Here is a 46,383-nt window from a genome sequence, read left to right as displayed (position 1 = left end):
CATCGGGCTCAAGGCGCTCCTCGCCCAGGGCGTCACCCCGGAGGCCGTCCGGACGGCGACCACCGCCGCGCTGCCGACCGCCGTCGAGCAGCAGGTGCCCGCGCTGATCCCGTACTCCACCCAGGGCAAGAAGGCCGTCGAGCTGACCTTCCGGGAGGCGCTCAAGCTCGGGCACAACTACGTCGGCACCGAGCACATCCTGCTCGCCCTCCTGGAGTTGGAGAACGGGAAGGGCGTGCTCGCCGGGCTGAACGTGGACAAGACCGAGGCGGAGACCTTCGTCTCGGAGGCCGTCGCCGCCCTGATCGCCGCCCGGGAGGCCGACCCCGGGGCTCGGTGAGGACCGGCCCACCGACCGTGCCCCGGGGTGGACTCCCTTCCGGGGCACGGCACTTCGGCAGCTCGGCCTAGAAGCCGGAGACGTGGGTGGTGACGATCCGGACCCGGCCGTCGGCGGCCGCCTCCAGGGCCGCCCGCAGCCGGGCCGAACGGGCCGGGCCGAGCAGCTCCAGAGCCTCGTCCAGCGGGGCCCAGCGGTGGGTGTCCAGCTCGCCGGCCGGGACGGTCACGGGGGTGCCGTCCGGGACGGTGCCGAAGTCGAACATCAAGTGCTGGGCCGGGTGGTCGAGTTCGTTCGAGGGGTGGGTCCAGGAGATGGCCAGCAGGTCGCCGGCCTCCTTGACGATGCCGGTCTCCTCCTCCAACTCCCGCGCGGCACACTCGACCGGGCCCTCCCCGAGGTCGATCGTCCCGCCGGGGAACTGCCAGTGCTCGCGGTACCCGGCCTTCACGATCAGGATCCGGCCGGACTCGTCGCGCAGCAGGCAGCCCGCCGCCGCGTAGATCCGGGGCAGCGAGGCCAGCCACTCCTCGCGGGATCTCAAGGGCTCAGCCGTCACGGTGTTCCTCCTGGGGCAGGGCGGTTCGGTCGCCCCCACTCTGCCACCGGGGCGCGGCCGCCACGCCCGCCGAGCAGCACGGCCTACTCGGCCGGGAGCCGGGCCGGGAGGCCGAACAGCGGGAAGAGCACGTCGGTGTCGAGGAAGTTGGTGAGCCCGGTGATCCGGCCGTCCGACACCTCCGGCACGACCAGCGCCCACGGCGCGTACCCGCCCGCCGGGCCCGGCCGGTACTGGGCGAGGGCCGGACCGCCGTTGGCCGTCACCGGGAGCAGCCGGGAGCCCCGGCAACCGTGCCCCGGGCCCAGCATCCAGGCCCGGACCTCGGCCGCCCCCCGCAGCCACATCGAGTACGGCGGCATGTTGAGCGTGACGTCCTCGTGGAGCAGTGCGGTCAGGCCGTCCATGTCGTACGCCTCGAAGGCGCGGACGTAGCGCTCCAGCAGGGCGCGGTGCGCCTCGTCCAGTGCGGCGGCCGGGCGGGCGGCGGAGGCGTCCGCGGCGAGCACCGCGCGGGCCCGCTGCAACGCGCTGTTGACCGAGGCGACCGTGACGCCGAGCAGTTCGGCGACCTCTGCGGCCTTCCAGCCGAGCACCTCGCGCAGGATCAGCACCGCCCGCTGCCGGGGCGCGAGGCGCTGCAGCGCGGCGACGAAGGCCAGCTTCACCGACTCGCGCCGGGCGGCCACCTCGGCAGGGTCCCCTGTCTCGGGGAGCACCCGGCCGTCCGGCGCGGGGCCGATCCACGTCACCTCGGGCAGCCGGACGTCGCTCGCGGTGGCCACCGTCACCGGACCGGCGAGGTCCATCGGGCGGGCCCGGCCCTTGCGGCCGTTCAGCGCGTCCAGGCAGACGTTGGTGGCGATCCGGTACAGCCAGGAGCGCAGCGCCGAGCGGCCCTCGAAGCCCCGGTGCCCGCGCCAGGCGCGGACCATGGTCTCCTGCACCGCGTCCTCGGCCTCGAAGACCGAGCCGAGCATGCGGTAGCAGTAGCCGGTGAGTTCGGTGCGGTGGCGCTCCAGTTGGAGCTCCACCGGCTCCTGCGTGGTCACGTCGGTCATGGTGCGCCCCCGTCGCCTCGTGCGTTCCGTCCGCCCCGGCGCGCCCTGTGCGTTCCGGGCGCCCCGCCGCGTCCTGGTGAACGGCTCGAACGTATCGCACCCCACTGACAGTCGGCCGGTCAGCGGGGTGCGTCGTCGGCGCGGGGCCGGCTCAGTGGGCCGAGTGCTTCTCGGCGCCGCGGTGGCGGTGCCCCTTGAGTTCCGCGTGCATCGCCGGGGCGGCGTGCGGCATCGCGGAGGCCGCGTCCCGCCCGCCGTGGCGGAAGACGTCGCCGGTCGGGCTCCCGGTGGCGGACAGCGCGCCGAAGGCGGGCTTCGGTCCGAGCCGGCCGGGCATCGTCGCCATGCCCCGGCGTTCCAGCAGTTCCTGGGTGCCCTTGCGGAGCTGGGCGGTGCTGCCCGCGGTTCGCTTGGTCATCGTCGGCCTCCCTTCGGCGGCCGCGGCCGGACGGATGCCGGGCCGAGGGGCCGCTCGGGTGTTATGTCCGGATTTTATCCGGTCGACGGGCCGGTGCCACCGGAGCGGTCGGGGGCCGGCTCAGCCCATGACCTCGTGGACGTAGCACCAGCGCCAGTCCTCCCCCGGTTCGTAGGAACGGATCACCGGGTGGGAGGAGTTGTGGAAGTGCGCGGTGGCGTGCCGCTGCGGCGAGTTGTCGCAGCAGCCGATGTGGCCGCAGTCCAGACAGACCCGCAGGTGCACCCAGTCCCGGCTGCCCCCGGCCAGGCAGTCCGCGCAGCCGTCGGTGGGCGGGGCGGGCTCGATGTCCCGGGGGGCCATGGCGAGGTCTTCGCAGGCGGTCATGTTCGAAGGCTATGACGGCTCCGGCCGGGCCGCCCGCTCAGACCGTTCGCTCAGGACCCGTCCCCGGACTCCACGGGCTCCGCACGCTCCGCGGGCTCCGGAACCGGGCCGGCGGCCGTCCAACTGGCCAGCAGGGCCAGCCTCTGGGCGGTGGGCGAACCCGGCGCGGCGGTGTAGGCGACCAGCACCTGGTCCGGCGAGCCCTGGACGGCCAGGGTCTCGAAACCGAGGTCGAGGTCGCCGACCAGCGGGTGCCGGAGCAGCTTCACGCCGCTGGTCTTCTCCCGCACCAGGTGGTCGGCCCAGAGCCGGCGGAACTCCTCGCTGCGCACCGACAGTTCGCCCACCAGGGCGGCCAGGGCCGGGTCGTCCGGGTGCAGCCCGGCGTCCCGGCGCAGCTGGGCGACGGTCTCGGCGGCGACGGCGTCCCACTGGCGGTACAGGGTGCGGGCGGCCGGGTCGAGGAAGGCGTCCCGGACCTGGTTGAGCGGCGCACCGGGCTTTCCGGCCGCGGCGCGCTCGGAGAAGCCGTTCACCGCGTCGCCCAGGGCGTTCCAGGCCAGCACGTCCATCCGGCGGCCCAGTACGAAGGCCGGCACCCCGGCCATCAGGTCCAGCAGCAGCCGCGTCCCCGGGCGGACCCGCCGGTCCCCGCGGACCCGGGCGGGCGCCTCCTTCGGCGGGCGGTTCAGCGACCGCAGGTGCGCCGTCTCCGCCCCGTCCAGCCGCAGCACCCGGGCGACCGCGTCCAGCACCGCGTCCGAGGCGCTCCCGCCGCGGCCCTGCTCCAGCCGGATGTAGTAGTCCACGCTGACCCCGGCGAGCTGCGCCACCTCCTCCCGGCGCAGGCCCTGCACCCGGCGGCGGCCGTGCGCGGGCAGGCCCACCTCCTCCGGCTGGATCCGGGCCCGGCGCGAGCGGAGGAAGTCCCCCAGGGTGTTCTCCATGCCAGGCAGGGTAGCCCTGGGGCGACGGCCCGAGGGTGGTACTGCCTTTCCCAGGCAGGGACTTCCCGGGCAGGGACTTCCCGGAAAGCGCGGACCCGGGAAGAACGTGGCCCTGGGTAGGCGCGCGGCGGCGCCGCAGAGTGGTTGACGTCAGCAGGTCGAACCCCTCCAGGAGTCCCCGATGAGCTACCCCGCCCTCGCCACCCGCACCGCCGTCGTCACCGGAGCCGCCAGCGGCATGGGCGCCGCCACCGCCCGGCTGCTCGCCGCGAACGGCGCCCGGGTCGCCCTGCTCGCCCGCCGCACCGGGCGGATCGACGCGCTCGCCGCCGAGATCGCCGCGGCCGGCGGGCAGGCCCTCGCCGTCACCGCCGACATCACCGACCAGGCCTCGGTCGACGCCGCCGCGAAGGCCGTCCACGCCGCCTACGGCCCGGTCGACCTGGTGGTCAACAACGCCGGGGTGATGCTCGCCAACCCGCTCGCCGACGGGCGGATCGACGAATGGACCCGGATGATCGACACCAACCTCACCGGCGCCCTGCGGATCGTCCGCGCCTTCACCGCCGACCTCACCGCGGCCGCCGCCGACGGCCGCACCGCCGACCTGGTCAACGTCTCCTCCATCGCCTCGCACGTCTCCTTCCCCGACTACGCGGTGTACGGCGCCACCAAGGCCGCCCTCACCCAGCTCTCCACCGCCCTGCGCACCGAGTTCGGCCCGCGCGACGTCCGGGTCAGCGCCGTCGAGCCCGGCCTCACCGAGACCGAACTCGGCGAGCACATCGACAACCCGGTGCTGCGCGAACAGCTCGGCGGCCTGTTCGCCGCGATCCCGGCGCTCGGCGCGGACGACATCGCGGACCTCATCGCCTACACCGTGAGCCGGCCCCGGCACGTCAACCTGCGCCACCAGGTGGTGCTGCCGACCCGGCAGGCGTGACGCGGGCGGGCCCGGGGCGCGACGGGGGCGGGGCACGACAGGGGCGGGGCGCGACGGGGGGCCGGGGCGCGACGGGGGCGGGGCGGGGGCGCCGAACCCGCGCCCCCGGCCCACGGGCGGCATGGGAGCATGCCACCCGTGGCGATCGTGACGGGGAGAACGAACGGCGACACCGGCGGGGGCGGCACCACCACCCCGGCCGGACGACCGGACAGCGACGGGGAGATACCCGGGCAGCGGCATGCCGACAGGGCCGCACCCGGCCGACCGGGAGGCCCGGGAGGCCGGCGGCGACGGGCCCGCCCGCTGGCCGAGGCCGGCCGGGTCCGACAGCCCGTCGCCCTGATCCGGCTGCTCACCGGCCTGATCACGATCGCGCTCACCCTGCTGCTCGCCGACTACGCCCGCGCCACCACCGGCGGCATCGCCGCCGACGTCGCCGGGGCCGCCGCGCTGGTCCCCAGGCCGCTGGCGAACCTGGCCGGCGGGCTCACCACCGCCGCCGTCCTGCTGCTGCCCGTCGGCCTCGCCGTCCGCCGCCTGCTCGGCCCCGACCGGCGGCGCGCCCTCCAGCAGGTCTCCGACGGGCTGCTCGCCGCCGTCATCGCGTACGGCGCCACCCTCGCCCTCGACCTGTGGGCCGACGACCTCGCCCCGGCCTCACTGCTCACCGCCCTCACCCAGCGGCTGCCCGCCGACGCGCTCGCGCACACCGAACCCGTCTACGGCTACCTGGCGCCCGTCCTCGCCTTCATGACCGCCTCCGCCAGCCGCGAACGGCGCCTGCCCTGGGCCGTCCTCACCCTCTCCGGCCTCGCCGGACTGGCCGGCGGGTACGCCACCCCCACCGCCCTGCTGCTCGGGCTGCTCATCGGCTGGACCGGCGCCCACGGCACCCTGTACGCCGTCGGCACCCCGGACCCGCGGCCCCGGCCCGGCGAAGTGCTCCGCGCCCTGCGCGACAGCGGACTGCGACCGGTCGAGGCACTGCCCGCCGGACCGGACCGCTACCGGGTCCGGCAGGCAGACGACCGGCCCGAACTCGACGTCCAACTGCTCGACCGGCAGGCCGTCACCGCCGCCGCCGTCCAGCGCGCCTGGCGCCGCCTGCGGCTGCGCACCGCCCCCCACCCGCGCGCCCTGCGCTCACCGCGCACCGGGCTGGAACACGAGGCCCTGGTCACCTACGCCGCCCTCGCCGCCGACGTCCGCACCCGCCGGATCGCCGCCACCGCCGGCCTCGGCCACGACACCGCCCTGATCGCGTACGAGCACCTGGCCGGACGCACCCTCGACCGGCTCGACGACGAGGAGATCACCGACGGGCTCCTCACCGACGCCTGGGGCCAGCTCGCCCTGCTCCAGCGCCGCGAGATCGCCCACCGCGCCCTCGTCCCGTCCTCACTGCTGGTCGACGGCACCGGCGCGGTCCACCTGGTCGACTTCGCCGACGGCGACATCGCGGCCAGCGAACTCGTCCTGCGCTGCGACGTCGTCCAACTGCTCACCACCCTCGCCCTGCGGGCCGGCGCCGACCGCGCCGTCCGCACCGCCACCACCGTCCTCGGCCGCGACGCCCTGGGCGCCGCACTCCCCCTCCTCCAACCGATCGCCCTCGCCCGCTCGACCCGCCAGGCGCTCAAGCGCCGCCCGGGCGCCGGTCCGGCGGGGGCGGGGGCGGAGGCCCCGGAGGGGGGCGGCCACGGTGCGGTCGCGTCGACACCGGGCGCGTCGACACCGGGCGCGTCGACACCGGGCGGGCAGGCGCCGGGCGACGCGGCCGGCGGTGGGCAGCAGACCGGGCAGCCGGTGGTCCCGGACGGCAGCTCGGGCAGCGCTGCCGTCCCCACCCGGTCGTCCGCCGCTCCGGCGGTCGGCCGGGTCGGCCCGGCCGCGGAGGCCGGCTCCGCGGCCGGGGCGGAGGCCGGGGTGTCCGGCGGGTTGCTGGAGGAGATCCGGGCGGAGGTGTCGCGCGGGCGCCCGGAGGTGGTGGGGCGGCCGGTGCGGCTGGAGCGGTTGCGGCCGCGGACCCTGTTCGCCGTGGCGGGCGGGGTGGTGGCCGGGGTGCTGCTGATCCCGCAGTTCTTCGCGGTGGAGGACAACCCGATCGCGGCGCTGACCGATGCCGATCCGTGGTGGATGGCGCTGGCGGTGCTGGCCGCGGGGCTGAGCCACGTGGCGGCGGCGATGGGGTTCGTCGGGTTCGTGCCGGAGCGGCTGAACTTCCGCAACGTGGTGCTGGCGCAGCTGGCCGGGGCGTTCGTGAAGCTGGTGTCGCCCGGGGGCGTCGGCGGGATCGCGCTGAACACCCGGCTGTTGCAGCGGGCGAACATCCCCACCGCGCAGGCGCTGTCCAGCGTCGGGGTGGGGCAGTTGATCGGGCTGGTGCTGCACCTGCTGCAGCTGGGGGCCTTCGTCTACCTGGTGGACGCGCAGCCGGGCGGTTCGGAGCTGGCGGCGCTGCCGGCCGTGGTCGGCGGGCTGGTGGTGGCGGCCGTGCTGCTGGTGGTGGTGTGGTCGATCCCGCCCGCCCGGCGGTGGCTGGCGGCGCGACTGCGGCCGTTGACGGCCGAGGTGCTGCCGCGGCTGCTGGACCTGCTGCGCAATCCGGGGCGGCTGGCGGTGGGGGTGGCCGGACAGCTGGCGGTGTCGCTCTGCCTGATCACCTGCCTGTACTGCTGCGCCCTGGCGATCGGCCGGGCACCGTCCTTCGCCGCGGTGGCGGTGGTGTTCCTGGTGGGCAACGCGGCGGGCAACGCAGCGCCGACCCCGGGCGGGGTCGGCGCGGTGGACGGGGCGCTGCTGCTGGGGCTCCAGCAGACCGCGTCGATGGAGGAGGGCGGGGCGCTGGCGGCGGTGGCGCTGTTCCGGCTGCTGACGCTGATCCTGCCGGTGCTGCCGGGCTGGGCGGCGATGACCTGGTTGCAGCGCCGCAAGGCGCTGTAGGGCCGCAAGGCGCTGTAGGGGGCGCGTGGGGGCGGGTGGGGCGTGCGGGGGCCGGTGGGGGCCGGTGAGTGCTGGTGGGCGCTTGCCGCTACTCCCGGTACTCGTCCTCGTCGAGCTGGACGACCCGGCTCTGCTCGGCGGCGTCCGCGAGGTCGGTGGCCGGGTCCCCGCCGACGGCCCGGCGCTCGGCGACCTCGTCGTACTCGTCGCCGTCGGTCGCTGCGTCGTCGGGCTCGACGGTCTCGGCAGCCTCGTCGATCAGGTAGTCCTCGTGATTCTGCGGCATGGCGTCCGTCCTCACTGTCGGGAGGCTCCCAGGGCCCGGATGGCGGTACTCGCAGTATCCGCCGCCGGGCGCGCGGACGCGACGTGCCGAGGGCGCTCCGGCGTGTTGTCCGGGCCCCGACCACGCCCGCCCGGCTCCGGAGGCGTTCCGCGCGACGATCGCCCCGGACGCCGCCCGGACGCCGCCCGGGCGGCCGCGCCGACCGGTCCGGGGCCCGCCCGCGGGCCCGTCCCCCCGGGGCCGGGCGGAACGCCCCGCAGGCCGCCGGGGGTACGATCGGTGCCGTACCCAGGGCCGTCCCGCACCCACCCGGTGGGCCCCGAGGCCCATCCGCACGACGGCCTGACCATGACGGCCCTTACGAACGACGGGGAACCCATGTCCGGCTCGCACTACTTCTCCAGTGCGCCCGAGGTCGCCAGCGAGCGCCGGCCGATCACGGTCTCGCTCCCGGACCTGACCCTCGAACTCACCACCGACGCGGGGGTGTTCTCGCACGGCCGACTCGACCAGGGCACCCGGGTCCTGCTGGAGCACGCCCCGCCGCCGCGGGTCCGCGGCCCGATCCTGGACGTCGGCTGCGGCTACGGCCCGATCGCGCTGACCTGGGCGACCCGCCGCAAGCGGCTCCCGGTGTGGGCGGTGGACGTGAACGAGCGCGCGCTGGAGCTGGTCCGGCTGAACGCGGAGGCCCTGCGGCTGGGCAACGTCCAGGCCGCGCTGCCGGACGAGGTCCCCGAGGACCTCCGGTTCGCCACCATCTACTCCAACCCGCCGATCCGGATCGGCAAGGCCGAGCTGCGCGGGCTGTTGACCCACTGGCTCGGCCGGCTGACCCCGGACGGCTCGGCGTTCCTCGTGGTGCAGAAGCACCTGGGCTCGGACTCGCTGCAGAAGTGGCTCAACGAGCAGGGCTACCCGACCTCCCGGGTCGCGTCGGTCAACGGGTTCCGGATTCTGGAAGCGCGGCCCCGCCCGGAAGCGGGCGAGGGCACCGAGAGTGGACGGGGAACGACGTCGTGAAGCAGCTGCGCGGGACCGAATTGAAGCGACTGCACCGCACCTGGCGGCGCAGCAACGAGTTCCGGCTCGCGATGATCCTGGAGAACCTGCAGTCGCCGTTCAACGTCGGTTCGGTGGTGCGCACCGGGGCGGCGATGGGCGCCGAGAAGCTGTACCTGACCGGGGACACCCCGTCGGTGCGCTCGTCCGGCGCGCAGAAGGCCGCGATGGGCACCGACAAGTACCTGAAGGTGGAGCACTTCCCGACCGTCGCCGAGGCGGTCGCGGCCGCGAAGGCCGACGGCTTCAAGGTGGTCGGGCTGGAGCTGGCGGACGACGCGGTGCCGATGTTCGCCGCCGGGCTGACCCCCGCGGTGGCCTTCGTGCTGGGGCACGAGGACCGCGGGATCACGCCCGAGGCGCTGGAGCTCTGCGACCAGGTGGTGTTCGTGCCGCAGCTGGGCCGGGTCGGCTCGCTGAACGTCTCGGCGGCCGCGACGGTGGCCTGCTACGAGGCGCGCCGGCAGGGGTACGCGATCAGCGGCACCCCGGACGGGAGTGACGCCGGGGGCGACCTCGGCGGCGACGTCGAGGGCGACTTCGGCGACGAGGACTGACATCTGATCTGCCATCAGATGATCGGAGGGGTGTGCCGAACGGCACACCCCTCCGGCGTTCTCCGGCGTGATCCGGTGCCGGAAGCCGCCGGATATCTGCCGAACGGCAGATGTGCGGGCACGGCCCGGACGGAAGCATTCAGGGCGTGACCGAACTCCAGATCCTCGACCTCACCAAGGAGTACCGCGGCGGCAGACGCGCGGTCGACTCCTTCTCGCTGACGCTCCGGCCCGGCGTGCTCGGCCTGCTCGGCGCCAACGGCGCCGGCAAGTCGAGCCTGATGCGCATCCTGGCCACGGTCACCCGGCCCACCTCGGGGCGGGTGCTGTGGGAGGGGGTGGACATCGCCCGCCGGCCCGGGCCGCTGCGCCGCGCCGTCGGCTACCTGCCGCAGGACTTCGGCGTCTACCCGCAGCTCACCGCCCGCGAGTTCCTCGCCTACCTGGCCGCCGCCAAGGGGCTGCGGCGGCGCTCCGCCGCGGCCCGGATCGAGCAGCTCCTCGACCTGGTCAACCTCACCGGCGCGGCCGGGCAGCGGCTCGGCGCGATGTCCGGCGGGATGCGCCAACGGGTCGGCATCGCCCAGGCGCTGCTCAACGACCCGGCGCTGCTGATCGTGGACGAGCCCACGGTCGGGCTCGACCCGGAGGAGCGGCTGCGCTTCGGCAGCCTGCTCAGCGGGCTCGGCGCCGACCGGATCGTCGTGCTGTCCACCCACATCGTCCCGGACGTCGCCGCCACCGCCGACCGGATCGCGGTGATGGGCGGCGGCCGGCTGCTGCACCACGGCAGTCCGGAGGAGCTGCTGCGCGGGGCCGAGGGCTCCGTCTGGGAGCTGACCGTCGCGGCCGACGGGCTCCCGGCGCTGCGCTCGCGCTTCCCGGTCGGCGCCACCACCCGCACCCCGGAGGGCGTCCGGGCCCGGGTGCTCTCCCGGCAGGCGCCCGCGCCCGGGGCGCGGCCCGTACCGCCCCGGCTGGAGGACGCCTACCTGCTGCTCACCGCCGACCGCACCGGGCCCGGGCAGCCGGAGGCGGTGAGGGCGTGGTGACGCGCATCGGGGCGCTGGCCCTGGCCGACTTCCGGGAGCGCCGGCGCCGGCCCGGCTACCTGGTGGTGCTGCTCGGCACGCTCGCGCTCGGGCTGCTCGCCGCGCCGGTGGGCGACTCCCGCTGGGAAGTGTTCCAGGTGACCGACCTGCACGGCCGCTACACCAGCGGCTACGTGGGGACGGTCACCGCGCTCGGCGGCGCGGTCTGGCTCTCGCTGGCCGGCTTCGGGATCGCCCGGGGCGGCATCGGGCGGGACGAGCAGAGCGGTGTCGGTCGGCTGCTCGCCGCCACCCCGCTCAGCCGGGCGGGCTACCTGACGGGCAAGTTCGTCGGCAACCTGCTGCTGTTCGGCTCGATGCTGCTCGCGCTCGCCGGGACGGCGCTCGCGGTGCAGCTGGTCAAGGGAGACTCGGGCCGGGTGGACGCGGTGCGGCTGCTGCTGCCGTACGTCCTGATCACACTGCCGCTGCTGGCGGCGGTGGCCGGGTGCGCGGTGCTCTTCGACACCGTGCCCGGGCTGCGCGGCGGGCTGGGAGCGGCGGTCTGGTTCGCGGTCTGGCTGGTGACGGTGCTCGGCGCGCAGGCCGGCGGCGGGCCGGACCTGCTGGGCATGCGGCGGATCACCGCCTCGATCCGGGAGTCGCTCGCGGCGGGCGGGCGGCCGGTCGCCGGGGTGGAGTTCGGCGTGGGCCTGACGGCGGACAACCGGGTGCTCGGCACCTTCGACTGGCCCGGGCTCGGGCCCGGCGAGGCAGGCGGACCAGCGGCCACGGGGGTGCTGCTGGTCGGCGCGGCGGTGGGGATCGCGCTGGTCGGGGCGCTCTGGTTCCGGCGCTTCGACGGGGATCCGGCCCGGCGGGGCACCGGGCGGGCGCGGCCAGGCAGGGCGGGCGGCGGGACCATCGGCCCCGGCCCCGGCGTCGCCGCCGAGCCGGCGGGCTTCGCCCTGGGGCCCGCCCGACCGGCCGCTCCCCGGCAGGGGCGGATCGGCTTCGACGCGCTGCTCGGGGAGCTGCGGATCCTGGTGCGGGGGCAGCGGCTCTGGTGGGCCGGGGCGGCCCTGCTCGCGGTGGCCGCGGCGGCCGTCGCACCGGACGGGCCGAGCCACGCGGTGCTGCCGTTCGCGATGCTCTGGCCGATTCCGCTCTGGGCCCGGATGGGCCACCGCGCCGGCGGCGGCAGCACCGAGCAGCTGCTCGCCGCCTGCCCGTCCCCGCTGCGCCGGGGGCTGGCCGGGCTGCTCGCCGGGATCGTCCCGGCACTGGCGGTGACGGCCGTGCCGGCCCTGCGGCTCGCCGCCGCCGGGCAGTCCCGGGCGGCGCTGGGCGCCGTGGCGGGCGCGCTGCTGGTGCCCGCCCTGGCCCTGCTCTGCGGCAGCCTCAGCCGTGGACCCCGGCTGTTCCAGACCGTCTACCCGATGCTCTGGTACGGGATGGTCAACCACGTCTCCGGGCTGGACTTCCTGGGCGTCTCCGGAGACCGCGCCCCGGCCCCGGCGGCGGTCGCCGGGCTGGCCGCCGCCCTGGCCGCGGCCGCGCTCGCCCTGGAGGCGATACGCCGGGCCGTGCGGTGAGGGCGGCGCGGTGACCGCGTGCGGCCGTCACCGTACGGCCCCGGCGTCCTGCGGTGGGCCGGGCGGAGGAGGCGCGGTTCCCCCACCGGGGGGAGCCGGTCCCTCCCCGGGGCGGAGGCCGCGGGCGGTGGTGGGCTGGGAGCTTGGAGGGGTCGGGCAACAGCCCGAACTCCCTTGACGCATCGAAGGATCGACCATGCGCAAGCTCACCGCCGCCATCGCGCTCGCCACCGCCGTCACGGCCCTCGCCGCCGGGACGGCCGGCACCGCCGGCGCCGCGCCCGCCGCTGTGCCCGCGGCCGTACCCGTACCTGCGGCCGCGGCTGCGGCGACCGCCGGACCGGCCGGGCACCTCGCCCTGCGCGGCTGGACGCTGCTCAACGAGCACGGCCCGGGCGCCAACCCCGGCGAGCGGCTCACCGCGCAGGTCAGCGCCCGTACGGTCGACGGCCGGGCCCGGGGGCACGCCGTGGTGCAGCACGTCTTCGACAAGGACGGCACCATCCGGGCCGAGTTCGACGTCGACTGTCTGACCGTCGACGCGGACGGCGCCGTCACGGTGACCGGGCCGATCTCGCGGATGGTGCTCACCCCGCTCGGCGGCGAGCCGCAGCCCTTCCAGCCCGGGCAGCACCCCGAGGCCGGTCTGACCTTCTACCCGGCCGACGGGCACGGCGAGCGCCGGGTCGGCTGGGAACGGACCGACCCCACGAGGCACACCGAGGTCACCCGGTGCGGCACCGTCCCGGCCGGTTTCTGGGTCATCGGAGGCGGCACCGTCCTGCACCGGTAGCGCCAGGGCGGCGACGACACCGGCGGGCCCGCCCGGCGCGGCGGGCCTGCGCCGACTCCCGGCTGCCTGCGCAGGCAGCCGGGAGTCGGCGACGGTCAGCCCGGCGTCAGCTGCCCGTCAGCGCCGCGCGCCACCGTAGTGGGCATGACGTCGATCACGGCGGTCTCCAGCTGCCTTCCCGACACCGTCCCGATCGCCCGCTTCCAGCGGCGACTCCAGCTGACGGACGTCCAGTTGCGCCGCTACCAGCGCTTCTACGGGCTCGCCGAGGTGTGCCGCGACCCGGCGGCCACCGAGACCGAGCTGCTGCTGCGCGCCGCGACCAAGCTGGTCGAGCTGCGCGGCCAGGAACAGCGCGTCAAGTACGTCCTCCAGGCCCGCACCATGCCCTCGCCGCTGCCGTACCCGCTGACCGCGCTCGGGCCGCTCCAGGCCGAACTCGGCCTGGAGCACGCCGCCGCGTTCGTCGTCTCGCACCACGCCTGCGCCTCCGGCCTGCTCGCCCTGGACCTGGCCGGCACCCTGCTCGCCGCCGACCCGGACCCGAACGCGCTCGCCCTGGTCGTCGCCGGGGAGAAGGCCTGCACCGCGCAGACCCAGTCCATCCCGGACGTCACCGTGATGGGCGAGGGCACCGCCGCTGTCCTGGTGAGCGCGGACCGCTCCGGCCCGGACCGGATGACGGGCTACGCGGCGCGCACCTACCCGCGGTTCGGCGACGAGTTCGTCATGGGCGAGGTCGCCGCCAAGGAGTTCCAGGACCTCTACGGGCCCGGCCTGTGCGAGGTGATCGCCGCGGCGCTGGCCGAAGCGGGCTGCGGGATCGACGAGTTGGCGCTGGTGCTGCCGCACAACGTCAACCGGCTGTCCTGGCTCGGCGTCTGCAAGGACCTCGGGCTGCCGCTGGAGAAGGTCTTCCTCGACCCTTCCCGCCGGGCCGCTGGAGCCGCTGGAGCCGCCGGAGCGGGCGGACGGCCTGGCCGACGTACGGCTCCCAGCTCTTGAGCCTGAGGGCTCGCTCCTCCGGGGTGAGGCGGCGGGGGCCGAGGCGAAGCCGCCGCGCAGCGCCGAAGGCTCAAGCAACCCGGGCCGAAGGCCCGTGACCGGCCACCAGCAGCTGCTGGACCCCGGCCCGGCCGCCGCGACCTTCCAGATCCAGGCGCTGCTCAGCACCGCCGAGACCGAACCGGCCGCGGCGGGCCGGACCGCCCTGGTCACCGCCGTCGACCGGGACGGCGCGGTCGGCTGCGCGGTGCTCCGCCTGCTGGCCCCGGCCACCGTTCCCGCCACCACCACCCCGAACCCGACCGCCCCGAACCCGACCGCCCCGAACGGAGCCGACGCATGATCGCCCTGGTCAGCGGCGGCTCCCGGGGCATCGGCCGGGCGATCGTGCTCCGCCTCGCCCGGGACGGCTACGACGTCGCCTTCTGCTACCGCGCCGACGCCGACGCAGCCGACCGGCTGGTCAAGGAGGCCGGGGAGGCCGGCACCCGGATCACCGCGACCCGCTGCGACGTGGCCGACTCCGCCGCGGTCCGCGACTGGTTCGCCCGCACCGAGCGCGACCTCGGCCCGGTCGACGCCGCGGTCACCTCGGCGGGCATCACCAGGGACCGTCCGGTGATCCTGATGCCCGAATCCGACTGGGACGAAGTGCTGCGCACGAACCTGGACGGCGTCTACCACGTGTGCCGCGCGACGGCCTTCGCGATGAGCAAGCGGCGCACCGGAGTGATCGTCAACCTGTCGTCAGTGTCCGGGATTTACGGTAACGTCGGCCAGGCCAACTACGCCGCCTCGAAGGCGGGGATCATCGGCTTCACCAAATCCCTGGCCAAGGAGTGCGGCCCGCGCGGCGTGCGGGCCAACGTGGTCGCCCCGGGCCTGATCGCGACCGACATGGTCGGCGGGATGTCCGGGGCAGCGCTGGAACGGATGCTGGGGAGCGTTGCGCTCGGGCGGATCGGCAAGCCGGAAGAGGTGGCCGACCTGGTCTCCTTCCTGCTGTCCGACCGGGCGGCGTACATCAGCGGGTCGGTCTTCGAGATCCACGGCGGCGGCACGTTCTGATGGTCCGACGAGTGGGGGCGGGAATGCGGGAAGTGCAGGGTCCGACGGCCGGGGGCGGCAGAGACCACTACGACGCGATCGTGGTCGGCAGCGGCCTCGGCGGACTGGTCAGCGCGGCCTACCTGGCCGCCGACGGGCGCAGCGTGCTCGTCCTCGAACAGCACGACGTGGCCGGCGGCAACGCCCACGTCTTCCGCCGCCGGCGCAAGTACGAGTTCGACGTCGGCACCCACTACGTCGGCGACTGCGGGCCGGACGGCATCTTCCCCGCGATCCTGTCCGGACTCGGCGTCCGCGACCGGGTGTCCTTCCGCCCGATGGACAACGAGCAGGGCTTCGACCGGATCATCACCCCCACCGCCACCCTGGACGTGCCGGCCGGCTGGCCGGGCTACCGGGACCGGCTGCGCGCGGCCCTGCCCGAGGAGGCCGAGGGCGTCGACCGCTTCGTCCACCTCGCCGAGACGGTGGCCGGAGCCACCCGGGAGGCCCTGCTCGGCCGCCCCATGGTCGACCTGTTCCGCCAGTACCCGGACACCATGCGCTGGGCCCGCCGGGCCCGGACCCTCGCCGAGGCCCTGGACCACTGCGGCCTCTCGCCCAAGGCCCGCACCCTGCTCGCCGCCCAGGCCGGCAACTACGGCACCATGCCGGACGGCATCACCTTCGCCGAGCACGCCGCGATGCTCGACCACTACCTGCGCGGCGCCTACTACCCGGAGGGCGGCGGGCAGGTCCTGGTGGCCGCCTTCGTCGAGGCCCTGGAGTCGTACGGCGGCGAGCTGCGCACCCGCTGCGAGGTGCGCCGGATCCTGATCGAGGACGGTCGCGCCACCGGCGTCGAACTCACCGACGGCACCCGGATCTCCGCCCCCCTGGTGATCTCCAACGCCGACTACCGCCGCACCGTGCTCGACCTGTGCGGCGGCGAACGGGCCTTCCCCGCCGACCTGGTCGACCGGACCCGCGCGGCCACCATGCGCGGCGCCCTGGTCGCGGTGTACATCGCCCTCGACACCGAGCTGCCCGGCCTGCCCAACGCCAACCTCTGGTGGCACGGCAGCGACGACATGGAGGCCGCCCACGCCGCCATGATCGAGCGCTGGGAACGCGACGGCACGGTGGACTCGATACCCCAGCTGATGTTCTCCTTCGCCTCCCGCAAGGACCCGGACGCCACCGCGGTCTGCCCGCCCGGCCACTCCAACTTCCAGCTGCTCACCCTCTGCCCGCCCGGCTACGACTTCTGGGGCGTCCGCGGCGGCCCGGTGGACGGCGAGCCCTACCGCCGCGACGCCGCCTACCAGGCGCGCAAGCAGCAGTTCACCGAACTGATGGTGACCGCCGCCGAGAAGGTGGTCGGCCCCTTCCGGGACCGCATCACCCACCTGGAGACGGCCACCCCGCTCAGCCACGAGCGCTACACCCGCAGCAGCGGCGGCACCCCGTACGGCATGGCCCGCTGGGGCAACGTCAGCAAGCGGCCCGACGTGCGCACCGACGTCGAGGGCCTGTACGTGGTCGGCCAGAGCACCCGCTTCGGCAGCGGCCTGAGCGCGGTCGCCACCGGCGGCATCGTCGCCGCCGGGCAGATCCTGGACCGCCCGCTGCTGACCGAGGTCGCCGCGGGCGCCGTGCTCGGCGACCCGGCCAGGCTCCCCGACCGCGGCCCCGACTGGGACCCGCTGCTGGTCTCCCGCGGGCGCGCCCGGCAGGGCGCCAAGGGCCTCGCCCGGATCGGCTGAACCCACTCCCGTACCGCACCCGAGCAGGAGCAGTGTTCCCATGACCAGTGTTCCCATGACCGGTGCCCCGACCTTCGCCGTCGTCCCCGGCGCCCAGGTGCACGAGGCCCTGCACGGCCACGAGCAGGACGTCATCGCCACCGTCGAGGCCGCCCGGCTGGCCGACGCCCGGGGCGAACGCCCGCGCCGGGTCGGCTTCTTCGGGGTCGGCCTGATCGCCCGCTACCTCCACACCTACCGCGCCGCCAACGGCTTCGACTTCACCGAGGCCGGTGTCCACGACCTCTCCGCCGACCACGCCCACGGCTTCGCCGACTACCTGCGCCGGGCCGAGGGCGAGGACCTGGCCGTCACCGTCCACGAGAAGCCCGAGGACCTGGTCCGCTCCGCCGACCTGGTCGTCTTCGCCACCGTGGCCGGCGAACCGCACGTGACGGACCCGGCCTGGTTCGCCCACCACCCGCTCGTGCTGCACATCTCGCTGCGCGACCTCTCCCCGGAGATCGTCCTCGACTCCTGGAACGTGGTCGACGACATCGACCACTGCCTCAAGGCCGGCACCTCTCCGCACCTGGCCGAACAGCGCGTCGGCCACCGCGCGTTCGTGGCCGGCACGCTGTACGACGTGCTCACCGGCACGATCACCCCGCCCGCCGACCGCACGGTGGTCTTCTCCCCGTTCGGCCTCGGCGTGCTCGACCTGGCCGTCGCCAAGCACGTCCACGACCAGGTCCTGGCGGCGGGCCGGCTGCACACCGTCCCCGACTTCTTCCACGAGCTCAAGCGCTACGGCTGACCCCGCCCCTCCCTCCTTCCCCCGACCGTCCTCCACCCTCCTCCCTCTCCCCTACCCTCCTTCAGCGGCACGTCAGTTGAGCGTCAGCCGCCGCGGCGGAGAATCACCCCATGAGATCCTTTGCCACCCTGGCCGAGTTCACCGAGGCGACCGGCGAGCACCTCGGCTACAGCGACTGGCTGGTCGTCACCCAGGAGAGCGTCGACCGGTTCGCCGGCGCGACCGGCGACCTCCAGTGGATCCACGTGGACCCGGAACGCGCGGCCACCGGCCCCTTCGGCACCACCATCGTCCACGGCTACCTGACGCTCGGCCTGCTGCCGGCGATGATGCGCGCCATCTTCGCGATCGAGTCCGTCACCATGGGCGTCAACTTCGGCCTGGACAAGGTGCGTTTCCCGCACCCGGTGAAGGTCGGCGCCCGGGTCCGCGGCGGCGCCCGGGTGACCAGCGTGCGCGAGACACCGGCCGGCCACCTGGCCGCGGTGCGGATGACCGTGGAGATCGAGGGCGAGACCCGCGCGGCCTGCGTCGCCGACACCCTCTCCCTCTTCCTCGCCACCCCGAAGGCGTCTCCCCAAGAGGGGAGTTAGTACCACCGCGCCCCGCACCCCACCGCCGCCAGAATGGTCCCCACGGCCACCACGGCCGGGAGCAGCACGCAGGCACCAGAGAGGAGCGCGTCCATGGACCGCACGATGCAGCTCGGGCCCGACCCGGCACCGGTCGAGATCAGGGGCTTCTCCGCTTCCGCCGGACTCACCGGACTCCGGCGCGCGTTGACGCTCTGCTGGCTCTCCGTCTCCGCCTTCGGCCGGTCCCTCGGACTCACCACCGCGATCTCCCTGGTCGGCCCCGGCCTCGGCCTGGTGCCCCGGGCGATGCAGCGGGTCCGTGCCCTGGCGGCCCGTCAGCGCGGCCTGGCCGAGGACTGGTCGGGCGTCCGGATCCCGGGCCCGCCCGGACCGCTGCCGCCCGTCCCCGAGGGCGCCTCCGGGGCGATCGCCCGCTACCGCTGGATCATGAGCGACCCGCAGACACGCCGGGAGTTCGCCTGGATCCTCACCGACCCGATCGCCGGCGGCCTGCTCGCCTTCGGCCCGATCGCCCTGGTGCTCAGCGGCCTCTGGGGGATCTTCCTGGCCTTCTTCGGCGTCCCGCTGTCCACCGAGTGGGACGGCCTCTGGTACCAGTTCATCCCGATCGACGGCCAGGCCACCGCCGTCCTGGCCGGTGTCCTCGGCCTGCTCCAACTCCCGCTCGCCCTCTGGACGGCGCCCCGCGCGGTGCGCCGGCACGCCCTCCACACCCGCTCGATGCTCGCCCCGAGCGAGCAGGAGCTGATGGCCAGCCGGATCGAGCACCTCACCACCACCCGCAGCACCGCGGTGGACACCCAGATGGCCGAGATCCGCCGGATCGAGCGCGACCTCCACGACGGCGCCCAGGCCCGCCTGGTCGCGATGGGCATGACCCTGGACGCCGCCGAGCACCTCCTGGAGACCAACCCGGACGCCGTCCGCGCCCTGCTGATCGAGGCCCGGGAGTCCTCCTCCAAGGCCCTGGAGGAGATCCGCAACCTGGTCCGCGGCATCCACCCGCCGGTCCTCGCCGACCGCGGACTGGCCGACGCCGTCCGGGCGTTGGCGATGGTCTGCCCGGTCCCCACCGAGGTCGCGGTCGACCTCCCCGGCCGCCCCGAGATGCCCGTCGAGTCCGCCGCCTACTTCGCCATCTCGGAGATCCTCACCAACGTCTCCAAGCACTCGCACGCGGACCGCGCCTGGATCGACATTCGCTACGATCACGGCATGCTGCGCGTCACCGTCACGGACACCGGCCGCGGCGGAGCCGACGCCACCCGCGGCACCGGCCTGCGCGGCATCGAACGACGGCTCGCCACCTTCGACGGCGTCCTCGCCGTCAGCAGCCCCGTCAACGGCCCCACCATGGTCACCATGGAGCTCCCGTGCGCATTGTCCTCGCCGAAGACCACTTCCTCCTGAGGGACGGCCTGATCCGCCTCCTCCAGGCCTACGGCCACGAGGTGACCGCCGCCGTCGACAACGGCGCCGACCTCCTCCGCGCCCTCACCGACCACCAGCCGGACGTCGCCGTCGTCGACGTCCGGCTCCCCCCCAACTTCACCGACGAGGGCCTGCGCGCCGTCCTCACCGCCCGCCGCACCACCCCAGCCCTCCCCGTCCTCCTCCTCTCCCAGTACGTCGAACCCCTCTACGCCCGCGAACTCCTCGCCAGCGGCGGCCGCGGCGTCGGCTACATGCTCAAGGACCGCGTCACCAACGGCTCCCAGTTCCTCGACTCCATCCGCCGCGTCGCCGACGGCGGCACCGCCATGGACCCCGAGGTCATCTCCCAACTCCTCATCCGCAAGGAACGCGACGAATCCGTCGCCGCCCTCTCCACCCGCGAACGCGAAGTCCTCGAATGGCTCGCCCAGGGCCGCTCCAACGCCGGCATCGCCCAGGGCCTCTTCATCACCGAGAAGGCCGTCGCCAAACACATCAGCAACATCTTCACCAAGCTCAACCTCCTCCCCACCGACACCGACAACCGCCGCGTCCTCGCCGTCCTCACCTACCTCGACCAATAACCCCCGGCACCCGCGCACCGGTCCTGCCCCCAGGCCGAGAAAAGGCAAAAGCCCCAGGTCACGGCGAGTGAGTCCTGGGGCTTCTACAGAGCCGCCTGCGGGATTCGAACCCGCGACCTACGCATTACGAGCCCGACAGTGATCATGTTGACTGCTGCCAGCACCGATTAGCGGGTGATGAACCCGCAGGTCAGAACGTTGCGCTGTGATCCACGATCCCGTCCGAACCGGCACGTGCCGCCCCGTCCGCTCACGCATCGCTCACGCAAGGGCTCTCGCGCGGAGGCCCAGAGAGCGGCCAACCGAGTCAAGCGATGCCACTTCAACGGCCAACTGCGGAAGCGTCTCCCGAGGCCACCGGAGGCCGGAGCCGTCTGATCCGTTGGTCGACCCGTTCCGCAGCCGCAGCCGGGTCCTCGTGCTCCCAAACTCGGATGACCGTCCAGCCGGCCGCGCTCAGCTTCTCGGTGGTCTCGGCGTCCCGGGCCCGATTGCCTTCGATCTTCTCTCGCCAGAAGTCCGCGTTCCTGGTCGCCGGCCGGTAGTGCTCGGGGCAGCCGTGCCAGAAGCACCCGTCCACGAAGACCGCGACTTTGTCGCGCGTGAACACCAGGTCCGCGCTGCGTCGAATTCCAGCTAGCGGCCTGGCGTTGACCCTGTAGCGCAGGCCGCGACTGTAGAGCAGGCTCCGCAGCGCTAGTTCCGGTCCGGTGTCCTTCCCTCGGTTGGCTCGCATGGATGCGCGCACCTCCGGCGAAGAGGCCGTCGACTCGGGCGGCAGTGGCTCCTCCGTCACCAGCCCCTTCTCCCGTGCGTGTCGCCACGCCTCGGCCAAGTTCTCCTTGCGGGAGTCACGCTCGACCTCGCAGATGTACCTCTCCTGGGTTTCACCGTCCTGTGACCAGCGCAGGTACGCGCGAATGCGTCGCGTACGCCGGTACAGCCGAAGGGTGATCGAGGCACGTGCGTAGCGCCCGCCGCCGAGAGCGACGCTGCGATGGCTGCGGCCTCCAGCGGCGCGGTCCTGCTCCAGCGCCGGCGCGATGGCCCCAGCGCGTCGCTTGTACGCCCGCTCTGGAGGGAGCCGCTCTTTCCAATGCCCCCCATCCCCTATCTGCGGCATACGATCAGTGCCCAGCTGCCGTCAGGGCGTCGGCGACGGCGTTGGCGAAGAACTCGCCGAGTACAACCGGAACCGCGTTGCCCAGCTGTCGCATCTGCTCGCCCCGGGGGCCGGAGCCGAGCCACTCATCGGGAAACGTCATGACGCGGGCGGTCTCCCGCACGGTCATGTAGCGGTGCTGGTAGGTCTCACCCTCGGGCGAGGAGGGATCACGGACAAGCTTGTCCGTGAGCATTACCGACTCGCCTCCGGGGACGCCGTGCACGCCGGCCTTGACCGTCTTAGCCGGGCGGTCGAGCTCGTTCGGCGTGTGACCCTTGTAGATCCGGGCACCGGGCCAGCCGATGTGATCGACGACGCCGATCTCCTTGCCGAAGTTGAACTTCTCGTGCAGTCGGCTCAGGTCGACCGCTGGCAGCGCAGGGAGCTTCGCGTCCGTGCCGTAGCCCTGGATTGCGTCGCGCAGCGTGCGCCACGGCTGACAGTCGTCTTCCTTGATCACCTTGGGCAGGCGCGCCCGAACCCGGTCCCGCACGTGCCCTGGCACATCCGGGTGGCGCTGCCAATAGAGGCCGTCCTCATCGCGCATCGAGCGCTGCAGGGCGGGCTCCGAGAACCGCTGCGTCTTGACGTACTTGGTGAATGCCTCGACGTCGACGCCCAGGTCGGCCCGGAAGGCCACGATGACCACGCGATTCCGTATCTGCGGGACGCCATAATCGGCAGCGTTGACCGGAACCATCACCACCTTGTAGTGGTCGGGGTCGCCGTCGTCGTCGGAGAGCCTTCCGAGGATGCGCGTCAGCTGGGCGTTGTGATCCTGCCACCGCGCCTCGTCGTCCCGCTTCTCGAACGGGAGGCTCAGCTCGTTCTGGATGTACTGGAAGTACTCCGCAAACGACGGCCGCAGCAGGCCCCGGACGTTCTCGCAGATGACGGCCTTCGGCCGGATCTCCCGCACGGCCTTGAACATGGCGGGGAACATGTTGCGCTTGTCCTCGTCGCCCTTGGCGACTCCGCCGGCGCTGAACGGCTGGCACGGGGGCCCGCCAGCAAGGACATCGACCTTCCCCCCGAGTGCGCTCATGTCGAGGTCGCGGACGTCCCCCGGATAGAGAGGCGCCGCCTCACCCGGCTTCGGAGGCGCGGGTTTCCGCTCCTCGGTGCGCAGCAGGCCGTCGACGCCAAGGGTCTTCCGCGCGCTGGCCACGAGGGTCTCACAGGCCCGGTTGTTGAACTCGTTGAACAACAGCGGGCGGAAGCCCGCCTGGTGGACCGCCATGGCAAGGCCGCCCCCGCCCGCGAACAGCTCAACACTGGTGCGCGGCTTCTTCATGTCTTGTGGCTGGTCAACCATGCAAGAACCATACCGCGGAGTTGGTGATCTTGGCGCGATTTCACCCGAACGTGTCCCCCGATAGTGAGCAAGAACATAGGGTTGCCTTGATCAAATGACAGACAAGGAGCGGGGCGAGATGACGCAGGCGGCCAGGCCGAACGGCCGTGGCACCTACCACGACGACTTCCGGCTGAGCATCACCAAGGCCCTTGGTGATCAGTTGGCTGGCGCGCTGTCCCGCTTGGGGCGCGCGCCGTTGGCCGACGAGAACCTCGCGCAACTTGACGAGCGGCCTGGCGTGTACCAGCTCTACCTTGACGGCGACTTCGTCTACGTCGGCAAGGCGGACAAGACCCTGCCTGGCCGGCTCCGGAACCACCTGCGCAAGCTCTCGGGGCGCCGCAACATAGATCTCGCGGACGTCGCCTTCTCATGCCTGTACGTCGCGGAGGATTTCTCCGCCCTTGCACCGGAACAGCTGCTCATCAGCCACCACAAGGAGATGGGCAACATCCCCTGGAACAACAACGGTTTCGGCAACAAAGACCCGGGGCGCCAGCGTGACAGCACGACCCTGAAGAAGAACCACTTCGACGTCGTATTCCCGATCGACCTGGACCGACCCGTCGAAGGGCTTGTCCCGGGTGATACCTCTCTGCACGCCTTCTTGAAGGCGCTCAAGGGTGGGCTGCCCTACAACTTCCGATACGCGGAGCCACCGCGCTCGAAGTCCTCATTTGTGACTGTGCCGCACGCCGGGCTCTCGGCCAACGAGGCATTCCGTCTGCTCTCCGAGGCGCTGCCCGAAGCATGGCAGGTAGCGGCCCTCATGGGCTACGTGATCATGTACGCGGACTCGCCGAACGAGTACAAGAGCGCATGGCGATACTTCCGGTCCGGGACGGTGATCGACGCTGAGCCCGAAGCCTCACCCGAGGAGATGGGCCAGGACGACGTCTTCGACGAGGAATAATCTCGCAAGTACACCAGTCAGTGAGCCCGCTCCCGACCTGGCCGCATCCGCTGGCCTAGGTTGGATCAGGCTCCGAATGAGCAGGAAGACATGGCCCCCGAGTACACGCCGAACTCGTTCGATCCTCTGTCGACCGAGCAGATCGCAAACACCATCTGTGAGACCTTCGAACGACAGCCGCTGGTCTCCATGACTCACGAGATCCCGCGATTCGAGGGTTCGGGGCTGTACGCGCTCTATTACCGGGGCACGAGCGTGGACATGTATCTGCCTCTCGCCCACCTGCAGATCCCGGTGTACGCAGGCCAGGCACTCTCCAGCAACAGCGCTACAGGGGAGAAGGTCCGGGAGAAGTACCCCCTTCACAGCCGCCTCAAGCAGCACCGGCTCTCGATCATCGAAGGCGGCCTGCCCATTGCCGAGTTCCGCTTCCGGGCCCTCCTTCTCCCCGACGTGCACGCCGATCTGGGCGAGAACGGTCTGCGCGTCGGCTACCAGCCGATCTGGAACAGCAAGCTCAAGGGCTTTGGCAGCAAGGAGCAAGGCGCCACCACCCGCAAGAGCAAGAAGAGCATGTGGGACACCGTGCACGACGGACGCCGGCGCACTCACGGTGGGATAGTCCATAACGTCGAAATGCTGATCACCACTGCCAAGGCGCATATCGAGCAGCAGGTCAGCGGCTACGACTCGCTCGCGTGGCCCCACCCGGATGCCGACCTGCTCCTCGACCTCGACACCTCCTGAACCGGTTACACGACGGGCGGTTTGTCAGACCCCGGTAGCGGGTGTCGGCACTGTTCTGCGCGCAGCCACGTAGGCCAGCGCTGAGAATCACCCAGAGCGACGCGGCCCCGAAATTCACCTTCCCCGTGAACCGTCCGCTGAGAGACTAGGACGGTGACCATGCCTACCTTTAACTCTCGCGCCTTCGAGCTTGTCTGGCCTCGATGGATCGCGGCTGCCGAGATTGATCGCCTGATGGCGCTTGACGCGTCGGGCCGCACCCACGATTGGGCCGAGCAGTGCACGTTGTTCCTGACGGAGGCGTTCACATCAGCGGAGATAGCCGACAAGTTCGAGGGCATGAGCAGCTGGACACCGTGGGAGCCCGAGAAGCAGAGCCAAGCCTCCTGGCTGGATGACCTGCGTACCAACCTTGACGACTGCCCTACCAAGGGCGAGCGCATGCCGTACTGGTCCGCGCGTCGAGGAGCCTCCCGTCAGACCTCGAAGACCGACCTGCCGGCCACTTGCCGCCGCTTCGCATCGCTGGTCGCTCGGCTCGATGACGCCGGCTATTTCGCCTCAGCCATGGGCCAGCCCTGTGTCGATGACAGCACGATCGGATCGCTTGGCACTTTCCCCATCGAGGAACTGCATCGCCAATTGGGGCGAGAGGGCGGCCTTTGGCCGGTTCAGCGGTTTGGCGAGCATTACGACCTGGACGATCTCTGCGACGTGATCGAGTTCCTGGCGGATCACGTGCGGCGGCCTACCCGAAGGCACTACCACTCATACAGCAACTGCGGTTGGCACTACGACGAGTTCGACTCCGAGCGTGGCCAGCAGCTTTATCGGTCAGAGGTCAACGCGCTGCTCGCTGAGAGCGAGATCGGGCTGATGCTTGCCGAGAGTGGTCGCCTCGAGATGGTCGCCCCAGGCGTTGTGGAGGAGCTGGTGACAGCCGTACGCGCCGCTGAGAATGTGCACGATGCTGACGACATGGAGCTGGAGCACGCACTGAGCCAGTTCCGAATTCGCGGAGCAAGCCCGATGGACCGGCGGCAGTCAGTCATCGCACTCGCTGGGATTCTGGAGCGGCGACGAGCACTGATCAAGACACACCTGCTCAGCAAGGACGAAGGGGCGCTGTTCCAGATTGCCAACCAGTTTGGCATCCGCCATCAGGATGCCAAACAGCAAACGGAATACGACTCTGAGCTCTACCTCGAGTGGATCTTCTACTGGTACGTCGCCACGATCAATCTCACGAACAAGGTCGCGGCAGCACAGGTTTGATCCACACCGACCTGTCCCTCGCCCTGCACCTATAGCTCGCGCAATCCGACTAGAACTCGTCCGATCAGAAATGGATCGGAAATCGGGCCGGTGGCGCTGGCTGACTCGGCGCGTTCCACGGGCTGCTCGACGTGTACCAATCCGGACCGTCCCGGGCCCTGGAGCAGGAGTTCGGCCCAGACAACCTTCCCAGGCGATGCCGGGTAGTGGCCCCAACGGTTGGACATCTCGCTCACCAAGAACAGCCCGCGTCCGCCAGTGGCTTCCACGCCTACCTCTCGCCTTACTGGTGGCTGGGGATCGCGGTCTGCGACTTGGATGAGCAGGGCCGTTCCTGTCAGCTGGAGGGTGAGGGTGAACGTGCTGACGGCGGACAGGCTCGAGTATCCGGTGCTCTGCGGCTCATTGCCGGCCGGATGGCGGACCGCGTTGGTGGTGAGCTCGGAGACGATGAGGTTGGCCGTCTCGATGACAGCGCCCGGGACCTGCCACCGGCGCAGGATGTCGGCGGAGTGCCGGCGGGCCCAGGGCACCGCGTTCGGGGTATCGGCCAAGGTCAGGTGGCTGATGTACGGATGGCCTTGAGACATGAGGTGCCTCCCGCTCGGGGCTGCATAGGCGTGCAGGTGCCTGCTGTTGGCGTTGATCAGTGGTCCCGCCGTCCCGTGGTGACCGGATTGCCGGCCACCACGGTCAGAGGTCCTGTGCGATCCCGTGCGGCTCGATCGCGGGCTACGCGGCTACTTCGTGGCGACCACGTAGACGCTGGCCCACTGGCGCTTCGGGGTGGCCATCGTGAGGTCGAAGGTCCACGGCGCGACGGTGCGGAAGCCCGCCTCGGTGAAGAGCTGGGAGAGCTTCTCGTGGTCGTACGCCCAGTAGTGGGGGTTGTAGGTCGGGTCGTCGTCCTGGTCGCGGAAGACGTAGTTGACGAGGTCGAGGTATGTGTTGATGTCGTCGCGGCACTGCCGCTTGGCATACCAGCGGTCGATCATCTCGCTGGCCCGGTCCGGCGGTGCCGGGTACTGGTTCAGAACGAAGGCGGCGTCGGGGACGCCGGTGATGAGCTGGCCGCCGGGCGTGAGCACGCGGTGGGCCTCGCGGGCGTAGGACTTGGCGGAGCGCGGGTAGTCGATGTGCTCCAGGAAGTGCTCGGAGAAGATCGTCTCGGCGCTGGCATCGATGAGTGGGATGCCCTCGCGTACGTCCCACAGGAGGTCGGCCGGCGGGACGATGTCGATGTTGAAGAAGCCGTCGACGCGGTGTCCGCCGCCGCCGATCTGGACCTTGACGGGGCCGGGCATGAGGACACAGTCGGGCAGGGCGGCGACGCTTGCCCGGTGGTGGCGGTGCAGTTCGACTTCCTTGACGGTCGCCCGGAGGGTTCGGGCGAGGCCGTGCGTGGTCGCGGGCGAGTCGAGGGCCTGTTCGAGTTGGGCGAGGAGGGCGGTTATCTGCTGGTCGTGCGGGCTCATCGAAGGTCTCCCTTCCTGGGGCGCCTGGGTGGTGGTCAGGTGGTTCGCGAGCTGAGCTGGTCGATCTTCCACAGGCCCAGCCCGTTGCCGGGGTGGTGCCGGCCACCGTCCGTGAAGTCGGTGTCGAAGTGCTCGACGGGCTCGGGCAGGTGGAACGGGGCCGCTTGAAGGTTGAGCGGGCGCCAGTGGGTGTCCGTGGTGTCGCGGTTCTCGGCTTCGCCGACGTAGGTGGTGGCGAGCAGGTAGGTCGAGCCGCTGGCGGTGACGCGGTCGAGGAACGCGAGCACCTCGTGGTGGGTGAGGTGGACGAGACAGTCCCGTGCGATGACGAGGTCCGCTGTCGGGATGTCGTCCCTGCTCAGGTCGGCCTGCCGGAAGGAGATGCGCTCGCTGCCGTGCCGTTCCTGGTTGAGCTGGACGATGTCGGGGACGACGTCGAGGCCGACGTAGCCGTCCAGCTGGTCGAACCCGTCGACGCGGCGGACCCAGTTGACGTCGCCGCATCCGGCGTCCGTGACCGTGCGGATCGGGTAGCGCGCGAGAACCGAGGAGAGGGCGGCCCGGACAGCCTCGGTCTGGCGCATCTCGGAGCCGGGACCGGAGACCGACTCGGGGGATCCCCAGTGGTTGGTGCGGTAGATCTCGGTGAAGAGCGTCTCGGCGGGTTGGGTGGGTGCCGGCCAGGCAGCGGTGGACTGGGTGGCGGGGCCGTGGGTGGGCATGCGTCTCCTCTGCGATCGGTCGTCGAGGGGCGTGGGGCAGCGGTCAGCGGCTGCTGTTGCGCATGAGCGTGTACTTGATGTCGACCAGGCGCGGCGCGATGCTGAGCGCCAGCTGCTCGGTCGGGTGGAGGTGCCCGGCGTCGTCCGGCTCGGCACGCCAGACGCGGTAGTCCAGGTTCGGGTAGGCGGGGTTGATGCCGATCTCGCCCTTGGGCATCGTGCCGTTGAACGGCACGACGATGTCCATGTGGTTCCAGTAGTTCCAGGCTTGCAGGGCCTTGTGCTGGTCGAAGTAGAAGTAGAAGTCGGGGTAGCGGCCGAAGCTGCGGAGTTCGCGGTGGATGAGGTGGCCGAGCAGTGGGCCGAGCTGGGTGGCGAGGCTGTCGAACTCCCACCGCGTGCGGTGCCAGGCTTCCGGTACCTGGCCGCTGGTGAAGAGCCGGGCGGCGACGAGGTAGCTGATCCGCCCGACCAAGTAGGTGCGAGCGTGGTCAGCGTCGATGGTCGGGTCCACCCGTTGGAGAAGCGTCGCCAGCTCCTGCGGGCGGGGGCGGAACCTGGCGAGGTTGAACTTGCCGGCCATGTCCGGGAAGGAGGCGAACAGCATCTCCTTGTAGAGCCAGTTGTTGAACTCCCCGAGGTCGGCCAGCTGCCGGGTCCGTGCGGAGGTGGAGTGGAGCATCAGGTACTCGGCGAGGGTCTCGAAGTAGAGGTAGCCGAGGATCGGCAGCCGGGGGATGGCCGCATCCAGTAGCTGCAGGAAGCCCTCCGTGGCCACGGTCGAGCCCTGGTAGACGATGCCGGCCGCCAGAGCCAGGAACGCGGCCGAGTTCTTGATCCGGCCGACGACGGTCTCGCGCAGGTGGTGCCGCTCGGTCTTGCTGAGCAAGTACTCCAGGTCCGTGTAGATCTGCAGGTGGATCGAGCCCAGCCGCAGGTAGTCCACGCCCGCCAGTCCGCGGTACGCCTGGGGCGGCGCGGTGATCTCGAAGATCAGCGGCGTGGGTGCGCGTCCACTCAGGCCGACCCTGGCGAGGGAGGCGGGGGCTTCCTTGGTGAGGACGTAGGCGGCCAGGTTGTGCATGCGGAAGCCGTGCTCGGTCGCTGTGAGTGGCGCGCAGTAGATGCTGCCGACGAGGCATCCGCCGGAGGGGTAGAGCACCCCCTCCTCGCTGATCTCTTCCAGGGCGTGGGTGACGTGGAGCAGGTGCAGCTTGCCGTCGCTGGTCAGGCTGTCGAAGAGCGCGTTCTTTCGGAGCAGGCTGCCGTTCGGCGTCTCGTCGGTCAGGCGCTTGTGCCAGGCGGCCGTCTGGGCTGCAAGTGGGTCGGCCTGCCCGGCGTCGGGCAGCAGCGCGGAGTCGAAGAAGGCGTGCGCGTCGGCCCACAGGTCGTAGGCGTCGCGGAGGCTCACGGCTACACCAGCCCCTTCTCGGCGAGCGCGTACAGGACGGCTTCGGCGCTGCTGGCTCCGGCGAGGTGCGCGGTCTCGGAGACGGCAACGAGGTCGAAGGCCACGGCGCGGAGCTGGTCGAAGGCCGGCTCACGAACGTGCCGCGCGTCGGGCCACCAGCTGAGCTTCGGCAGGCGGTAACGGTCGAGCGCGTCTGCCGCCTTGACCAAGTCGCAGATGAGCCCGGCGCGGTGGTAGTCGGCCTGGTCGTCCAAGCAGAAGGCGCCGTACGGCACGTCGTGCAGGCGGATGGCGGTTGCTGCCTGGATGATCCGCCGGGGCGTTGCCACCAAGCCGAAGTGGGTCCAGACGGTGTCGGCGTTGGCAGCCAGCCAGACGGCGGCACGAGCACCGTGGCCACGGTCGTCCTGATCGTGCAGGCGCTGGCAGTCGTGGACGGCTGCTGCCAGGACGACCGTGGCGGTCTCGGTGTCGTCCAGCTCGTGGATCTCAGCGAGCAGAGCGGCCAGTGCGGTGGTCCGCATGCTGTGCCTGAGACCGTGGAGCGAGTCGTGGAGGCGAGGCTCCGCCAGCCACGTCGCCGGAAGAGCGGACCGGCTCAGGAGGTGCTTCGAGGCCGGCCGCAGGGGCGGCGGCCAGGCCGCGCCGAGGTCGGGCCGGTTGGCCTTGATCCACTCAACGGTTGCCGGGTCCATGTACTGGTGGTGCGGCAGCTGCCTTCGGGCAGCCAGGTCGACCAGACTCGTGGTCGTCGGGGTCGTGCTCATCTGTGCCCACCCCCTTCTGGTGGTCTACCGCGGTGACGTGCTCCTACCGGATCGGCGCGGCCTGTGCCTCGCGGGCCTTGCGCTCCTGCTCGGCGGCCTCGAAGGCGGCGGCGAAGTCGGCCAGCTCCTGCTCGCTCATCAGCGTCACGCCGAGCTCGGCGGCGACGTCGACGATCTGGGCGGACGCCTCGTCGCGGGCGGCGTCCGAGGCACCGTCGTCGAGCAGCACCTCGAACTCGGCGTGATAGCCCCATGCCTCGCTCCACTTGAGGGCGATCTCCACGCCCTGGAAGCGGAAGTTGTGGCGGAAGTTGAACGCCTCGTGCATCGCGGACTCGAAGCCGAGCGCGTTGAACACCTTCACGGCCGCCGGGACGTCCTCTCGGGCGATCGCGAATTCGGTCTCGTGGAAGGCGGCGCCCTGGCCGATCCTGCTGCCCTTGAGGGTGATCTTGGCGGTACCGGCGGCCGTGTTGTCCGTGACCTTCAGCAGCTGCTCGGGCAGCACGTAGAAGTAGATGTGCTTGGCGTCGTCGCCCAGGTCCTCGCCGTCCTTCCGCAGGCGGTCCATGAGCTGGTCTTGGGTCTCCTTGCCGAAGCGGGCGCGCATCTCGATCTCGACAGCCACGGTCGTGTCTCCTTGTTTCAGGCATGGCGGATCCAGCCGAACCAAGGCGGGGTGGCCCCTGGCTGGTCCGGATGGGGCGGTATGGAGTTGGTGGTGGAGCCAGGTGGTGCGGCGGGCCGTCACTTCACCGGCCGCACCACCCGAGATGAATCAGCCCAGGTCGCCGAAGCGCTCGCGGATCACGCCGGCGTGCAGGTAGTTCGGCAGCGGGACGCCGCCGACCGCCACGCGGGTGGTCGCCACCTGGTCCTCGGTCTCGTTCGGGAAGCCCTCCAGGAGCTGGAGGCACTGCTGGACCCACTCGCGGGACTTGGGCCAGTCCCCGGCGTCACGGAGGCGGACCGCCAGCGCGTAGGCGGTCTCGGTGGCCGCCCAGCGGTCGGTCGCCAGCTCGCGCTGGAAGATCGACTCCAGCTCCTCGGCGGAGGCCAGGCGGGTCTGGTTGGTCATGGTGCCCTCTCAGATCGGACGGTGGTGCCCCGGTGGTGGTCAACGCAGCGGCGTCTCAGCGGTGACGCCGCGATCGGCCTAGTTGGTGAAGATCTCGGCCAGCGTGCGGTACTCGTGCAGCTCGTCCTTGTCGAACCACAGCTCGACTTCCTGCGCGGCCTCCTCCTTGTTGCCGGAGGCGTGGACCAGGTTGGCCACGGCCTTGCCGACTGCCACGCTGCCCGCAGAGCTCATGTGCGAGAGGTCGCCGCGGATCGTGCCGGCCGGTGCCTGGTTCGGGTAGGTGCTGCCCACGATCTTCCGGACGGTGGCGATGGCGTCGTAGCCCTCCAGTACCAGGGCGATGACCGGCCCCTGCTGCATGAAGGTGGCCGTGAGGTTGTAGACCTCTGCCCCGAGCCGCTCTTCGAGGTCGAAGTAGTGCTTGCGGGTGAACTCCTCGTCCATCCACTTCATCTTGACGCCGACGATCTTCAGCGCGGCGTCCTCGAAGCGCGAGATGATCCGGCCTCCGAGGCCGCGCACCAGCGCGTCGGGCTTGAGCAGGACGAGCGTGCGCTCGACCGTGTGGACCTGGTCCTCGGCCATCAGTTCCCTTTCAGCTTGCTGGCATTCAGACATGACGAACGATCAGCCCGTCATGAACTGAGGTTACCGGCGCTGGCGAGCCACTTTCGGCGCTCCGACCTACCCCCCGAACGGGTGAACCCTGCGCGGTCCGGTGGCATTCGATCCGCCGCCATGTCGGCACGGCGGTCTCGCGGGCGCAATCGCCCAACTCGCTGTCCTGCTTCGGGTACTCACCTAGAATCTCCGAGGGGGTCGGCGTGTGTGTCCTGCTACTCCCCGGTGTTTCCAGAGCTCAAGTTGCCGAGATGAGCCTGGCCTGGGGAGCCGACCGCAAGTCTTCCGGCATCCACGTCGCGCAGCGATGAAGCGCCAGTGCAGTCGATGTGCATCTTCGACGCACGCCTCCTGCACTGCAGCGACCACGACGGAGAGGGAACGGCGTTGGACGTCATCGAGGTCTGGAGCGGTCGTTACGCCTGTCTACTCCAGTCCGCCCTCCGCCTCACCAACGAGGCTTTCGCCAATCAGCTCGGGATCGCGGTGAGAACGGTGGCCACATGGCACGCCGACTCCTCCGTTGTACCGAGAGCCGAGATGCAGCAACTCCTCGACACCGCGCACGAGAGAGCTTCCGACGCGGCTCGTCAGCGCTTCGCCCTCCTGGCAGCGAAAGAACGCGGCGACGGAGCCTCCGAGTCCGGCACGCCAGCTGCGCAAGCCCTGCGGGTGGCCATCGCGGTTGTCCTCCGGCAGGGCGACGTGCTGCTGGTCTGCCGACGCAACGACGACGCGTCCGGGATCACCTGGCAGTTCCCTGCTGGGGTGATCAAGCCTGGTGCGAAGCCGGAGACCGCGACCGTCCGGGAGACGCTGGACGAGACCGGGGTCCACTGTGCCGTCCGCGGGAGCCTCGGCAGCCGTGTCCACCCCGTGACGGGCGTGCTGTGCGAGTACTTCCTGTGCGAGTACCTGGCCGGCGAGGCAACCAACAGCGACGCCGTCGAGAACGTCGACGTGATGTGGGTTCCTCGAAAATCGGTGACCCGCTTCATCGACGCCGATACGATCTTCCCACCCATCCTGGCCGCCCTGGAGGAGCAGACGTGACACAGCAGACTGCGGAGGAACGCCCGGGTATTGCCGCCGCGATCGTGGTCCATGAACGCCGCGTCCTGATGGTGAGGCGGCGGGTGAGCGAGGGCCAGCTCTCCTGGCAGTTCCCGGCCGGCGAGATCGAGGCCGGCGAGTCGCCCGAGGACGCGGCTGTCCGTGAGACGGCGGAGGAGACCGGACTGGCTGTGGCCGCCGTCAAGCTCCTGGGCGAGCGGGTGCATCCGAAGACCGGTCGGCTGATGTCGTACACGGCCTGCGAGGCCGTCAGCGGCACCGCCGAGGTGGTCGACACGGACGAGCTGGACCAGCTCGCGTGGGTGGCTCTCACCGAGATCCCCGAGTACGTGCCGTATGGGCTCTATGAGCCGGTACAGGAGTTCCTGGACGCCACGCTCAAGAACTGAATGACTCCGAAAGAGGCCTGCGGGCAGCTACCGGCTGGTGGCCGCCCACAGGGCCTTGGCCCCCATCAAGGTGGACGGCCATGTGAGCACAAAAGAACCACTCGTCCGGCAATGGGGAGCACATGAGTGATTCGGTGACGCAGCTGTCCGGGCTGATCTGGTCGGTTGCGGACTTGCTTCGCGGCGACTTCAAGAGGTCCGACTACGGCAAGGTCATGCTGCCGTTCACCGTGCTTCGGCGCCTGGACTGTCTCCTCGCCCCCACCCGGCAAGCCGTGCTGGACGCCGCAGAGGGGCTTTCGCACCATGGCGCCGAGGAATCGGACGCCATCCTCCGCCATGCCTCCGGCTACCCCTTCTACAACATCAGCGCTTCCACTCTCGCGAGCGTCGCCGCCAGTGACCCACAGATGGCGGAGCGTCTCCTGCTCGACTATGTGAGGGGATTCTCCGAAGACATCCAGGAGGTCTTCGAGCGCTTCGACTTTGGCAACACGGTCAGACGCCTGGCCGATTCTAGTCTGCTCTACCACGTCGTCGCTCGATTCCAGCACCTGGATTTGGGTACGGCCCTCCCAGTCCACGAGATGAGCCTCATCTTCGAGGAGCTAGTGCGGCGCTTCGGCGAGCTGGCGAACGAGATCAGCGGCGAGCACACCACGCCGCGCGACGTCAGCCAGCTACTGGCCGCACTTGTGATGGAGCCCGATCTGGGGCAGCTCGCGGCTCCCGGCGTAGTCAGAACGGTTCACGATCCCGTCTGCGGCACCGGTGGCTCGCTTCGTGAAATGGCCGACCGAATCACCGACGTCAATCCCGAGGCGCGAGTCCACCTGTCCGGCCAGGAACTCAACTCTGAGAGCTGGGCGATCGCCCGCTCCAGCATGCTGATGAGCGGGCACGACCCGGAGCGAATTGCTTTGGGAAACGTTCTACGAGAGGACGTATTCGCAACAGAACGATTTGACTACATAGTGGCCCATCCTCCGTTCGGCGTCGAATGGAAGAAGGTCGAGAGCTGCGTCCGTGCCGAGCATGAAGACCTCGGGCGCCAGGGCCGCTTCGGTGCCGGCCTCCCCCGTATCAACGACGGTTCCCTACTGTTCCTCCAGCACATGCTCGCGAAGATGAAGCCCGTGGACGATTCAGGCCGCGGGGGAAGCCGTCTCGCGGTCGTCTTCAACGGCTCTCCCATGTTCGCCGGTTCTGCCGGTTCAGGAGAGTCGGATATCCGACGGTGGATCGTCGAGAACGACTGGCTCGAAGGCATCGTCGCCCTGCCCGATCAGCTCTTGGCCAACACCGGCATCAGCATGTATATCTGGGTGCTCAGCAACCGCAAGCCCGCCCACCGCCAGGGGCGCGTGATTCTCGTCAAGGCACAGGACCACTGGCAGAAGATGCGCCAGTCGGTCGGCAGCAAGCGGAAGTACCTCGGGCCCGACCAGCTGGCCGAGATTGTTCAGCTCTATAGCGAAGCCGCGTCCTCCGCTCCCTCCCCGACCCGGTCTCAGCGCGACCTCGTGCGCGTCGTGCGTAACGAGGATCTGCTCTATCACCAGATCGTCATCGAACGCCCGCTGCGACTGCGGTTCGAGCTCTCCGAGGAGGCCCTCGTCCGGCTCGCAGCACTGCGGCCCGTCCAGCGAACGAGCAATCCTGAGGCGTTGGTGTCGGCGTTGCGGGGACTCGTCGGTACGACGTGGAAAGCGGGCTCCGACGTGCGTGCAGCGCTGCGCCGCACAACAGAGGCCGTCGGCCTGGCTTGGCCCGGCGGAGCTGCATTCGAGAAGGCCGTCCGCAACGCAGTCGGTGTGCGCGATGAGGGCGGTGAGATCCAACAGCGTGGTGAGACGAAGGAGCCCGACCCGGAGCTGCGGAGCGTGATCTCCCTGCCGTTCCATGAAGGACCGGAGGAGTATTTCCGGACCAAGATCCTTCCCCACACGCCTGACGCCTGGATCGACCCCGCTCGGACGCGACTGGGATGCGAGGTTCCATCCGCACTCTTCTACGTAGCGGAGTTCGACGGTCTCTTCGAACCGCTTCAGAACTTCGCCCGGCTGGAAACGAGTCGGGTCAAACTGCACCGCCCGGAGCCAGGCGATGACGCACCACCCCCGCCCAAGCACCTGACCACACCTCATCTGCACAGCGTCGGCTCAGCCGTGGAGCTTCCTGATGCGGAACTGGATGACTCCGAACTAACCCCGTGTTCAGGCGGTGACCTTGTAGGGCGCTTCGGCAACTGGAGGCTTCTGCCTGCAGGGTTCGGTGAAGCTGTGACAGCGCTGTTCGTGCTGCACCCTCTGCAGGGCCGCGGCAGAGTGCTTTGCGAGTGGCTCAACTCCCTTAAAGAAAGTAGTGCATTCCCGCGCGTCCGCGACCTGCTCGACACTCCTGTACCAGTTGACCTGGTCACCGACACATCTGTCGACGACCTCCTGGAGGAAGTGCAGGAAGGCCGCCGTGCTCTACGAGCAGCGACTGAGGGCATCCTTCCAAACATCTTCTCCGGCAGCGAGAGTCTCAGCGACGAGATTCGGACCGCCCTACGATTCGCCTCCCATGAGGCACGGCTCGCGAGCCAGCTGGTGCGCCCCTTCGACGACCCAATCTGGCGCGCAGAATCGAGCTACCCCTTCCACATGGCCGCCCTCGCCCGCCGATACCGCATCAGCACCCATCCGGCTGAGCGCAAGGACGGGCTACTCAAGCTCGGCGAGGGCATTGCACGCACACTGGGCATCCTCGCCCTCAGTGAACTCATCGCACATCACCAGAGTTTCACCCGCCCGCTTCGCCAGCAGTTCCGCAATGGGGCGACCTTCGGCACCTGGCTCTGGCTTATCGACCGATTCCTGGACGAGGTGGAAGGAACCTCCGTCCTGCCGGAATTGGCAGCGGTCCAGGAGCGTGAGGCGACACGCACGCTCCTGGAAGAGATCAAGGACTTCCGCAACCACTCCCATCACGCCCACGGTGTCCGCATGAGCCACGAGATCGACGAAGACGTCGAAAAACTCGAACCGCGCGTAGTCTCGGCCATCAGCTCAGTCAACTGGTTGGCCGGGATCCAGTGGTACTGGGTCGAGCGCTGCGAGTACCTCGACGAGTCCTCCTATCGCACCGTGGGCCTACAGCTCCGAGGGAGCCACCCGAGCTGGGAACCATTCGAACGGCCCACCACCTACCCCCTGCGCCCCGACCGGATCTACGTCGACAGCGATCTTTCAGCCGGACCAGTTGATCTGTGGCCGTTGGCCATGGTTAGTCTCTGCCCGCACTGCCGAACGCGGGAGCTGTTTCTCCTCAACCAGATACGAGACGGGCAAGTGATCCTCCGCAGCCTGGAGGAGCACTCCTTGGAGATCCCGTACCGCACCTCGGAGGGGACTTGAGCCCGCCCCAACGGGCCGATCACGGGGTGACTCGCTCTCGGTGATCGGCCACCGCAGGCGGCATTTGCGGGGGAGCTGTGTGGGGTGTCGGGCGAGGTTCTGCCCCCAGCCCGGTGCCCCTGACGCCCAGGCAAGGTCGAGTGACGCCGGGGCACCAACCCGGTGCCCCGGCACTCAAGTCCGACCGGGATGCAGCTCTGGGTGTCTGCTCCTCTCGGTCGGTCAGCGTCGACGGGTGGGGTCGTTGGCTGCCCTGGTGCCGGTCGACACGGCGGGCGTCGCGAGTGTGGGCGTTGTGGTGGTGCGGCTGCCGGTGCGGGTGAGTGCGGCCTGGGTGCGCTGGTCGATGCGGTCGTTGGTGGCGTTGCGCAGGCGCCAGAGGAGGACTTCGGCGGGTCGGTCGGCGGTGGTGAGCTCCCGTTGCTGGGCGGCCTCCGTGAGGGCTCGGCGGGGTGGTTGGCCGGAGGATTCGGCCTGGGCGAGCGCGGTGGCGAGGGCGGGCCAGGACGGGTCGGCGAGGATGCGCTGGGCGTGGTCGGGGACGGCGGCCTGGACCTGGGCGGCGAGGCGGTCGGTGGTCTTGGGGGTGGGGGTGCGGCGGGTGAGGTCGGCGATGACCGGCTCGGCCGTCTGCCGGTAGGCGGTTCGCAGGTGGACGAGGGCCTGCTGGGCGGCGTGGGCTTGCTGTTGGTGGCCTCGGGTCTGGTGCCAGCGGGCAATGGCGATCACGACGAAGACGGCGGTGGACAGCAGGGCTGCGGCGGTGGCGCCGTCCTCGCCGGAGCCGGCGGTGTGCAGGAGTTGCTTGGCGGCGGTGCGCAGGGCTGCGGCCTGCTGGTGTTCGGCACGGACCTTGGATCGGGTGGCGCGGTTGAACGCGTTTGCGGCGGCTCGTAGTTCGGCGCGGGTGTGGGCGGGTGCGGTGAGGGCGGCGGTGTGGAGGAGTTCGCCGAAAGCGGCGGCCTGGGCCTGGACGACGGTGTCGAACGCGTCGACGCCGGGCACGTCGGGGCGGTGTTGGTCCTGGAAGGCGAAGCGGGCGGTCTCCCGCAGGGTGGTCTCGGCCTGTCGCCAGCGGTCCGGTTCGACCATGCCCCGTGCGGCCGTGGTGGGCTGCTGGGCGGCGAGGCGTTCGCGCAGGCGGTTGATGGACAGGTCGGGGGAGAGCTTGGAGCCGCCGAAGTAGACGGGTTCGCCTTGGGCGTTGACGTCGCCGGGGCGGGCGAGGCTGTAGCCGATGACGTCGCCGCTCTCGGGTCCGATGCGGTAGCGGACCTGGATGCCGAGGGCGGTGAGGGTGGAGAAGTACTCCTGCTCGTCGCGGACGACGGCGGCGACGGCTTGGGCCTGTTCCTGCAGCCACTCCTTCGCGGTCTGCTGGTAGCCGGCCCGCTGGGCCTTGGCCTGCTCGGCGCTGGTGGGCATCGGGGCAGCGGTGTGGTCGCCGGAGTTGAGCTGGCGCAGGCCGAGTTCTTTCTCGATCTTGCGGCACTCGGCCTGGGCGCGTTGGCCGTCGCGCTTGTTGCGGGGCCGGCGGCCGTCCTCGCGGACGCTGGTGGCCATGATGTGGATGTGGTCGTCGGCGTGGCGTACGGCGATCCACCGGCAGCTCTTGTCGTCGCCGTCGGGGGCGATGCCAGTGGCGTGGACGATCCGGCGGGCGACCTCGGCCCACTCGGCGTCGGTGAGGTAGCGGTCGCCCGGGGCGGTGCGCACAGGGCAGTGCCACACGTGCTGCGGGACCGTCGCGCCCAGGCGCCTCTCGCGGGCGCGGACGGGCTGGTCAAGGTAGTCAGCCAGTTGGTCGAGGAGCTGATGGTGCTGGTCGAGGGGGGCTCGGCCGGGGTCGGGCAGGCCGGGCATGGCGAACGCGGCGACGATGTGCGGGTCTGTGTGCTCGTCGCGGCGGCCGGGGCCGAAGAGGTAGGAGAGCAGACCGCGGGTGCGCGAGCCGGTGGAGACGTCAGGCACCACGGCGGCCTCCCGGCAGGACGCGCTGGTAGGCGTGACGGGCCTCGGTCGCGCAAGCGTGGAGCTCGGCCAGGACCTTCATGGCGCGCTCGGGGATCGGGCCGCTGTAGACCTCGACCATGAGCTGGTTGAGGTTGTTGCCGGCACGGTCGATCGCCCGCTGGTGGGTGCCGATCGCTTCGGTGAGGAGGGTGACGGCCTCGTAGTCGGGCATGGGGACGAAGGCGTCGCGGCGGCCGGTCCGCATGTACGCCAGGGCGACGCTCATGGCGGAATCCGCGAGGAACGCGGATCGAGAGCGCTTGAGCTTCGTGGCGACGAAGTCGAGCAGTTCCTTCTCGGCCGGCTCGACCGAGCAGGTGATCTGGTCGTCGCGCTTGGTTCCGGAACGCGGACGGTACAGGCGCTTCGCAAGCGGAAGCGAGGTGTCGTCCACCGGAAGCGCGGGGCGGTCGAGAACCGGAACGCGCTCGTGGATGAACTCGGCAGGGGTCACGGTCGGCGCTTCACGCACGACGTGGTCGTCGGCGGCGGCACGCTCGGCGTCGATGTCGTTGAGCGGCTCGGTGTCGTACGGGGGAAGTTCGTCCTGGTCATGGCCGCCCTCGGTCATGACCTCCTGGTCCGGCGCGCCCTCGCGCCGGTCCTGCCCCGCCACCCTTGGGGCGGGGTCAAGCGCAAAGTCCGCGGCGCCAACGGCGTTGTGGACTTTGCCCCAGCTTGCTCCGTCGTCGTCGTGACCGTGGCCGGTCCAGGGCAGGGCCTGCTTGACGAGGGCGAATATGCCACCACGTCCGGGCTTGTCGCTACCGGTTCCCCGGGGCTGGGCTTCCTGCTCGGGCATGGCGGTAGCAGGGGCGAGGTGGTGCTGCTGGTCGGGCACGGGGATCTTCCGGTTCTTCTGTGAGGGCGGGTGGTTGTCGGCTGGTGGGGCGTTCGCCGAATGCGGGGTGATGGTCCGGCGGAAGAGGGGTTTGGCGGTGCCGGAGTTCCGGTGTAGATGTCGCCGGTTCAGGACTTCCGGGGTCTCCGGATGGACGCTGGGGGAGTTCCGGTGAGCGCCGGTGAGGGCCGCTCGCCCGGCCGGAAGCGGGCCGGTGCTCGGGCGAGCGGCGGGGCCTCAGGCCGCCGAGGCGCTGGCTTGCGCGTCGGCCTGCTGGGCGGCCTGTTCCTCCTTGAAGCGCTGAGTCAGCTTGCCGAGGCGGTCGCTGGCGATGGGCATGCCGGCCTCGCGCAGGACTGTCCTGATCACGGCCTGGGTGGGGCCGTGCTCCTGGACGGCAGGCCGGACGATCTCGGCCAGCTCGTCCATCGAGGCGGCGGGCTTGCGGCCAGTGCGCTTGGTGCCCACCACCGGTTCCCGACTGTCGGGCCGGACGTCGTCGTCGGACTCGAGCATCGGTTCGTCGGCGGGCAGGTCATCCTGCTCCGCGTCCGTCACCGGTGCGGACTCGGTTGCCCGTGCAGGATCGGGGTGTTCGCGGAGCGGGAGTTCGCCCTCGGCGCTCTTCGAGTCGGTGGCGGTCGCGGTGGTGCTGTGGGCGAGGAGGGTGCCGCCGAAGAAGGCGAGGGCGGGCCATCCGGCGACCAGGATCCGTAGCCAGGCGGGGACGTGGGCGAGGTCGAGGAGTCCGGCGGTGGCGACGTTGGCGCCGAGGGAGGCGGTCAGGGCGATGGCGAACCAGGTCCAGGCGGTGCCGGCGGGGCGGCCGGTGGTGCGCAGGGTTCGCATGCGGTGCCAGGCGGCGACGAGCAGTAGGTCGACCGAGACGGGGTAGGCCCAGGCTTTCCAGCCGTGTTGTCCGGCGGCTTCGGCGATGTCGTGGAGGTGGGCGAAGGACAGGGCGCCTGCGATGGCGGCCTGTACGAGGACGGCGTCCGGGCGGGGCAGACGCGGTGAGGTGGTGGCGGTCATGCGGAAGGTGGTCCTCGCGGGTCGGGCGGTGGTGGTTTGTGGGATTGCCGTCTTTGCCGTCTTGCCGTCTTGGTGCTGCGGGACGGTCTCTGGGCCGGGGCGGGCTCGGCTGTCCGGGTGGTGTCGTGGACACGGCGGAGTTCGAGTTCGGGACGGTGCGGTAGCCGTCTTGGGGCTCGTATCCGTCCCGGAGGCATGGCCTTTGACCTGCGGTTTTACGGCAGGGACGGCTGGGACGGCACAAGACGGATGTGTTTCCCGTCCCGGCCAGGGCCCGCCGCTCGCGCCCCGGACGTGGGCGGCGGCGGGCCGCTGGTGGGAGTGGACGGCTGCCGTCTTGGCGTGGGCCTGATCCGTCTTGGTGCGGATGCCGTTGCAGTCTTGGGGTGCCGTTTCGTCTTGGCGGCAGGTGCGGTGACCTGCGGTGTTACGGCTGGGACGGCAGGGACGGCATTTCGGGGAGGGTGGTCAGCCTCTGCTGCCCGTTGCGGCGTTCACGGGGTGGACTGCGGGGCAGTAGCGCCGCCAGGCGTCGAGGAACTTGTTGCGCAGGTAGCCCTTGCGCTGGGTTCCGTCGGGCATGCGGACGTTGCCGGAGGAGATGCCGAACTCGCGGAGCATCGCGCCGAGGCCGCGTGGGGTCAGCCCGCCTCGGCTGGTCTCGGCCCAGGGGGCCTCGGGGTCGCCGTTGAGGTTGAACAGCAGTTGGTCGGTGGCGATGCTGTCCGGCTCACCGGCGGCGTGGAAGATCCGCCGGATGTCCGCGAGTATCCGCGCGCCGCTGGGGTTGTCCTCCTCGGTCTGGACCTCGGCGTCGACCATGAGCTTGCACGCCTGGCGGGCCACGCGGGGCCAGGGGCCTCCGGCGAGGTCGGCGATGATCACCAGCGGTTCCCAGGTGTCAGCGGCGCGGTCCTCGACCGGCATGGCGGGCTCCAGGCGCAGGGCCTGGTCAGCGAGCGGTGCCGCCCAACGGGCGATCTTGTCGCGGATCGCGTGCAGAGCGGGCCGGTCCCGCGCGGTGCGGTACGGGGCGACGCGCTCGCCCTCGGCTCGGCGGCGCATGCGGATCACGATCGAGCGGTCCATGATCGTGTCGGGGAGGTCGCCGATGCCGGCGATGGCCGCCATTGCGAAGGTGGGGAACTTGCGCGGGGTGTGGTCGTTGCCGACCACCCGCAGCACGTAGCGGTCGCGCTGGTGCCCGGCGTTGAGCAGGCCGCGCATCTCCTCGTTCTTCTCCGCAGCCTTCGGACTGCCGAAGATCGTGTCCGCCTCGTCCACCAGCAGGGTGGGCGGCTCCTCGCTGATCGTGCGGAAGATGGCGGCCGGAGAAGAGTTCACCGTCAGCATCGGCTGGTGGACCGTCTCGGCGAGCACGTCGAGCAGGCGGGACTTGCCGCAGCGCTTGGCGGGGCCGACAACGGCCAGGCGCGGGGCGTGCTGCCACGAGCACTGCAGGTGGGTTGCGGCGACCCACAGCGTGGTGGCGTCCAGGGCCTGGTCGGAGGGAAGGATCACGAACTTCGCGATCTGGGCCCTCAGCTGCGCGAGCAGGTCGGCGCCCTCGGTCGCCTCCGCGTCAGGTATCAAGTCGGTCCCGTCCGGGGCGGTGGGCTCGGCGGGCGCCGCCTCGGCGCCGTGTCCACAGGTTGTGGACACAGGCTCCGGCTGTTGACCCGGCAGGAAGGATCCGGGCTCGCCCGGCTTGGCGACCGGCGGCCAACTCACGGTGGAAGCTGCCGGATCGGGCTGGTGCGACGTAGACTCCATGCTGAAGCTCCAGACTGGGGCGCGGGACCTGATCCGTCGCGCGCCGCCAATGAAGGTCGTGGGTAAGGACTTCGCCTGGCCCTCGGTGTTCGCAGCACCGGGGGCCTTCGTGCGTCCTGGGGCGGTCGGGCCGGGGATCCTGGCCCTCTCAACTCACAGGGACTGCTTGCACCTTGGCGGTGCTCCCTCGGCGGCCGAGGCCGCCGAGGGAGCACGAACGTACGGTCATGCCGCTGGAAGATCCACTCCAATCGGGCAAGTACGCCCACGGCAGACAGGCTTGTGGATCGGGCTCTCACCACGTCAAGCTGCATCAGCCGCCGAACCTTCGCCGAACGCCGCGTCGATGCCGAGCAGGCGCAGAAGGTCCGCTGTGATCACGCGGTACTTCTTGCCCAGTCGCAGAACCCGGCAGGGGTAGGCACCGAGGCGGGCCAGCTCGTAGCCCTTGCACCGCCCGAGGCCGATGGCCCGGTTGGCGGTGTCGAGGTCGATGGCCGCCGGCAGCCTGAGAAGTTCGGCCCGACCCACCCCCTGCGCTATCGCCGATATGTCACCAGTTCGCATATGAACTCCAAATCCGAGCTGCCCCCAGACGGGGGGCTGCGGCGGAGCGCCGCAACGGAGAAGAGCTTTTCAGTGGCTACTGTGTCGATATGACACAACGCCGCGAGGAACACTGGTCCACCGACGACGAAGACGCGCCCGACTGGCCCGAACGGATCACCAAGGACGTGATCCAAGCAATCACCCGAAAGAGGCAAGACCTTGGACTGTCCGCGCAGGATGTGGCCGACGAAACAGGGGACTTGGGCTACGAAGTCCCCCGGAACGTCATCGCCAACTGGGAGTCCGGCAGGCGCAAGACGATCACGATTCCCGAGCTGATCGTCGTGGCCGAGGCCCTGGACATCGCACCGGTCGAGCTGCTCTTCTCCCCAGCTCTCGGCGGCTGGGTCGACTACCTGCCAGAGATGCCCAGCGACCGCTGGTCGGCGCTCACCCACTTCACAGGAGAGGCCCGCCACTCGCTCGGGATGTACCGGCTCCGCCTCTACCGGAAGCACGAACGGATCTGGCAAGAGCTCCAGGAGGAACATCACGACGCGTTCCAGCTGGAATTCAAATTGCTCCGGGAGGAATGGCCTCCCGGCTCGCAGGACAAACTCGATGCTTTCGTCGCAGCCGTCCGCGAGCGGCTTCAACCCGTCAGGGCACACCTGCGCGAGATCGGCCTGGAAGTCCCGCACCTCGCACCGAGTCTCGACTTTCTCGACGCCGAGCTTCCCCCACTGAACACCGATACCGATCTGGAGGACGAATGAAGGGTTCCACCTACCACCGCTGCTACTGCCGCGACGCCGAGACCGGAAAGCCGCTCGGCAAGGCGTGCCCGAAGGCCGGCAGCCGTAAGCACGGCTCCTACTCCATACGCCAGGAGCTGCCCAACTCCGAGGACGGCACCCGCCGTTCGTTCAACCGCGCCGGCTACGAGACTCTCAAGGAGGCGCAGGCTGACCTCGACCACGTCCGTGGCCTGCTCGCCCTCGGCAAGGAGGATCCCGACGACCTGGCCCTGGTCGCCGAGCTCCTGGTGAAGGTCGCCGACGAGAAGGCCCAGCTGCCCGATATCGAGGAGACCCGCAACCGCCTGAAGGCCGGTCAGGATCTGTCCAGCCGCGTCACCGTGGGCGAGTGGCTCGACACCTGGCTGGCCGGCAAGAAGATCCGCAAGTCCGGGATCACTCGCTACGAGTGTGACGTGCGGGTCCACCTCAAGCCCCGCATCGGGCACATCCGCGTCGACCGGCTGCGGGTGAGCACGCTCGCCGAGATGTTCACGGCCATCGCCGACGCCAACGAGGAGATCCTGGAGAACAACGCCCTGCGGCACGCGCTGAAGGCCGAGCTCGCCACGGTGCCGATCAAGGGCGTGGAGAACCGCGCCCGCCGCAAGGCTCTGCGGGCCGAGCTCGCCGAGATGCCGCCCTTCCGGCGAACGACCGGCGCGGCCACCCGCCAGCGCATCCGGGCCACGCTCCGGACCGCCCTGAACGACGCGATCCCCGAGGGCCTGATCACCCTCAACCCGGCCGCCCACGTCAAGCTCGACCCGGCTGCCAAGCCGAAGGCTCTGGTCTGGACGCCGGAGCGGGTCGCCCAGTGGCAGGCGACCGGCGTGAAGCCCTCCGCGGTGATGGTCTGGACGCCGCAGCAGACCGGCGCGTTCCTCGACTATGTGGCTGCCGACCGCCTGTACGCGATGTGGCACGTGATCGCCTTCCGCGGGCTTCGCCGGGGCGAGGCGTGCGGCCAGCCGTGGTCCGAGACCAACCTCGACAACAGCTCGCTGACCGTGACGGCCCAGCTCGTGCAGGACGGCTGGGAAGTCGAGGAGTCCGACCCCAAGACCGACGGGAGCTTCCGGACCGTGGCGCTGGACGACGACACGGTGGCCGTCCTGCGGCGCCACCGCGAGCGCCAGCAGAAGGAGCGGGACGACTGGGGGCCGGCCTGGAAGGACACCGGCCGGGTCTTCACCAACGAGGACGGTTCCTGGCTCCACCCCGGCAAGGTCACCGAGATGTTCGAGCGGCTCGTGACCGCGTCCGGCCTGCCGCCGATCCGCCTGCACGACCTCCGCCACGGCGCGGCCACCCTCGCGCTCGCGGGCGGGGTCGACATGAAGGTGGTGTCCGAGATGCTCGGCCACTCCTCCATCAAGATCACCTCGGACATCTACACCAGCGTCCTCCCCGAGATCGCCAAGGACGCCGCCGAGGCTGCCGCGAAGCTCGTCCCCCTCCAGCGGAAGACCGAAGCCGAGGCTCACGCCAAGGCGGCGGCCGAGGCCGAGAAGGCGAAGCGAAAGGCCGCGAAGAAGGCGAAGTCCGAGGCCAAGAAGACCAAGCGCTAAACCAAGATCAAAGCCCGCGCTCACGCATCGCTCACGCAAGCGATCTCGCAGCGCGTCACCGACACCTGCCCGCACGCCAAGAAAAGGCAAAAGCCCCAGGTCACGGCGAGTGAGTCCTGGGGCTTCTACAGAGCCGCCTGCGGGATTCGAACCCGCGACCTACGCATTACGAGACCATGAGGGTTCATGTTGCGTGGTGCCGCGCCGTGCCATCTCGTGACGTTTTGCCTGATCAGACCATGTGCGACAGGTTGGCCCCTGCTGCCCCATGCTGCACCGTCCAAAGGCGTCCGTCCACCGGCTGTCCACCGGCGACCGCCCTCGCGAGCTGCGGATCCCAAGTCAGGCGTCTTGTCACGTTCCCCCAAGAGGCTGTCTCGCGGCGACCCTGGACTCGGTTGGCGAGACCCTTGCCAGCTGCGCGAGGGGGTGCCCGGGCGGGACAGCTCGCCCCGCCCCCTCATCGCCTAGAAGAGCGATGGGGGTACGGCTACCCACCATCGACCTCGCGCCGTTTCCCGCGCACCGACACAGGTGCGCAGGACACGGCGGAAGCTCCGGGCATCCGATCCAGCTGGTGCCTCACCTAGGGCGCGTATCTGGTTGTGATCAATTTGCGGGTTTCGCCCTCGTGGTGGGCCCGGGTCCGGTAGATCGTGTTGTGTGACGCGAGTACAACTGACGGATGCCGAGTGGGAGTTCATCGAGCCGTTCCTGCCGGTCGGTGAGTACGGCCCGTACCCCGAGCGGCTGCGTCGGCAGTTCGAGGGCGTGATCTGGCGGTTTCGGACGGGCGGCCAGTGGCGGGAGGTGCCGAGCGAGTTCGGCGCCTGGTCGACGGTCCACAACCGCTTCCGGCAGTGGAGGGACGCCGGGGTGTTCGAGGCCCTGCTGGAGGGCGCGATCGCGGAGGCCGCGAAGCGGGGTGAGGTGGACTTGTCGCTGGTCAGCGTGGACTCCACGACCGTCCGGGCCCACCACGACGCCGCCGGGATGCACCTCGACCCCGACACGCTCGCCGACCTGGAGAAGGCCGCTGAGGAGGCGGAGAAGGCCCGGCAAAAGGGGGCGGCCCGGAGGGACAAGACGGGCAGGGCGCCGCGGACGACCCGGAGCGGGACGAGCGGCGGCGTGTCCGACGCAGGCGGAAGCTCCGCCTGAAGGCTGCCCTGCTCGGGCGCTCCAGGGGCGGTCAGACCAGCAAGGTCCACGTCGCCGGTGAGCGCAGATGCCGACCGCTGGTGCTCGTTCTGACC

General features: G+C 70.9%; 44 protein-coding genes and 2 pseudogenes (1 of these 46 cut by a window edge). 25 read left to right on the top strand and 21 right to left on the bottom strand.

All coding sequences use genetic code 11. The features are described 5' to 3' along the window. Positions 1-340 (top strand): Clp protease N-terminal domain-containing protein (locus ACFXPX_RS11230; protein WP_380640749.1); only part of this gene is annotated, 340 nt, incomplete at its 5' end. A gap of 67 nt (positions 341-407) precedes the next feature. Here ACFXPX_RS11230 and ACFXPX_RS11225 read toward each other — a convergent pair. The 5 genes from ACFXPX_RS11225 to ACFXPX_RS11205 all read right to left on the bottom strand — a co-directional run bounded on the left by ACFXPX_RS11225 (position 408) and on the right by ACFXPX_RS11205 (position 3,712). After that, the gene (locus ACFXPX_RS11225) at positions 408-899 is read right to left on the bottom strand and encodes an NUDIX domain-containing protein (RefSeq protein ID WP_380529396.1); all 492 of its coding nucleotides are present in this window, start codon (positions 897-899) and stop codon (positions 408-410) included. An 83-nt stretch (positions 900-982) separates the two neighbouring features. Further along, positions 983-1,960 (bottom strand): sigma-70 family RNA polymerase sigma factor, encoded by a 978-nt coding sequence (locus ACFXPX_RS11220; RefSeq protein WP_380640747.1) that lies wholly within the window; start codon positions 1,958-1,960, stop codon positions 983-985. A 151-nt stretch (positions 1,961-2,111) separates the two neighbouring features. After that, positions 2,112-2,378: a hypothetical protein gene (locus ACFXPX_RS11215; protein ID WP_380640745.1), complete on the bottom strand. Its 267-nt coding sequence runs from the start codon at positions 2,376-2,378 to the stop codon at positions 2,112-2,114. Positions 2,379-2,498: 120 nt separating this feature from the next. Beyond that, positions 2,499-2,765 (bottom strand): UBP-type zinc finger domain-containing protein, encoded by a 267-nt coding sequence (locus tag ACFXPX_RS11210; RefSeq protein ID WP_375887480.1) that lies wholly within the window; start codon positions 2,763-2,765, stop codon positions 2,499-2,501. Between the two features lie 50 nt (positions 2,766-2,815). Next, positions 2,816-3,712 carry a helix-turn-helix transcriptional regulator gene (locus tag ACFXPX_RS11205; protein ID WP_380640743.1) on the bottom strand — a complete coding sequence of 299 codons (897 nt, stop codon included), beginning with the start codon at positions 3,710-3,712 and terminating at the stop codon, positions 2,816-2,818. A 181-nt stretch (positions 3,713-3,893) separates the two neighbouring features. On the opposite strand from ACFXPX_RS11205, the gene ACFXPX_RS11200 reads away from it, so the two are divergent. Together ACFXPX_RS11200 and ACFXPX_RS11195 are read left to right on the top strand one after the other, a co-directional pair. Next, positions 3,894-4,655: an SDR family oxidoreductase gene (locus tag ACFXPX_RS11200; protein WP_380529402.1), complete on the top strand. Its 762-nt coding sequence runs from the start codon at positions 3,894-3,896 to the stop codon at positions 4,653-4,655. A gap of 138 nt (positions 4,656-4,793) precedes the next feature. Continuing rightward, positions 4,794-7,601, top strand: coding sequence for a lysylphosphatidylglycerol synthase domain-containing protein (locus tag ACFXPX_RS11195; protein WP_380640741.1), 2,808 nt, complete (start codon positions 4,794-4,796; stop codon positions 7,599-7,601). Positions 7,602-7,689: 88 nt separating this feature from the next. Here the strand turns inward: ACFXPX_RS11195 and ACFXPX_RS11190 are convergent, their stop codons facing one another. Further along, positions 7,690-7,887 carry a hypothetical protein gene (locus tag ACFXPX_RS11190; RefSeq protein WP_375887489.1) on the bottom strand — a complete coding sequence of 66 codons (198 nt, stop codon included), beginning with the start codon at positions 7,885-7,887 and terminating at the stop codon, positions 7,690-7,692. A gap of 378 nt (positions 7,888-8,265) precedes the next feature. Here ACFXPX_RS11190 and ACFXPX_RS11185 point away from each other — a divergent pair, with 378 nt between their 5' ends. The 13 genes and pseudogenes from ACFXPX_RS11185 to ACFXPX_RS11125 all read left to right on the top strand — a co-directional run bounded on the left by ACFXPX_RS11185 (position 8,266) and on the right by ACFXPX_RS11125 (position 20,153). Beyond that, positions 8,266-8,910 (top strand): class I SAM-dependent methyltransferase, encoded by a 645-nt coding sequence (locus ACFXPX_RS11185; RefSeq protein ID WP_380529405.1) that lies wholly within the window; start codon positions 8,266-8,268, stop codon positions 8,908-8,910. Further along, positions 8,907-9,506, top strand: coding sequence for a TrmH family RNA methyltransferase (locus ACFXPX_RS11180; protein WP_380529407.1), 600 nt, complete (start codon positions 8,907-8,909; stop codon positions 9,504-9,506). The genes ACFXPX_RS11185 and ACFXPX_RS11180 overlap by 4 nt, the downstream gene beginning before the upstream one ends. A gap of 146 nt (positions 9,507-9,652) precedes the next feature. Then, a complete protein-coding gene (locus ACFXPX_RS11175) occupies positions 9,653-10,558 on the top strand; it encodes an ABC transporter ATP-binding protein (protein ID WP_380640739.1) in 906 nt (301 codons plus the stop codon). Further along, positions 10,552-12,132, top strand: a complete 1,581-nt coding sequence (locus ACFXPX_RS11170; protein ID WP_380640737.1) for an ABC transporter permease subunit — start codon at positions 10,552-10,554, stop codon at positions 12,130-12,132. Before ACFXPX_RS11175 ends, ACFXPX_RS11170 begins: the two co-directional genes overlap by 7 nt. 196 nt (positions 12,133-12,328) lie before the next feature. Beyond that, on the top strand, positions 12,329-12,925 hold the full coding sequence (locus tag ACFXPX_RS11165) for a hypothetical protein (protein WP_380529413.1): 597 nt from the start codon (positions 12,329-12,331) through the stop codon (positions 12,923-12,925). 144 nt (positions 12,926-13,069) lie between these two features. Further along, positions 13,070-13,930, top strand: a complete 861-nt coding sequence (locus tag ACFXPX_RS11160; protein ID WP_380529415.1) for a 3-oxoacyl-ACP synthase — start codon at positions 13,070-13,072, stop codon at positions 13,928-13,930. A gap of 94 nt (positions 13,931-14,024) precedes the next feature. Continuing rightward, positions 14,025-14,273: a hypothetical protein gene (locus tag ACFXPX_RS11155; protein ID WP_380588322.1), complete on the top strand. Its 249-nt coding sequence runs from the start codon at positions 14,025-14,027 to the stop codon at positions 14,271-14,273. Beyond that, positions 14,270-14,998: a 3-oxoacyl-ACP reductase FabG gene (gene fabG, locus ACFXPX_RS11150; RefSeq protein ID WP_380529419.1), complete on the top strand. Its 729-nt coding sequence runs from the start codon at positions 14,270-14,272 to the stop codon at positions 14,996-14,998. Before ACFXPX_RS11155 ends, fabG begins: the two co-directional genes overlap by 4 nt. 32 nt (positions 14,999-15,030) lie before the next feature. Next, positions 15,031-16,743, top strand: a complete 1,713-nt coding sequence (locus tag ACFXPX_RS11145) for a phytoene desaturase family protein (protein ID WP_380640735.1) — start codon at positions 15,031-15,033, stop codon at positions 16,741-16,743. 136 nt (positions 16,744-16,879) lie between these two features. Next, positions 16,880-17,539, top strand: a pseudogene (locus tag ACFXPX_RS11140) (2,3-diaminopropionate biosynthesis protein SbnB); the annotation flags it as partial. A 110-nt stretch (positions 17,540-17,649) separates the two neighbouring features. Beyond that, complete coding sequence (locus tag ACFXPX_RS11135) at positions 17,650-18,132, top strand: MaoC family dehydratase (protein WP_380588313.1); 483 nt, start codon at positions 17,650-17,652, stop codon at positions 18,130-18,132. Positions 18,133-18,225: 93 nt separating this feature from the next. Beyond that, on the top strand, positions 18,226-19,545 hold the full coding sequence (locus ACFXPX_RS11130; protein WP_375887551.1) for a histidine kinase: 1,320 nt from the start codon (positions 18,226-18,228) through the stop codon (positions 19,543-19,545). After that, complete coding sequence (locus tag ACFXPX_RS11125; RefSeq protein WP_380588310.1) at positions 19,509-20,153, top strand: LuxR C-terminal-related transcriptional regulator; 645 nt, start codon at positions 19,509-19,511, stop codon at positions 20,151-20,153. Before ACFXPX_RS11130 ends, ACFXPX_RS11125 begins: the two co-directional genes overlap by 37 nt. Before the next feature lie 322 nt (positions 20,154-20,475). On the opposite strand, the gene ACFXPX_RS11120 is transcribed toward ACFXPX_RS11125, so the two are convergent. Further along, complete coding sequence (locus ACFXPX_RS11120) at positions 20,476-21,276, bottom strand: very short patch repair endonuclease (protein ID WP_380640733.1); 801 nt, start codon at positions 21,274-21,276, stop codon at positions 20,476-20,478. Positions 21,277-21,280: 4 nt separating this feature from the next. Beyond that, entirely contained in the window at positions 21,281-22,633 is a 1,353-nt protein-coding gene (locus ACFXPX_RS11115) for a DNA cytosine methyltransferase (RefSeq protein ID WP_380640731.1), read from the bottom strand. A gap of 94 nt (positions 22,634-22,727) precedes the next feature. Here ACFXPX_RS11115 and ACFXPX_RS11110 point away from each other — a divergent pair, with 94 nt between their 5' ends. The 3 genes from ACFXPX_RS11110 to ACFXPX_RS11100 all read left to right on the top strand — a co-directional run bounded on the left by ACFXPX_RS11110 (position 22,728) and on the right by ACFXPX_RS11100 (position 25,610). Continuing rightward, positions 22,728-23,588 (top strand): Eco29kI family restriction endonuclease, encoded by an 861-nt coding sequence (locus ACFXPX_RS11110; protein ID WP_380640729.1) that lies wholly within the window; start codon positions 22,728-22,730, stop codon positions 23,586-23,588. A 90-nt stretch (positions 23,589-23,678) separates the two neighbouring features. Beyond that, positions 23,679-24,335: an Eco29kI family restriction endonuclease gene (locus ACFXPX_RS11105; RefSeq protein WP_380640727.1), complete on the top strand. Its 657-nt coding sequence runs from the start codon at positions 23,679-23,681 to the stop codon at positions 24,333-24,335. A 153-nt stretch (positions 24,336-24,488) separates the two neighbouring features. Continuing rightward, complete coding sequence (locus tag ACFXPX_RS11100; RefSeq protein WP_380640725.1) at positions 24,489-25,610, top strand: hypothetical protein; 1,122 nt, start codon at positions 24,489-24,491, stop codon at positions 25,608-25,610. 29 nt (positions 25,611-25,639) lie between these two features. Here ACFXPX_RS11100 and ACFXPX_RS11095 read toward each other — a convergent pair whose 3' ends face one another. The 8 genes from ACFXPX_RS11095 to ACFXPX_RS11060 form a co-directional block, all read right to left on the bottom strand. Beyond that, on the bottom strand, positions 25,640-26,200 hold the full coding sequence (locus ACFXPX_RS11095) for an ATP-binding protein (protein ID WP_380640723.1): 561 nt from the start codon (positions 26,198-26,200) through the stop codon (positions 25,640-25,642). A 150-nt stretch (positions 26,201-26,350) separates the two neighbouring features. Continuing rightward, entirely contained in the window at positions 26,351-27,085 is a 735-nt protein-coding gene (locus ACFXPX_RS11090) for a class I SAM-dependent methyltransferase (protein ID WP_380640721.1), read from the bottom strand. 35 nt (positions 27,086-27,120) lie between these two features. Further along, on the bottom strand, positions 27,121-27,807 hold the full coding sequence (locus ACFXPX_RS11085) for a class I SAM-dependent methyltransferase (RefSeq protein ID WP_380640719.1): 687 nt from the start codon (positions 27,805-27,807) through the stop codon (positions 27,121-27,123). 43 nt (positions 27,808-27,850) lie between these two features. After that, positions 27,851-29,218, bottom strand: a complete 1,368-nt coding sequence (locus ACFXPX_RS11080; protein ID WP_380640717.1) for a hypothetical protein — start codon at positions 29,216-29,218, stop codon at positions 27,851-27,853. Positions 29,219-29,220: 2 nt separating this feature from the next. Beyond that, positions 29,221-29,985, bottom strand: a complete 765-nt coding sequence (locus ACFXPX_RS11075; RefSeq protein WP_380640715.1) for a hypothetical protein — start codon at positions 29,983-29,985, stop codon at positions 29,221-29,223. 43 nt (positions 29,986-30,028) lie between these two features. After that, positions 30,029-30,613, bottom strand: a complete 585-nt coding sequence (locus ACFXPX_RS11070) for a hypothetical protein (protein WP_380640713.1) — start codon at positions 30,611-30,613, stop codon at positions 30,029-30,031. Positions 30,614-30,763: 150 nt separating this feature from the next. After that, positions 30,764-31,063 carry a hypothetical protein gene (locus ACFXPX_RS11065; RefSeq protein WP_033346891.1) on the bottom strand — a complete coding sequence of 100 codons (300 nt, stop codon included), beginning with the start codon at positions 31,061-31,063 and terminating at the stop codon, positions 30,764-30,766. Positions 31,064-31,141: 78 nt separating this feature from the next. Then, positions 31,142-31,651 (bottom strand): nucleoside-diphosphate kinase, encoded by a 510-nt coding sequence (locus tag ACFXPX_RS11060; protein WP_033346890.1) that lies wholly within the window; start codon positions 31,649-31,651, stop codon positions 31,142-31,144. Positions 31,652-32,074: 423 nt separating this feature from the next. Between ACFXPX_RS11060 and ACFXPX_RS11055 the strand changes: the two genes are divergently transcribed. From ACFXPX_RS11055 to ACFXPX_RS11045, 3 genes are all read left to right on the top strand, one after another. After that, positions 32,075-32,740, top strand: a complete 666-nt coding sequence (locus ACFXPX_RS11055) for an NUDIX hydrolase (protein WP_380640710.1) — start codon at positions 32,075-32,077, stop codon at positions 32,738-32,740. Then, complete coding sequence (locus ACFXPX_RS11050; RefSeq protein ID WP_380640708.1) at positions 32,737-33,150, top strand: NUDIX hydrolase; 414 nt, start codon at positions 32,737-32,739, stop codon at positions 33,148-33,150. Before ACFXPX_RS11055 ends, ACFXPX_RS11050 begins: the two co-directional genes overlap by 4 nt. Before the next feature lie 122 nt (positions 33,151-33,272). Then, positions 33,273-36,551, top strand: a complete 3,279-nt coding sequence (locus tag ACFXPX_RS11045; RefSeq protein WP_380640706.1) for an N-6 DNA methylase — start codon at positions 33,273-33,275, stop codon at positions 36,549-36,551. Positions 36,552-36,773: 222 nt separating this feature from the next. On the opposite strand, the gene ACFXPX_RS11040 is transcribed toward ACFXPX_RS11045, so the two are convergent. The 5 genes from ACFXPX_RS11040 to ACFXPX_RS11020 all read right to left on the bottom strand — a co-directional run bounded on the left by ACFXPX_RS11040 (position 36,774) and on the right by ACFXPX_RS11020 (position 42,777). Further along, positions 36,774-38,525, bottom strand: coding sequence for a relaxase/mobilization nuclease domain-containing protein (locus ACFXPX_RS11040; RefSeq protein WP_380640704.1), 1,752 nt, complete (start codon positions 38,523-38,525; stop codon positions 36,774-36,776). Further along, a complete protein-coding gene (locus ACFXPX_RS11035; RefSeq protein WP_380640702.1) occupies positions 38,515-39,405 on the bottom strand; it encodes a hypothetical protein in 891 nt (296 codons plus the stop codon). Before ACFXPX_RS11035 ends, ACFXPX_RS11040 begins: the two co-directional genes overlap by 11 nt. Before the next feature lie 237 nt (positions 39,406-39,642). Next, positions 39,643-40,437 (bottom strand): DUF2637 domain-containing protein, encoded by a 795-nt coding sequence (locus ACFXPX_RS11030; RefSeq protein ID WP_380640700.1) that lies wholly within the window; start codon positions 40,435-40,437, stop codon positions 39,643-39,645. Between the two features lie 468 nt (positions 40,438-40,905). Continuing rightward, on the bottom strand, positions 40,906-42,210 hold the full coding sequence (locus ACFXPX_RS11025) for a DUF3631 domain-containing protein (RefSeq protein WP_380640698.1): 1,305 nt from the start codon (positions 42,208-42,210) through the stop codon (positions 40,906-40,908). Between the two features lie 303 nt (positions 42,211-42,513). Beyond that, positions 42,514-42,777, bottom strand: coding sequence for a hypothetical protein (locus ACFXPX_RS11020; RefSeq protein WP_380640696.1), 264 nt, complete (start codon positions 42,775-42,777; stop codon positions 42,514-42,516). 89 nt (positions 42,778-42,866) lie between these two features. On the opposite strand from ACFXPX_RS11020, the gene ACFXPX_RS11015 reads away from it, so the two are divergent. From ACFXPX_RS11015 to ACFXPX_RS11005, 3 genes and pseudogenes are all read left to right on the top strand, one after another. Continuing rightward, positions 42,867-43,535 (top strand): helix-turn-helix domain-containing protein, encoded by a 669-nt coding sequence (locus ACFXPX_RS11015; protein WP_380640694.1) that lies wholly within the window; start codon positions 42,867-42,869, stop codon positions 43,533-43,535. After that, positions 43,532-45,127, top strand: a complete 1,596-nt coding sequence (locus ACFXPX_RS11010; RefSeq protein ID WP_380640692.1) for a tyrosine-type recombinase/integrase — start codon at positions 43,532-43,534, stop codon at positions 45,125-45,127. Before ACFXPX_RS11015 ends, ACFXPX_RS11010 begins: the two co-directional genes overlap by 4 nt. 663 nt (positions 45,128-45,790) lie before the next feature. Continuing rightward, positions 45,791-46,383, top strand: a pseudogene (locus ACFXPX_RS11005) (IS5 family transposase) (it continues 411 nt past the right edge of the window).

Origin of the sequence: Kitasatospora sp. NPDC059146, from assembly GCF_042786665.1 — a bacterium.
GTDB lineage: Bacteria > Actinomycetota > Actinomycetes > Streptomycetales > Streptomycetaceae > Kitasatospora.
Note: the sequence above shows the minus strand (reverse complement) of the source record. Positions and strands in the feature narration are given on the sequence as shown.

What these genes read in the sequence shown, in the direction of transcription:
- ACFXPX_RS11220 (WP_380640747.1), bottom strand. Translation starts at nt 1,960, where the DNA reads ATGACCGACGTGACCACGCAGGAGCCGGTGGAGCTCCAACTGGAGCGC.
- ACFXPX_RS11215 (WP_380640745.1), bottom strand. Translation starts at nt 2,378, where the DNA reads ATGACCAAGCGAACCGCGGGCAGCACCGCCCAGCTCCGCAAGGGCACC.
- ACFXPX_RS11210 (WP_375887480.1), bottom strand. Translation starts at nt 2,765, where the DNA reads ATGACCGCCTGCGAAGACCTCGCCATGGCCCCCCGGGACATCGAGCCC.
- ACFXPX_RS11205 (WP_380640743.1), bottom strand. Translation starts at nt 3,712, where the DNA reads ATGGAGAACACCCTGGGGGACTTCCTCCGCTCGCGCCGGGCCCGGATC.
- ACFXPX_RS11200 (WP_380529402.1), top strand. Translation starts at nt 3,894, where the DNA reads ATGAGCTACCCCGCCCTCGCCACCCGCACCGCCGTCGTCACCGGAGCC.
- ACFXPX_RS11190 (WP_375887489.1), bottom strand. Translation starts at nt 7,887, where the DNA reads ATGCCGCAGAATCACGAGGACTACCTGATCGACGAGGCTGCCGAGACC.
- ACFXPX_RS11185 (WP_380529405.1), top strand. Translation starts at nt 8,266, where the DNA reads ATGTCCGGCTCGCACTACTTCTCCAGTGCGCCCGAGGTCGCCAGCGAG.
- ACFXPX_RS11165 (WP_380529413.1), top strand. Translation starts at nt 12,329, where the DNA reads ATGCGCAAGCTCACCGCCGCCATCGCGCTCGCCACCGCCGTCACGGCC.
- ACFXPX_RS11160 (WP_380529415.1), top strand. Translation starts at nt 13,070, where the DNA reads ATGACGTCGATCACGGCGGTCTCCAGCTGCCTTCCCGACACCGTCCCG.
- fabG (WP_380529419.1), top strand. Translation starts at nt 14,270, where the DNA reads ATGATCGCCCTGGTCAGCGGCGGCTCCCGGGGCATCGGCCGGGCGATC.
- ACFXPX_RS11135 (WP_380588313.1), top strand. Translation starts at nt 17,650, where the DNA reads ATGAGATCCTTTGCCACCCTGGCCGAGTTCACCGAGGCGACCGGCGAG.
- ACFXPX_RS11130 (WP_375887551.1), top strand. Translation starts at nt 18,226, where the DNA reads ATGGACCGCACGATGCAGCTCGGGCCCGACCCGGCACCGGTCGAGATC.
- ACFXPX_RS11120 (WP_380640733.1), bottom strand. Translation starts at nt 21,276, where the DNA reads ATGCCGCAGATAGGGGATGGGGGGCATTGGAAAGAGCGGCTCCCTCCA.
- ACFXPX_RS11115 (WP_380640731.1), bottom strand. Translation starts at nt 22,633, where the DNA reads ATGGTTGACCAGCCACAAGACATGAAGAAGCCGCGCACCAGTGTTGAG.
- ACFXPX_RS11110 (WP_380640729.1), top strand. Translation starts at nt 22,728, where the DNA reads ATGACAGACAAGGAGCGGGGCGAGATGACGCAGGCGGCCAGGCCGAAC.
- ACFXPX_RS11105 (WP_380640727.1), top strand. Translation starts at nt 23,679, where the DNA reads ATGGCCCCCGAGTACACGCCGAACTCGTTCGATCCTCTGTCGACCGAG.
- ACFXPX_RS11095 (WP_380640723.1), bottom strand. Translation starts at nt 26,200, where the DNA reads ATGTCTCAAGGCCATCCGTACATCAGCCACCTGACCTTGGCCGATACC.
- ACFXPX_RS11090 (WP_380640721.1), bottom strand. Translation starts at nt 27,085, where the DNA reads ATGAGCCCGCACGACCAGCAGATAACCGCCCTCCTCGCCCAACTCGAA.
- ACFXPX_RS11085 (WP_380640719.1), bottom strand. Translation starts at nt 27,807, where the DNA reads ATGCCCACCCACGGCCCCGCCACCCAGTCCACCGCTGCCTGGCCGGCA.
- ACFXPX_RS11075 (WP_380640715.1), bottom strand. Translation starts at nt 29,985, where the DNA reads ATGAGCACGACCCCGACGACCACGAGTCTGGTCGACCTGGCTGCCCGA.
- ACFXPX_RS11065 (WP_033346891.1), bottom strand. Translation starts at nt 31,063, where the DNA reads ATGACCAACCAGACCCGCCTGGCCTCCGCCGAGGAGCTGGAGTCGATC.
- ACFXPX_RS11060 (WP_033346890.1), bottom strand. Translation starts at nt 31,651, where the DNA reads ATGGCCGAGGACCAGGTCCACACGGTCGAGCGCACGCTCGTCCTGCTC.
- ACFXPX_RS11045 (WP_380640706.1), top strand. Translation starts at nt 33,273, where the DNA reads ATGAGTGATTCGGTGACGCAGCTGTCCGGGCTGATCTGGTCGGTTGCG.
- ACFXPX_RS11030 (WP_380640700.1), bottom strand. Translation starts at nt 40,437, where the DNA reads ATGACCGCCACCACCTCACCGCGTCTGCCCCGCCCGGACGCCGTCCTC.
- ACFXPX_RS11025 (WP_380640698.1), bottom strand. Translation starts at nt 42,210, where the DNA reads ATGGAGTCTACGTCGCACCAGCCCGATCCGGCAGCTTCCACCGTGAGT.
- ACFXPX_RS11020 (WP_380640696.1), bottom strand. Translation starts at nt 42,777, where the DNA reads ATGCGAACTGGTGACATATCGGCGATAGCGCAGGGGGTGGGTCGGGCC.
- ACFXPX_RS11015 (WP_380640694.1), top strand. Translation starts at nt 42,867, where the DNA reads ATGACACAACGCCGCGAGGAACACTGGTCCACCGACGACGAAGACGCG.
- ACFXPX_RS11010 (WP_380640692.1), top strand. Translation starts at nt 43,532, where the DNA reads ATGAAGGGTTCCACCTACCACCGCTGCTACTGCCGCGACGCCGAGACC.